We start from the raw sequence: 56,260 nt of genomic DNA, 5'->3' as shown, positions 1-56,260 counted from the left end.
CACCGCTTGCGGAGCGCGTCCAGGAACTCCGGGCGCCAGGAAGGTTGCGCGGGGTCGGTGGGTGTCGGGCCGGACAGGTAGAGGGCGCCGGACCACTCCTGGGGCGGTTCCTGGTCGACATGAACGACCGTGATGTCATGGGGCATTGCGGGCTCCGGGGTGTGTAGGCGGGGGAGAGGGGGGCGGGCCGGTACGTGGCTTCCGGGGGCCGCGCCTGCGTCCGGTTATGGCTGTTCGGCGAGGAACCGGAGTACGGCGTTGTTGAACTCCTGTGGCCGTTCCAGGTGTCCGCAGTGACCGCAGGCGGCCAGCTCGGTGTGGCGCGCCGACGGGACCGCCTCGGCGACCTCCCGGCCCAGGCCCGCGGGGGCCAGCACGTCGTGCTCGAAGCTGATCACCAGCAAGGGGGGTGCGGAGTGGCTGCGTAGGCCGCCAGCCGGTCGGTGAGCGGTTCCTGCGCGGCGTGGGGCATGCCGTCGCCCGCCATGGCCGACAGTTCGAACAGATCCAGCCACCGGGAGAGGGCGGCGTCGTCCTCCAACGTGCGCGGGGAGAGGTTCTGGGTGAGGCGCAAGAACACCTCGTACGCGGGCGGGAGCCGCAGCCCGCTGTCCAGGGCGGCGCGTTCGGCCGCCGCCATCGCGGTGCTCAGGGGGTCGGGCCGGCCCCGGGTCGCCGCGACCACGGCCCGTACGGCCAGGGCGGGGTCTGTGAGCAGCAGTTCCTGTACCGCCTGGGCGCCCAGCGAGACGCCGGCCAGCCGGCACGGGCCCAGCCCCAGGGCGTTGATCAGGTCCCGGGTGTCGGCGGCGACGTCCGCAGGCCGTACGGGCGAGGCCGGGGCGGCAGTGGCGGCCCGGTGGTCGAACGTGACGACCTGATATCCGGCGGCCGTGAAGGCAGGCACCTGGTGGAGGTGCCAGGTCCTCCCCGGGGAGCCGCTCCCGGCGACCAGGACCAAGGGCTCGCCCTCTCCGCGTATCTCGTAGGTGAGGGTGCGGTCGCCCAGGTCGAGTGCGGGCATGGATACCTCCGTGTGTCGGTGCGCGGGGGCGGGCTTACGGGGTCATGTGCGGTGGATCCGCGCCATCGCCGTCTCCACGAAGTGCGGCCGCCCGGTGTCGAGGCCGCGCAGTGCCACGTGCACCCAGAGGAAGGAAGCCCGCGCCCGGACGTGGCCGGTCAGGCCGGGCCGGACCGGGCCGCCCGCCCGGTGGTACGCCTCCACGAGCCGGTCGAGTACGGGCGGGCCGCCCGCGTAGTACATGTCGACGAAGTCCGCCGCCGGGTCGCCGACCGCTGCCTTGGCCCAGTCCGGCAGGCCGGTCAGGCGGGGCCCGGTTTCCGGGGCGTCCCCGACCAGGGTGTGTCCCGGGTGTACGCCGCCGTGGATCAGGGCGAGTTCGCCGGGCCAGAGGTGTTCGTCGTCCAGCCAGCTGTGCCAATGGCGGGTGATGGCCGCGGGCAGCCGCAGTTCGTCCTCGGCGCGGGAGAGCTTGGCCGCGACGGCACCGCGGATGCCGTCGGGGGTGGCGGGCGGCAGGCCGTGCAGGGCCTCCCGTGGAGTGCTGTGTACGGCCGCGAGGGCCCGGCCGAGCTGTGTCAGATAGCCGCCCTCGCCGGGGGCCGTGGGGTCGACGGACCACTCGTAAACGAGCGTCCGCGGGTCCTCGCTGCCCGCCGGCGCTCCGGGCAGCCGCGGGTAGGCGACGAGGTCGGGTGTGTGGACCCGCCAGTCCGGTACTGCGACGCCGACCCGGTCCCGCGTCAGGGTCAGAACGACCGCCTCCACAGCGAGCTGCCGCACAACGTCGGGGCGCCGGGGCCGGCGGATGATTTACGGCGTGCCTTCGGTGTCCTGGACGTGCAGGACGTGGAAGTCCCAGCCGGATTCGTCGCTCCGCGCGGTCCGCGGCAGCCGCACGCCCAGCGCGGCCGAGGCCCGTGCGAGGAGGTCGGCGGTTTCGTCCGCGATCGATGGCCCGGCCGCGTTCAAGGGGGTGGTCACGGGGAGGGGAATCCTTTCTGCAGCCGGGGCGCCGGGGATGGCGGGTGACTCGTACGGCCTCAACGCGCCGCGTTCCACGACGACCACAGTTCGGCGTAGGCGCCCTGTGCCGCGAGGAGATCACGGTGGTCGCCGAGTTCGACGATGCGGCCGCCGTCCATCACGGCGATCCGGTCGGCGTCCTGGACGGAATCGAGCCGGTGCACGATGGAGATCACGGAGCGGCCCGCGAGGAGCGCGGCCATCGACTGCTCCACGTGCCGGTGGGCCGAGGTGTCCATGAGCGCGGTGGCCTCGTCCAGGACCAGGGTGTGCGGATCGGCGAGGACCAGCCGGGCGAGGGCGAGCTGCTGGGCGGCCGCCGCGGGGACGTCGGTCTCGTCGGGGCCGATACGGGTGTCGAGCCCGTCGGGCAGCTCCCGCACCCAGGTGTCCAGGGCGACGGCGGCCAGCGCCGCCCACAGTTCGGCGTCCGCCCACTCGCTCCGGTCGTCCTCGGGCGCGCTCTCGGGAAGCGGCTTCGTGAGGAGCGGTCTCTTGTCCGGCGGGTCCTCGGGGAGCGGCTTCTCCGGTAGGGCGAGGTTGTCCCGTACGGTGCCACTGAAGACATGGTGCTCCTGGGTCACCAGGGCCACCTCGCGGCGCAGCGTCCCGATGGACAGGTCGGGGGTCGGCACCCCGCCGATCTCCACGGTGCCCGCGGTGGGGTGGTGCACTCCGGCGAGCTTGCCCAGCGTGGACTTGCCCGCGCCGGAGGTGCCCACCACCGCGATCCGTTCCCCGGGCGTGATGTCCAGGTCGATGCCGTGCAGGATCTCCCGCTGCCGGTCGTAACCGAAGTGCACTCCGCGCAGCGTGATCCGGCGCCCGCGCGGTACGGCACCGGTGCCGGTGCGTTCCGCGGGCAGCCGGTCGACGCCCAGGATGCGCTTGAGCGCGGCGTTGCCGATCTGCAGTTCGTCCGTCCAGGTCAGAAGTTCGTTCAGGGGCCCGGCCAGGCCCTGGACGTAGAGCATCACGGCGGTCAGCCCGGCCAGTCCGACCGCGCCGCGGTGATAGGCGTATCCGCCGATCAGCAGCGTGACCGCCATCGGGATCATGGTGGCCAGGTCCAGGCTCGGGTACCAGATCGTCTGCAGCCAGGTGGTGTGCTGCCGGTCGCGCACCACCCGGCTCACCGCCTTGCTGTGGTGCTCCAGGCGCCGGCCGGCGAGCCCGAACGCCTCGACGGACGAGGCGCCCACCACGGTCTCGTGGGTGCTGGCGAGCACCTCGGCCTCGTCGGCGAGGTACTTCTCGTACGCACGGTCGGCCCGCGGCCGGTACCACCACGTGGACAGCACCGCGAATGGCACCCCGGCCAGCAGGCCGAGCGTGAGCAGCGGCGAGGTGAGCAGCATCGCGACCACGCTGAGGACCAGCGCGACGGCTGCCATCACCATCCGCGGAATCGCCAGCCGGATGCCTTCGTTGAGCCGGTCCACGTCCGAGGTGGACCGGCTCAGCAGATCGCCGGTGCCGACGTTCTCCACCGTGTCCAGGGGCAGCCCGACCACACGCCGGACGAAGTTCTCCCGGGTCCGGGCGAGCACCTTCTCGCCGAGCAGGGTCGTATGGACCATCGCGAAGCGGGACAGCAGCGCCTGTACGGTGAGCGCCGCCACGAAGAGCAGCGCGAGGACGTCGACGCGGACGGCCGTGGTGCCTTGCTGGACGGACTCCACCAGATGGCCGAGGAGCCGTGGGGTGACCAGGCTCGCGGTCAGGGAGAGGCCGAAGAGTGTGAGCATCAGGGTGATGCGGCCCCGGTTCGCGCGGGCGAAGTTCCGGAACCACTGTGCCACGTCCTGCTGTTGGGCCAGTGGCAGGCGGGCTGTCGGGGCGTGGTCGTCCTGTGGCGAGGTGGCTGGGGCCGGTGCGGGGGCGGGGGAGGTGGTCCGGGTGGTCATGAGGCCGTGTGCTCCGCTGTCCGTTCGTGGGGCGCTGCCGCCTGCTGGGGAGTTGGTGGCTGTGGCTGTTCCTGTGGGTGCGGAGCCCGTGTGCCGGTGCCGTCGTCCCCGTCCGGAGCGGGCCGGTGCACGGTGTCGGCCGCGTTCATCCACAGCGGGCTCTTGGTGAAGACGACGGTGGTCCGCCCTGCCCGGTGGCGCGCCACCCGCCGTACGATCTGCGCCTCGGTGGAGGCGTCCACGGCCGAGGTGGGCTCGTCGAGCACCATGAGGTCGGGGTCGGCCACCAGGGCCCGGGCGAGCAGCAGGCGTTGACGCTGGCCGCCGGACAGGGAGCGGCCGCCTTCCGAGAGTGGGGTGTCAAGGCCGTGCGGCAGCGCGTCGAGGACGTCGCCGGCGGCCGCGGCGTACAGGGCGTCGCGCAGCACTTCGTCCGAGTGATCGCCCCCGCAGGAGAGTTCGGAGCGCAGGGTGCCGCTGAAGATGGTGTCGGTGTGTCCGCACAGCAGGACGCGCCGCCGCAGTTCGGCGAGGTCCGCCCGGTCGACGGGGACGTCCGCCACCCGGGCCCTGCTGTCCGGTACGGGCGGGCCGTAGCGGGTGAGGCGGGCGGCGGTGCTCGTCGCGTACTCGCCGGTGGCGGCGATCACCGTCAGCTGCCCGGCGGCCGCGCACATCCCGGTGGCCTCGTCCGTGAGGGCGAGGGGGCCGGGCGGCAGCGGCAGCGGGGCGTCGGGCTGCGCGGGCTGCGGGCTCAGCCGCAGGAACCGGCAGACCCGCCCGGCCGCCACATGGGCCAGGCTGATCGACTCCACGGCCTCCGTCGCGGTGCTCACGGGCACGGCGAGGAAGGAGGACGCCCCGTAGAACGCGACGAGTTCACCGGGCGTGATCACGCCGGAGATGGCGAGCCGCGCACCGAGCCAGGCGACCAGGACGGTGACCAGCCCCGGCAGGAACACCCCGGCCGCGCTGAGCCACGCCTCCATCCGCCCCGCGGCCTCCCCGGCACGGCGTACGTCCTGGCTGGTCCGGGTGAACCGGGCCGTGAACCTCCGCTCGCCGCCGATGCCCCGCAGGATGCGCAGGCCCGCGACGATGTCCCCGGCCTGCGCGGTGGCGGTGCCCAGCTGGTCGCGCTGCTCCTCGTTGCGGCGCTGCAGCGGCCGCAGCAGGGGGCCGATGCCCAGCAGCGCGGCCGGGACGCTGACCAGGACCACCACGCCGAGCAGGGGGGAGGTGAACGTCAGGGTGAGGGCGATCAGGACGAAGGAGAAGACCGCGCCGGACGACCTGCCGATGACTTCGAAGGCGTGGCCGATGCTCTGGGCGTCACCGGCGGCGATGGTCACCACATCACCGGTACGGGTCTGGTACCGCAGGGAGGCGCCGAGCCGGGTCACGTGCCGGGTCAGCACCCGGTGGGTGAGGGACACGGCGTGCGTCTCACCGCCCACCGCGGCCTGGATCAGCCCGGCTCCCGCGGCGACCTGTACGCCGGACAGGGCCAGGATCACCGCGCTCCAGCCGAGGAGGGCCGTGGTCGACGACGCGCGGATGCCGTCGTCGATGGCCCGCCCGACGACGAGCGGCAGTAACGCGAGCGGGAGCATCCACAGCGCGCCGAGCACCGCGCCGAGGATCATGGGCCACGGGCGGACCCGGACCAGCCACCACAGGTAGCGCCAGGCGCTCCGGCAGTCGGGTTCGGGTACGGCCGCCGGCGCTGCGGCGGGCGTGAACATACCGACGGGCAAGGGGCCTCTCCAGGGATGTCCGGACGGGGGAGGGCGGGGTGCGAGGGGCGGACGGGCGCGTCAGCGCAGATGGCGGTCGCGGGTGGCGTTCCGGTCGACCTTAGCGGTGTGGGTGTGCTCGAACCCGGACACCGGGATGACCCGGCTCGGGATCAGATGGCCGGGCGCCACCTCGGCGCGTTCCGCGCGCAGCCGGCTCAGGACGCGGTCCGCGGAGCCCTCGACGTCCTCAACGGCGGCCTGGCCGGCTCCACCGTCCTGACCCTCCGCGGCCACGCGCTGCCCTCAGCGGTACGTCGCCGCGCGCGCCGTCGCTGCCTTGATAGCCGCAGGCCGAGGAGGCCGCCCGGCGTTACGCACCGAAGTCACCTTCCCGAGTGCACGGACCCCTGACGGCGGGCCCAACCACCCCGCAGAGACGGCACAACTGCTGCAAGCTGTCTGGCTGCCAAAGGGCGCACGACGCATTCCAGAGCGGAAGGGGAGGGACGGTTGCTGCCCGGCGGATGTATCTTCTGCGCGATCGCGCGAGGTCAGGCGGAAGCAAGCATCGTCTTCGAGGACGAGTGGGTCATCGCGTTCATGGACATCCAGCCCGTGACCCCGGGGCACCTGCTCGTCATTCCGAAGTCCCATGCGGAGGGCCTGCAGGACCTCCGGGAAGCCACCGGCATACGGGTCTGGTCGGCAGCGCACCGGCTCGGACGCGCGCTACGGCTCTCGGGCCTGCGCTGCGAAGGAGTCAACCTCTTCCTGGCCGATGGCGAGGCGGCCTCCCAGGAGGTCTTCCACGTCCATCTGCATGTCTTCCCCCGCTTCGAGGGAGACCCGTTCCGCATCGAGGTGGACGGGCGGGTGCACGAACGTCACCTGCTCGACGAGACGGCGACGGCGGTCCGCGCAGGCATCGCGGCCCTCGGCGCGCGGGACACGAAGTCGTCCACCGAGCCACGCTGACCTGTACCCGCTGTCCGCTGGGGCGGCAACGCGTCCGGTTGCAGCAGTTGCCGGATGCCGCGTACGGCTGCGCGGCCGGCGCGGTTGGCGCCGATGGTGCTGGCGGACGGGCCGTAGCCGACGAGGTGGATGCGGGGATCGCGTACGGTACGCGTGCCGTCCAGGCGAATGCCGCCGCCCGGTTCGCGCAGGCGGAGCGGGGCCAAGTGGTCCAGGGCGGGGCGGAAGCCGGTGGCGTAGAGGATGGTGTCGGCGTCGATGCTGGTCACGCCGTCATCGCGGACGCCCGCCGGCCAGTGGGCGCCGGTCTCGGTGAGCCGGTCGAACAGCGGCAGCCGCTCCAGCACCCCGCGTTCGCGCGCCTGCCGCATCGCCTGTGTCATCGGCAGGCCCGTAACGGACACCACGCTCTGCGGTGGCAGCCCCTCCCGGACCCGTTCCTCGACGCGCGCGACGGCCGCCCGGCCCTGCTGCTCGTCGAACGGGCCCTCGCGGAAGAGCGGCGGCCGGCGGGTCACCCAGGCGGTACCCGCGGCGACCTCGGCGATCTCCAGCAGCTGCTGTACGGCCGAGGTGCCGCCGCCGACGACGATCACGCGCTGTCCCGCGAATTCCTGCGGCCCCCGGTACGCGGAGCTGTGCAGCTGCCGGCCGCGGAAGACGTCCTGGCCGGGGAAGCGCGGCCAGAAGGGCCGGTCCCAGGTGCCGGTCGCGTTGATCAGGGCCCGGGTGGCGTACGTACCTTCCGACGTCTCCACCAGGAGCCGCCCGCCGGTGCCTCCCGTACCTTCCGCACCTCCCATAGCTCCCATACCTTCCGTGCCATCCCGCACCACCCGGACGTCCACCGGACGGTGCACCCGCAGCCCGAAGGTGTGCTCGTACGCGTCGAAGTACGCGCCGATCACCTCGGAGGACGGGCGGTCCGGATCGGCGCCGGTCAGCTCCATGCCGGGCAGCGCGTGCATGCCGTGGACCTTCCCGTACGTCAGGGTGGGCCAGCGGAACTGCCATGCGCCGCCCGGCCGCGGCGCGTGGTCCAGTACGACGAAGTCCCGGTCGGGTACGTACCCCACCCGCCGCAGATGGAAGGCGGCGGCCAGGCCCGCCTGCCCGGCACCGGCCACCACGACCTCGATCTCCCGCACCCCGGTGTAGTTCATGTTTCTACCAACCAGGGCGAGGGTCGAAATCTTCCGAGCCACGGGCCGTCCCCTCTCGGCCCCTCAGCGGCCCCCTGCCACCAGCAGCGGCGCCCCGCCCGGTGCCGAAGCCGGATGCCCGCCCGGTGCCGAGGCCGGATGCCCGCCGGCCGCCGGTACGCCGGTCAGGGCATCGGGCCCGGCCGGCAGCAGGCCGCGTGCGGCCAGCTCAGGGCGTACGCCCTCGCCGAACCAGTAGGCCTCCTCCAGGTGCGGGTAGCCGGACAGCACGAAGTGCTCGATGCCGAGGGAGTGGTATTCCTCGATCCGGTCGGCCACCTCCGCATGGCTGCCGACCAGCGCCGTTCCCGCCCCGCCGCGTACGAGGCCGACACCCGCCCACAGATTCGGGGCGATCTCCAGCTTGTCCCGGGAGCCGCCGTGCAGGGCCAGCATCCGCTGCTGACCGACCGACTCGCTCTTGCCCAGCGCCTGCTGCGCGGCGGCCACGGTGTCCGGGTCCAGATCGCCCAGCAGCCGGTCCGCCGTGGCCCACGCGTCCTTCGCCGAGTCGCGCGAGATGGTGTGCAGCCGGATGCCGAAACGGACCGTACGGCCCTCCCGCGCGGCGAGGCCCGCGATCCAGTCGATCTTCTGTCTGACCTGCTCGGGCGGCTCGCCCCAGGTGAGGTACACATCGACGTTGCGGGCGGCGACCGGCCCGGCGGCCGCCGACGAACCACCGAAGAAGATCTCCGGGAGCGGGTCCGGCGGCAGCGCGGTCAAGCCGCCCTCCACCTGGTAGTGCTCCCCGTGGAAGTCGAACGGAACGCCGCCCCACACACCCCGTACCACCTGCAGAAACTCGTCCGTACGGGCATAGCGCCGGTCGTGGTCCAGCGCGTCACCGAACCGCCGCTGCTCGGTGGAGTCCCCACCGGTCACCACGTTCAGCAGCAGCCGGCCCCCGGAGATCCGCTGGTACGTGGCGGCCATCTGCGCCGCCAGCACCGGCGAGATCACCCCCGGCCGGAAGGCCACCAGGAACTTCAGCCGGGCGGTGACCTGGGTGAGCGCCGCCGTCGTCAGCCAGGCGTCCTCGCACCACGTCCCCGTCGGCGTGAGGACCGCCTCGAAGCCCAGCTGCTCGGCGGCCTTCGCGATCTGCGCCAGGTACTCGATGTCGGGTGCCCGTACGCCGCTGACCGGGGTGATGCGGTCGCGCCGGACGCCGCCGTCGGTGTACGCATGCCGGTCGACGAGGGTGCGCCCGTCGCCACCGGTCGGCAGGAACCAATGAAGATGCACGGTCACGGTGTTCAGCCGGCCTTTCCTTGAGAGCCATCGGTGCCGCCGGAGCCATGGGTGCCGTCAAAACCGTGGGTGTCGTCAGAGTCATGGATGCCGCCGTAGCCACGCGGCGCCGTGCTCGACGGCGGCAGGCCGCCGTTGAAACGGGTGTCGACGAAGGACGAGAAGTCGAAGCGGCCGGGGATCAGCTTCAGCGCGGCGAAGGTGTCGGCGATCTGCTGCTCGGAGGCGACGGCCGGCCGGTCCAGGGCCACCGTCACCGCCGTACCGCGCGTCCGCTTGACCGCCGCCAGTGCCACGTCCCGGGGCAGCCCGGTCTCCTCGGCCCAGACCTTCGCCCAGGCGTCCGGATGCCGGTGGACCCAGTCCTGCGCTCGCCGCAGCCGGTCCACGTAGTCCTTGAGCGCCGCCGACTTCTTGCCGTCCTCCAGGGCGGCGGGCGCGGCGACCTGGAAACTGAGGCCGTTGACGACGCCCTCGCCGGTGGTCAGGACCCGGGCGTCGGTCTGGTCGAGGGCCTGCGAGGTGTACGGATCCCACACCGCCCAGGCGTCGACCCTGCCGCGGCTGAACGCGGCCAGCGCGTCGGCGGGCTGGAGGAGGTTCAGCGTCACGTCCTTCGGCGACAGGCCGGCCTTCTTCAGGGAGGCCACGAGCTGGTAGTGCGCGGAACTGCCCTGCGCCACCGCGATCGACTTCCCCTTCAGCTCGGCGGGCCGCGTGACCGGCGAGTCCTTCTTCACCAGGACCGTCTCGCCCGCGGACGAGCCGTGCGTCGCCGCGATCACCTTGAACTTGGAGTTCGCGGCGGCGGCGAAGACAGGCGGTGTGTTGCCGACCCCGCCGATGTCCACGGCCCCGGCGTTGACCGCCTCCAGCAGCGGTGGTCCCGAGGTGAAGGTCGACCACTGAATCCGGTACGGGAGGTTCTTCAACTCCCCGGCCGCCCGCAGAACCGCCTCCGAACCACCCTTCTGATCACCGACGTTGAGCGTCACCGACCCCTTACCGTCGGTCCCGCCACGCTTCCCGCCCCCGCTCCCCGAACCATCGGCGCGGGACGCCCCACCGCACGCGGCGAGCGACAGCAGGAGGGGGGCCAGAAGAAGGGCGAGCAGCGGGGCGGCCGACGAGCGGCGGCGCGAAGCGGACGGATGCGGCTGCTTACGCGTTCCCATGCGCCCCCCACCCCGCTGCCTTCTCCTTCTCCTCCGCCTTCACTTCTTCGAACGTCGACGTCGGGGAAGCTCCCAGGCGGTCCAGCAACCGGGCGCGCAGCGCGGCGAACCGTGAATCGGCGACCTCACGCGGACGCGGCAGGCCCACCTCACTCTCGTACGCGATCACGCCACCCTCCATCACCAGCACGCGATCGGCGAGCAGCAGCGCTTCCTCCACGTCATGGGTGACGAGCAGCACCGCACAACCACGTTCCTGCCACAGCTCGGCCACCAGCTTCTGCGCCGTGATACGCGTCAGCGCGTCCAGCGCGCCGAACGGCTCGTCCAGCAGCAGCAGGTCGGGCTCGCGGACCAGCGCGCGGGCCAGGGACGCCCGCTGCGCCTCGCCGCCGGACAACGTCTTGGGCCAGGCGTCCGTACGATGCCCCAGCCCCACCTCAGCCAGAGCCCGCTCCGCGACGTCGCGTTCAGGGGTGCCCGGCAGCCCGAGCAGGACATTGCGCCACACCCGCTTCCACGGCATCAGCCGAGGCGCCTGGAAGGCGACGGCCTTGCGCCGCGGCACCAGCACCTGCCCCTCGATCTCCCGGTCCAGCCCGGCGAGCACCCGCAACAGCGTCGACTTGCCGCATCCACTCCGCCCGAGCAACGCCACGAACTCACCCGGCGCCACATCCAGCCGCAGCCCATCGATGACGGCCCGGCCCCCGAAGGCACGCCCGAGCCCCCGCACCCGCACGGCAGCACCCTCCAAGGCGCACGAGCCCCCTACCCCTATTCCCGCCCCTACCCCTACTTCTGCCCCTGCCCCTACTGTCCGGTGAACGTCGGTCGCCATTGCAGCAGCAGCCTTTCCAGAGTGCGGACGATGAAGTCGGCGAGCAGCCCGAGGGCCGCGTACACCACCAGGCAGACGACGATCACGTCGGTACGGAAGAACTCGCGGGCCTGGTTCATCAGGAACCCGAGCCCGTCATCGGCATTGACCTGCTCACCGAAAACGAGCGCGAGCCAGGCCGTGGCCAGCGAATACCGCAGCCCGGTCATGGCCCCCGGCAGCGCACCCGGCAACACGACATGCCGGATCAGTCCCCAGCGACCGAGCCCCAGCGAGGTACCGGCCTCCACCAACTGCGCGTCCACGCCCCTGATCCCGGCGTACACATTCAGATACAGGTGGAACGCCACACCGAGCGAAATCAGTGCGATCTTCGGTGCCTCGCCGATGCCCAGCCAGATGATGAACAGCGGGACCACACCCACCCACGGCACAGACCGCAGCATCTGCACGACGGGATCCACCAGATCCTCACCCAGCCGCGAGAGCCCGGACGTCAGCGCCAACACCACCCCGGCGACCGCACCCACCACCAACCCGACGGCGACCCGTTGCAGCGACACGAACATCGCCGAGGGCAGCGTCCCATCGCTCACCAGCGTCTCCGCCGTACGGGCGATGGTCCCCGGCGAGGCGAGGATGTCACTCTCCAGTACCCCACTCGCACTCAGCACCTGCCACAGCACGAGCAGCAGCACCGGTACCACGGCCCGGCGCAGCCACCGCGGCATGCTCCGGCGCCGGGCCGACACGGGTACGACGGGGACCAGGTCCGGCCCGGTACGAGACGGTGCGGCCGTATCCCGCCCGGCTTCCGACGGCGGTACGCCGGACTGCACAGGGCCGGCCACCACCTGCTCAACACTCATGAACGCTCCAAAGTCAGAAATTCAGTCAGGAGACGGCGCGCGCCCCCTGACACCCAGCGATGGGCGGGGAAACGTGCTGGGAACAGGTCGGGACCACGCTTGGCCCAACCCAGGACAGGGCACGCCGGCCCCAGCACGAAAGAAACAAAAGAAGACGACGTCGAACTCGACACGACGTCAGCGACGCGAAACGCTCAGCCGGACAGTGGTCCCGGCCGCACCGGCAACCTCAACAACCGCCGCGACACGCGGAGGACGCCACCCGCAGCAGGTCGATGTGACCGCGCGTGGTGAGCCGGGCTGACGTAGACATGTCGCTGAACGTAGCGGCGCGCCTGGAGAAGGGGCAAACACCGTCTCGCCTGCTGGACCATTGTTGCGCGGGCGTTGCGCGTACAGCGGACACGAATCTGCGCGGATCGGGACACCATCCGTACGAAAATGGACCCATGAGTACCGCATTCACGACCCGGACCCTGGACCTGACCACCGGCACCAAGGAAACCGTCGCCGACATCACCGATGACTGCGCCGCCTTCCTCCGCGACGTCGCCGACGGCGGCTCCGGCCTCCTCAACGTCTTCGTCCCGCACGCCACGTCGTGCGACTTGCAACTGTCACGTTCCCCAGTAGACGCACCCAGCGGCCCCTAGAACGGTGTGGGCCCTGGGCGGAGGGCCTACAGAGTGAGCATTGCAACGATTGAGCGACTGGCGACCGCGCCGGAAAACCCGGGAACGTCCCAGGTTCCGGGCATCGATCTGACCCAGTTCATTGATGATGTGGCGGGGTGCCGGCCGGAGGACCTGGCGGACATCTATGTCCGACGGTCCAAGCCGAAAGAGGACCTGGCCACCCTTACGAAACACGCATGGGACATGGTGGAGGCTGCCCACCGGGAGGACCGCAAGGTCCGCGCCGTGTGGTGGGAGCAGCGGAGCGCGTCCAAAGCGTATGTCCGGCGAAATGAGCTGGAGGCGGCCATGCGGGCCGTGCTCGAAGGCCATTCGAAGACGCTGTATGTCCGAAAGCTGGACCGATTCGACCGGCGCGGTATGGGGACTGTGGGGTCCATGCTGGACGAACTGGATAAGCGGAGGGCTAGGCTCCGCGTCGTCAAGGAGGGCCTGGACTCCAGCGTCCCGGGGCAACGAATCATCTTCGCTGTGCTGGCGGAGAGGGCCCGGGAAGAGGCCCAAGACATTGCATGGCGGACCCAGGAGGGCAAGGACGCGCACAAGGCTTTGGGGGAGTGGCAAGGAGGCATTGCCCCGTACGGCCTGGAGCGGGACCCCGACCACAAGGGCCGCGTCCGGCACAGGTGCGACGAATACCTGATTGCGCGAGAGAAGATCGCGGTTCCGCTGCTGAATGGCCAGTCCGCACGGAAGGTGGCGCACCGACTGAATGCGGAGGGCATTCGGACTCGCAACGGCAAGATGTGGTCCGCCACGACGGTGGCCAAACTGGCCCATTCGCCGTTGTGGGCCGGGTTGCTTCCGGACCGCGAGCGCATCATGGACGAGCATGGGAACCCCACCGGTCGGTGGAAGCACCATGGGCGCGCATATGTGGATGACAAGGGCCGAACGGTAAGTGTCGGTCCGGGCGTCATCACCAAGGGCGAACGGATCATCATCGAGGCCAAGTTGGCGTCTCGTACAAGGCCCGAAGGGCGTGGAAAGCGACCGCCGGAGTACGTTTTGACAGAAACTCTCCGGTGTGGTCGGTGTGATGGTCCGATGGAGGGCGGTGGCATGTTGGGCCGTGGCGGTCGGTACCACTGCCGAATGTGGTCCCGTCAGGGCAAGGCGGCATGTCTGGGTGTCATCACGCTGCGGAAGCGTGTGGACGAAGCAGTGATCGCCATGTGGTGGTCCCACGTCTCCGCCTTGGAGCCGGGAGACGCGGCCCTGGACGCCATTGCGCGCCGATGGGTGTCCATCAAGGACCCGGAGAAGGACGCCCGTCGCAAGGAGATCGTGGCGGAGCTGGACGCGGTGAAGGCCCGAATGTCCAAGCTGGACCACGACCACTATGTTCGAGGAAAGCTGCCGGAGGAGCGATACGCCAACCTGCGTGAACAACAGGAGAAGATTCAAGCCGCGTTGGAGGCGGAGCGGGAGGAGCTGTCGAAGGGTTCGGACCTTACAGCCCTTCTGGCTGAACCGGAGACTCTTCAGGAGATTTGGCAGGCTTCGCCACTGGATGAGCGACGCGAGTTGATCCGGTGCGCACTTCCCCGAGTCACGATTGCGCCCGCCAAGAGGCAGGGGGACCGGACGCCCATCCTGAAAAGGTTGACCCCGTTCTGGGTGGACGATCCCAGTGCGACCACGGACGAGATTGCCACGGTCCAGGTAGTCCGCAGTGAGATCATGGCGGAGGGGCTGGATACCGCTGCGTAGATGAGTGGCGTACGCCACACCCTGAGAGGGTCGGACTCGCGAAGATCCGACCCTCTCTTGCGTTGCGTGACGGCCGGCAAGGCGGAGTGTGACGGTAGGGGGTCAGAAATCCGCCCTTCATACCTTCTTTCTCATGTAGGGGTTAGAGGAAGTAGGACCGGAGGTCACTTTTTGTGCCCTCGCCCGTGGAGTGGCCCGGCCGACGGCGAACGAGGGTGTCACGGCCCCCAGTTAATGCATATACAGGCAGGTTCCGCGCTGCGGACTCCAGCGTCTGACGTGGAGGCGAGAGTGCCCCGCCTGTTCAGCTCCTCCCGCGCGCCCCGCTCTCTCCTCCGGGATGCCGCGCGGGGGTTGAGCGTGACCCCGTAGCTCAATGGACAGAGCGCCCGACTGTCGATCGGGTGGTTGCCAGTTCGATTCCGGCCGGGGTCGCTTACACAGGACCACCTAGCGGTGGTCCGCCCACCAGGCGGCCAGGGTGCCCAGTGCGCCTAGGCCAGCGCCTATTGCCCCGGCGATGAAACGAGCCGGTACCTTCCCGGCGGTGAGGCGGACGTTGCCCATGCGAAGCTCAAACCAAGGACGCGTGGGTGGAGTTGACTGATTCAAGGCATGACCCTTCTGCGCGTACCCATAGCTGGGCTGCGTGTGTGGGGTGAGTCTTCCGTGGGTGCAGTGGAGTTGGCAAACCTGCTGGTAGGCGAGCCTGGACACCCGACCTTCCAAGTCTTGGACTCTCGACCTTCCAAGTTTTGGATTCCGGACTGGCCAAGCCTGGATGCTCACCTGCACATCGGGACATGGAGTTCACATCCTTCAGGTGCGCGTCGCAACACCAGGTCGCGGTCACCTCTTAAGAGGTGGCGGCGCTTGTCGCCCGGCCGCCCGCCCGGCCGGGGCACCCCCGAAAGTTAGGCGGTGCTCTTGTCCTTGGGTGCGGTCGCACCTGCCGGCCGGTGGGCCACCGCCAAACGTTAGGCGGTGGGGTGGTGGTGGCTTGGTCGTCACTACCTCACATGAGGCAGTGAGTCTCGTGACTCAGTGCCTCACGTGAGTCGGTGCCTCACGTGAGTCGGTGCCGCCCTTGTGGGTTGCCGGGTCCCCTCCGTGTACACGGGGGTGAACCCGGCCTCTCGGCCCGACACTGCGCCAGCGTGCCGTCATCCCCGCGTAGGCGGGGGCGTGGCCCCTCTAGTGTTCCTCGACGGGGGTACAGCCAGAGGGATAGCCGGAAAGTGCGTCACCTGCGTCACCGTACGCGGGGCGAGCCCGGCATTTAAACACCACTGTTAAGTCAAAGGCAAGCAAGCCCTGTGAGGGTGTTTGTGCAGCTCACAGGTTAATTGGTTAGTTATTTAGAGGCGGACGGAACATGTTCCGTCGGGTGGCTCGTGGGGGACTGTGGCCTGGCAAGGCAGTGATCGGCGTTCGCGCCTTCCGGCTGACTGGCCGGTCCGTCGCCTGTCCGTGTTGAAGCGTGATGGCTTCCAGTGCCGTGGTGTCCTGCGGGACGCGGGTACGCGGTGCACGGCACCGGCCACGGAGGTGGACCACATCGTCCCGGGTGACGACCACGACGTGGCGAACCTTCAGGCTCTGTGCTGGTGGCATCACGCGCGGAAGTCCAGTGCGGAGGGCGCTGCGGCACGTCGGCGGCGCCCGTCCCGGCGGAGGCCGGAGCGTCGGCATCCGGGTGACCTGGGCTGAGTGCTCAGCCGTCTTCGTCTCGCTCTGCATCCAGCGTGAGAACTACGCGGAGGCCGCGGCGCCCGGCATGTCCGTTTCGCCCTGGGGGGTGACCCCCTTCGGCCGGGCCGGAAGACCGAAGCGTGATAGCGGCTCTGTTTCTGTACGGGTTCCAAGGTCCGCCAGGGGGAGCGCTGATCACGGCCGGTAGCGGCCTGACCAGCCTGAATGCTCGTCTGGCGGCTCGTTCTGTAGTCGCCCTGGGAGGGGTTCAAGTGGCAGACATCCAGATCCGCGTCCAGTGCGCGACGGCGCCGGGTTCAGATGCGTATGACCTGCGGCTGGTGACCAGCGCGGCGTACGCCGACGCGGAGGCCGCCATGGTTCGCGCGCTGAAGGATGTGGTGGAGCTGGACCCGGACCGGCGGGTGGTGTCGGCCCGGAAGCAGGCCATCACGTTCGAGGAGATCACGGGGGTGTGACGCGTCGGCGGCCCCCTCCAGACACCCGGAGGGGGAAGCGATGCCCGGCCCCGTGCCCAAACGGTCGGACCAGCGCCGCAGGCGCAATGAGCCGGACGGCCCGGCCCTGGTGAAGGCGGAGGCCGGTAAGGCCCCGGCCATCCCCCGGGCCTCCGGTGACTGGCACCCCATCGCGAAGCGGTGGTTTCAGAGCCTGAAGGACTCCGGCCAGGCCCAGTTCTACGAGCAGTCGGATTGGCTCACGGCTGTGTACGTGGCGGAGGCCATGAGCCGCAACCTGGGCCAGGGCAAGTTCAGTGCCCAGCTCTTCCAGGCGGTCATGTCCGCGATGACAGACCTCCTGACCACGGAGGGCGCCCGACGGCGGGCCCGTGTGGAGCTGGAGCGGGAGGACGCCGGGGAGGACCCGGCGGAGGCGGCCCGCGTGACGCTCATGGAGACCTACCGGCGGGCGGCCGGAGGCAAGTAGGCGGAGTGGCATCACTCCCCGGAAGTTGAGGGGAGGTGATGCCTTGCCAGCCCAAACGCTAGAACCGGTCCGTACGTGGCCGGATACCGTGCCGGACCCGACACGGACCCTGGGGTGGGACGTGCTCCTGTGGACCTCCCGCTACCTCCTTCAGCCGGACGGCCCCGACGCGGGCCAGCCCTGGCGGTACACGCCGGAACAGGTCCGCATCGTCCTCCGCTGGTTCGAGATCAACGACCGCGGGGAGTTCGTCCGGCGCCAGGGCACCGTCCGGCGCTTGAAGGGCTGGGGGAAGGACCCGTTCCTGGCGTCGCTGTGCGCCGTCGAATTCGCCGGTCCGTGCCGCTTCGGCGGTTGGCGCGAGGACGGAACCCCGATCGCGGTTCCCCACCCGGCCCCGTGGGTTCAGGTGTGTGCGGTCAGCAAGGACCAGACCCGCAACACCATGCGTCTGTTCCCGGGGATGTTCTCCCCGGAGGCCATCGCGGCGTACGGCATCGACCTGGGCAAGGAAATCATCTACTCCGCCGGAGGCGGGGTGATTGAGGCCGTCACCAGCTCACCGCGTGCGCTGGAGGGCGGCCGATTACTGATCCACTTTTGTGGTGATGAACGAGACCCATCACTGGATCTCGTCCAACGGCGGCCACGAGATGGCGATGACCATCGCGGGCAACGTCGGCAAGAGCCGGGGCGGCGGCGCCCGGACCATGGAGATCACCAACGCCCCTTTGCCGGGCGAGGACTCCGTGGCGGAACAGACCTGGCACGCCTGGTCGAAGTTCGCGGAGGGCAAGAGCCGGGATTCCGGCCTGTATTACGACTCCGTGGAGGCCCCGCCGGTGGACCTGGCGGACCCGGACCAGCTAAGGGCCGGCATCCTCGCGGCCCGGGGTGACGCGGACTGGCTGGATGTGGAGTGGATCGTCTCCACGATCTACTCCGGCCATATGCCGCGCTCGCGGTCGCAGCGCATGTTCCTCAATCAGTTGGTGACGGCTGAGGATCAGCTCATTGCCCCGGAGGACTGGGACGCGTGCGCGGTGGATGACCACCTGGAGGACGGCGACGCCGTGACCCTGGGGTTCGACGGCGGGCGGACCGATGACGCTACGGCCCTGGTGGCTGTTCGCGTGCGGGACCGCCTGGTGGTGCCCCTGGGCGTGTGGGAGAAGCCCGACGGCCCGGCCGGTGACGGTTGGCAGGTGGACCGCCAGGCCGTGGACGGTGCGGTCCGCAACGCTCTGGAGCGCTACGACGTGCAGGCGTTCCACGCGGACGTGGCGCTGTGGGAGTCCTATGTGGATGCCTGGAGCGAGGACTACCGGGACCGCCTGGTCATCAAGGCATCTGCGCATTCGGCCGTGGGCCGGGACATGCGCGGCGGCCTCCAGGAACTGACCCTGGCCAACGAACGGTTGGTGGCCGCCATCGAGGACGGACAGCTCCGGCACCCGGGGTCTGGAGAAACGTTTCCTCTGGGGCGGACGCTGCGCCGTCACGTGCTGAACGCCCGCCGCCGGATCAACCGGTACGGCCTGAGTTTCGGCAAGTCCAGCCGCGAGTCCGCGCACAAGATCGACGCGTACGCGGCCACGCTGCTGGCCGACCTCGCGCGCCACCGGCTCATCGAATCCGGCAAGACCCGGCCCGCCGAACGGTCCGGGGCCGTGTACTTCTTCTAGGCCCCGAAGGGGAGCGCTTGACCATCACGACTGTCTCCCCGACGGCACGCGCGGAGTTGGGGTTTGCCCGGCTCCGCGCGGACCGGGACCGGCTGGACCGCATCGACCGCTACATGCGCGGCGACCATGACGGCCCGTACATCCCCCGCAGCGCCACCGAGGAATACAAGCTGCTGGCCAAGCGTGCCGTGTCCAACTGGCTTCCGCTGCTGGTCAAAACACCGTCCCAGGCCATGGCCGTGGACGGGTACCGGCGGAGTGCCGGCCGCGATGGCGAGGCGCCGGAGGAGACCCCGGCGGAGTGGCGGGCCTGGCAGGACCAGCGCATGGACGCCCGCCAGACTCCCGTCCACCGGGCCGCGTTGGCCTACGGTCAGGCGTTCGTGACGGTCCTGCCGGATGCTGCGGACCCGGCCCGGCCGGTGATCCGGGGCGTGTCCCCGCGTCTGCTGTACGCCTCGTACGAGGACCCGGCGGCCGACGCGCTTCCGCTGTGGGCCCTCCAGGTGGAGACCGTCCCCGACCGGGACGGCGTGGAGGCGCGGGCGTGGCTGTATGACGCCACGTACGTTCATGACCTGATCGTGGGCGGCAAGGGCGGGCCCCAGCTCCTGGCGTCGCGGCCGCACGGCTTCACCGTGTGCCCCGTGGTCCGGTTCGCGCCGGACATCGACCTGGAGGGCCGGGTCACGGGCGTGGTGGAGCCGATGATCCCGATCCAGGATCGGGTCAACCAGACGGTGTTCGACCTGTTGATCTCGCAGACGTTCGGGTCGTTCAAGGTCCGGACGATCTCCGGCCTGGCGCCGGAGTTCCGGCGTGACCCGGAGAGCGGGGAAATCCTCTACGACGCCAACGGGCGGCCCCAGGTCATCCCCATTCAGGCGGACGCCTCCCGCTTCCTGGTCGCGCCCGACGCGGACACCAAGTTCTCCCAGCTAGACGAAACTCCGTTGTCGGGGTTTTTGGACGCCATCGAGCTGGCGACCAAGCACCTGGCCGCCCTGTCCCAGACCCCGCCGCATTACCTCCTCGGCTCCATGGTCAACCTGAGCGCGGAGGCCCTGGCGGCAGCGGAATCGGCCCTGTCGCGAGCGGTGGACGAGTACAAGCACGCCATGGGGGAGTCCTGGGAACTGGTCCTGTCGCTGTGCGCCACGGTCGTGGGCGGGGAGCCGGATCCCCGGGCCGAAGTCCTCTGGAAGGACGCCGAATCGCGCTCCCTGGCCCAGACGGTGGACGCCCTGGGCAAGGCCGTGCAGATGCTGGACGTTCCGGCCCGCGCGATGTGGTCGCGCATCCCCGGCGTCACGGCCCGGGACGTGGAGGAATGGGCGCAGATCCAGGAAGCGGACGACCCCGGCCTACGGATGGCCGACCGGATGGCGTCCGCCGTGGTGGCCGCTCCGGCGCTCACGGAGCGCATGGCCGGCGGTGACGGTGAGTAGAGCCACCGCGGATCTCCTGGAAGAGCACTGGCAGGCACAGGAGCGGATCGGCGCGGCCGTCTGTGCCCAGTGCCTGGCCCACTGGTCGCGCGTGAACCCTCACTCCCTGGAGGAGTCCGGGGCCGCGTGGCTGGCGTGGGTGCTGGCGGTCATCCGGGGCGAGCGGCGCCGGTCGCGGGAGCAGGCGGCGGCCTTCTACCGGCTGTACCGGGCCCTGGAGACCGGGCACACCTTCCCGCCCCTGTCCGGGGAGGCGGTGGGCGAGGCGACGACCCTGGGGGAGTTGCGGGAGGACTGGGCGGCCCGGACCGGGGCCGTGCGCACCCCGGAGCCGGACGACGGCCAGGCCATCGTCCTGGAGGGGTTCGACTGGCCGGAGGAGCCCGCAGAGCGCCACGACCGCGCGGCGGTGGCCTCCCTGGTCTCCCAGGGCCCGGCACGCGTCCGTGAAGCCGCCCAGCGGGCCCAGGAGGCCCCCGTGGAGGCACGCGGGCGGCTGGATGACGCCGGGTTCCTCCAGGAGCTGGAGGAGTCCACGCAGACGGCCGGGCGTACGGCGGCCATGGCGGCCGACCGGGAGGCCCTGCGGGCCGGGCGGGACCTGATCGACCGGGCATCGAACGAGGACCGGCGGGTGGTCGGCTGGGCCCGCGTGACCGACGGCAACCCGTGCGCGTTCTGCGCCATGCTGGCGAGCCGGGGCGCGATCTACACGAGCCGGGCCACGGCGGCCGGTGGCGGGCGGCGCAAGCCTGCCGGGTCGCCGGACGGGCGGCGCCGGGCGAACCGGCGGCCCCCGGTGGCCCTGGAAGACCTCACCCGCTACCACAACGGGTGTCACTGCCAGACGGTCCCGGTCTACTCCAGGAACGACTTCATGACCGACGACGCCAAGCGGTACGACCGCGAATGGCAGGAGGTCACGCGCGGCATGGCCGGTGCGGAGGCCCGGAGGGCCTGGCGTCGGCACATCGAATCATCACGTTGACGGAAGGCCCCCACATGGCAGACACCCCCACCCCCGACGCGACCGACGCCACCCCGGAGGCGCAGACGGAACATGTTCCGTCCGATGACCCGGAGAGCCAGGAGCAGGCGCCGGAGCCGGAGGACGGCGAGGACGGCCAGGAGCTGGACGCCGACGCCCTCCGTGCGGAGCTGAAGACGGTACGGGCCGAAGCGGCCCGCTACCGCACCAAGGCCCGGGAGACGGCGGAGGCCCTGAAGGCGGCCAAGACGCCGGAGGAGTTCCAGGCGGTGGCCGACCGGGCGGCGGAGCTGGAAACAGACCTGCACCGCGAACGCCTGGCCCGCCGCTACCACCTGCCGGACGCGCTGGCCGTACGGATCTGCGGTGAGGACGAGGACGCCCGCGAGGCGGACGCCAAGGCGCTGGCGGAAATCCTCCACGCCCAGGGCGGCGGCATGGGCCGGGGCGGCCTGGACCCGTCGGCCAAGGCGGAGGCCAGCGACCCGGCGGAGCTGGCGGCCGGCATCCCCCGCGCGCGCCGGTAGAGCAGCACAAGTAGCACCAAAACCAAGGGCTTTCCTGACCAAGGGCCTTTGGTGAAGCGGTGTGCGCTGGCCCGGGGCCCCGGCCCTGAGCGGAGCACATGGCGAACAGCTTTCTGAAGGCGGAGAAGATCGCGGCTACGGCCCTCGGTCTTCTGGAGCGGGAGATGGTTCTCTCCCGCCTGGTGTGGACGAGTGGCGGTTTCGACTTCACCGGCGCCAAGAACGACACCGTGACCATTCGTATCCCGGCGACCACCACGGCCCGCGAGTACGAGTGGCGCAACGACCGCAGTTCGGACATTGTCCTGGACGAACTGGCGGAGGACTCGATCACGGTCCAGCTCAACAAGGACATTTACAGCGCGGTCGGCGTCACGGACGAGGAACTGACGCTGGACATCAAGGACTTCGGCTCGCAGATCCTCCAGCCGCAGGTCAACGCGGTCGCCAAGGCCGTGGACACGGGCGTGGCGAACATGATCGAGGGCGCCAACTACGCCAACACCGTGGCGGTGGACGAGGCGGACCCGTGGCTGGCCATCGTGGACGCCCGCGCCGCGCTGAACAAGGCCAACGTTCCCCAGGAGGGGCGGACCCTCCTGGTCGGCGCGGACGTGGAAACCGCCCTGCTGAAGTCCGGCCGGATCAACGATCACTCGAAGTCCGGTTCGGACACCGCGCTCCGCTCGGCGACCATCGGCCGTCTGGCCGGGTTCGACCTGGTGGTGTCCAACGCCATCAACCCGCGCGCCGCGTACGGCTTCATCCCCAGCGCGTTCGTGCTGGCGACCCGGGCCCCGGCCATCCCGGCCGGTGTCACCTCCGGCTCCTCGCAGTCGTACAACGGGCTGGCCATGCGCTGGATTCGCGACTACGACGCGAACAAGCTGCGGGACCGTTCGATCCTGAACGTCTACGCCGGTTACAACGTCATGACTGACAAGGTGGGCAGCGCCAAGAAGCTGGTCCGCGCGGTCAAGCTGGACATGGCTACGGCCCCGTCGAAGCCCTCCACGGGCGCGTAAGGCGGGCCGTATGACGACGCCCCTGGCAGACATAGCGGCGCTGGAAAGGCGCCTGGGCCGGGAGCTGGTCGGCCAGGAGCGCACGCAGGCGGAGGCCGCGTTGGCGGATGCCTCCGCCATCGTGCGCGCCTACGGGGACGCCTGGCCCGATCCGGCCAGGGCCCCGGAGGTCGCGGTGGCCGTCACCCTGGCGGCTGCTGAGCGGCGCGTCCGCAACCCGGAGGGGTACCGGTCGGAGCTTCAAGGCGGCTACCAGTACCAGCTTCCCGCGTCACTGCCCGTGGGCGCCGGCCTGACCGACAGTGAGGCCCGGATGGTCCGCGCAGCCGTCGGCGCCTGCGGCATCTTCGCCGTGCCCATGGAGTCCCTGGGGGGTTCGCTGTGAGCCTGCTGGACTCCGGCCCGGACACGGTGACCGTGTACCCCACGGTGGTCGTGGACGACGGGTACGGCGGCACCAAGCCCGGCCCCGGCGCCCCGGTGACCCTCCGGGCCCGCGTCCTGCCCTCCACCACGGACGATAGCGGCGAGCCCGGCTATCTGACCGGCACCGAGTACCGGGTGTACGCCCGGTCCCTCCCGGCCGGGCCCTGGTCCCGCGTCGAGTGGGCCGGGGCCACCTGGGCCGTGGTCGGCGAGCCCCAGCACTTCGGCGGGGGCCGCCGCCTGGCCCACCACGTAGCCACGATCCGAAAGCGGGGGTGATCCCATGGCGACGGTCAAACCCAACCTGGACAGCATCGTGGCCCACCTGCCCGGCGTGCGCGACGCCGTGGCGGACGAGCTGGAGCACCGCGCGGACCGGGTGCGGGCGGTCGTCGAGGCGCACCGGCGCACCGGGGCCCTGGCCGACCACACCAAGGTCTGCACCAACCGCACGGACTCCACTGTGACGCTGGAGGACCCGGCGGTATTCGCCATCAACTACGGCCACTGGGCCCGCGACGGCCTGACGTGGGTGTCCGGCATCCACGCCATTGAGGCGGGCCTGTGAGGCCGGTTCTCCCCGACGTCGACGCCCTGGTGACCGACGCGCTCCGCGCCGGTCTGAGCGGCGCCATGGTCCGTGTGCTGTGGCCCGACGACTGGGCCGACCGGCTCCCGCTGGTGGTGGCCCGCCGGGTGCCCGGCGGCTCCTCCAACCCGCTCGGTATCGACGTGGCCCTGGTCGATGTGCAGTGCGCGGCCACCGACCGGCGCGACGCCTCCAGCCTGGCCCGCGTCGCGCGGGTGGTCCTGGCGGAGGCGTGCCGCAACCAATTCCGCGGGCCCGACGGCTACCTGTCCCGGTTCGAGGACGTGAGCGGCCCGGCGGAGATCCGCACGGGTTCCCCGGCGGCCGGGCCGGACCTGTTCCGGTTCCAGGCCACCTACCGGGTCACGGCCCGCCCCCTGCAACACAGAAAGACCCTGCATGGCGCTCATTGACGACGCCGCGATTGTCGCGGCGGGCGGATACATCTTCATCGCCGACCCGGACACGGACAAGCCCGTGGACCTCACCGACCCGACCAAGCCGGGCGGTGGCTGGGAGAACATCGGCCATACCAAGTTGGACGAACTCCCGGAGTTCGGCCGGGACGGTGATGACCCGGAGATCAAGGGCAGTTGGCAGAATGCCAAGCTGCGGGCGACCACGCCGGACGTGACGTACTCGATCACGTTCCAGTCCATCCAGGCCACGGCCCTGACCTACCAGCTCTACTTTGGTGCGGGCCCGGCGGCCGTCCAGGCGGACCACTCGTTCCGCATCCCGGCCACGCCGGTGCCGCAGACCAAGGCGCTCCTGGTGGTCCTGGTGGACGGAACCAACTACCTGCCGCTGTACCACCCGCGCGTGTCCCTCCTGGGCTCGGACGCGGTGGGCATGTCCAACGATGACTTCGTGGCCTTCCCGATCAAGGCCACCATCCTGGGCTCCGCCAAGCTGGGCAACTCCATCGGCGAATGGGCCCAGGTCGCGGCCCCGGTGGCCCCGCCCCAGACCAGCGGCGATTCTCACGCTGCGTAGAGCGCCGGCCAAGCGCTCCGTAACCACCCTTCCGCCCGGCCGGTCCCTCCGGGCGGAAGGGATTTCTTCCCAGGGACCGCACCACGCACGACTTTTGGGGACCACCCTTGGCACTTTCTTGCGCAGACATGATGGCGGAAGCGGCGGCGGAGTACGCGGGCCTGGAGCTGGAGACGCGGGCCGGTGAAACCGTCCAGCTCCGCAACATTCTCATGCTGCCGGACAAGGGCCTGAAGGCCGCCCGCGTCATCCTCGCGCGTCTCGGCGAGACCGGCACGGACGACCTGGAGGAGCTGGTCCCGCAGATCCGGGACCTTCTCCTCCTGGTGGCCGACGACCCCGCCGCGCTGAAGGCGGAGATGGAGGACTGGCCCCTGGGCATGTTCGTCCGGGCGGTCGGCGAGTGGCAGGAGGAGACCCAGGTGGGGGAAGCTCCGCGCTCGGAGAGCTGATAGACCAGGGCCACGGCGGGCCCCTGCGGGCGGACCTCCAGCGGTACTACGGCCTGGACCTGGCCGACGTGTGGAGGGGCGCCCTCGCACCCCGCCGGGCCTGGCAGCTCACCGAGCATCTGCCCCCGGACTCCGCCCTGGCCGCATCGCTGGCGGGCGGGCCCGAACACCGGGGCTGGACGGTGCAAACCCACCTGCTGGCCCAGCTCATCAACGCCGTACGGTTCGCCGACGCCAACAACGTCCGCGTCTCCGGCGGCAAGCTCAAGCGGGAACCCGTTCCCGTCAACGTTCCACAGGTCAAGGCGGATAGTCCCAAGCCACGCCTTGACCTGTCCTCGCACCCCTTGGCCAAGCCCATAGCACCACCAGGGGGTAGCACTTGGCCGGGCCCGGAGGCCGCGAGGCCGGGCGACTGTCGATCCGTGTCCTCCCCGACACGTCGAACTTCGCCACCTCTCTCCAGCGGTACCTAGACCGCATCGAGCGGCGCGCCCGCGTCCAGGTCCAGGCCGTCCCGGACCTTACCGGGTTCCGGGAGCGCCTGAACACCCAACTGGCCCGGGTACGGGCCCGCGTCAAGGTCCTGGTCGATCCGGACCTGTCGCAGTTCCGCGACCGGCTCCGCGGCCGTCTGGAGGGCGCGAACGCATCCCTTGGCGTCCGCCTGGAGGTCAGCGAGCGGGAGGTGGCCCGGCTCCGCCGGGAGCTGGCCCACCTCGAACCCCCGCTGACCATCCCGGCCCGCATCGATGCGGACCGCAACGCCCTCGCGGCGCTGAGCCGCAACGTCTCCTCGCTCGGCGGGGATTCGGGCGGCGCGGCGCGCGGCCTCCTGTCGCTGGTCGGCTCCGTAGGGAAGCTGGCCACGATGGCCTCCACCGTTCCGGCGGTGGCGGGCCTGGCCTCGTCGATTGCGGCCATGGCCCCGGCGGCCGGGGTCGCGGCCCCGGCCGTCCTGGCCCTGGCGTCGGCCGGGGCGGCCCTGAAGATCGGCATGTCCGGCGTCGCCGACGCACTCCACGGCGACGCGGACGCCATGGCGAAACTCGCGCCGTCGGCGCGGGATTTCGTCCGCCAGGCCAAGGCCCTGGGCCCGGCCTGGGACAAGGTGAAACAGTCCGTCCAGGGCGCCGTGTTCAAGGGCCTGGGCGACACGCTCACCCAGACCTCGCGCGCCGTCCTGCCCGTCCTGCGCACGGAGTTGACCGGCGCGGGCGCCGCCCTGAACGGGATGGCCAAGGATGCGGCCGGCACTGCCCGCGCCCTGGCCCAGGACGGCACCCTGGGCAAGGCCCTGGGCGGGGCGACCAAGGGCCTTCAGAACATGAAGGGCCTGCCCGGTACGGTCCTTCAGGGCCTTACCCAGCTCGGCGCGGCTGCCGCTCCGGTCTGGGAGCGGATGACGTCCTCCATGGGGGACGGCCTGGACCGTCTCCGGGGCCGGATGACCTCGGCGTTCGAGTCCGGGGGCATGACCCGCGCCATTGAGCGCGGGGTGGGCGTCGCCCGCACCTTCGGCGGCGTCCTGGCCAACGTCGGCAAGACCCTGGGCAACGTCCTGGGATCGGCGGCCGACGCCGGAGGCGGGGCCCTCCAGGTTCTTTCGGAGCTGGCCGCGACGGCCGCCCGGGTCACGGCGACGCCGGAGGCCCAGGCGACGTTCAAGGCCCTGTTCGAGACCGTTTCGGCGGTCGGCCGGGCCGTTTCGACCGTCCTGGGGGCTGCTCTCCAGGCGGCCATGCCGTTGCTCGCCTCACTGGCGACAACGTTGTCAGGGCCGGTCCAGAACGCGGCCCGGACCTTGGGCCCGGTTCTGGCCCAGCTCGCGACGACCTTGGGCACGGCCCTGGGCCCGGTCGTCCAGATCGTCGGTCAGGCCCTGGCGGCCTGTCTGCCGATCGTGACGCAGCTCGCGTCACAGCTCGTCGGAGCCCTCGGCCCCGTCCTGACGGTCGTCGGCGGCCTGGTCGCCCAGATCGCGTCTGCGCTGCTCACGGCCCTAAAGCCGGTCCTCGCGCAGCTCCCGGCGATCGTCGGGCCGATCCTGTCCGTTGTCGCCCAGCTTGCCCCGATTTTGGGGCAATTGGTCGGTCAACTGGTCAGTGCGCTGGCCCCTGCGCTGGCCACCATCGGCTCCGCGCTCGGTCAACTCCTGGCCGCTTGCGGGCCGTTGATCACGGCCCTGGGCTCGCTGCTGGCCGGTGCGTTCAAGGCGCTGATGCCGGTGATCACGGTGGTGATCGGCATCGTCGGCAAGATCGCGGGGGTGCTGGCGGAGCTGGCCGCGAAGTACATCACCGCCGTGGTCGTCCCCGCGATCAAGATGATCGTCGCGCTGTTCCGGGGCGACTTCTCCGGCGCGCTGAACGCGGCCAAGTCGCTGCTGTCCGGGCTGGCTTCGTTCTTCGGTGCCATCTTCTCCAAGATCGGTTCCGTCGTCTCGTCCGGCGTCTCCGCCGTGGTCGGGTTCTTCGGGAACATGGGCTCCCGGGCCTGGTCGGCGGTGAAGTCCATGGGCTCCAACGTCGTCTCGGCGGCGCGCTCCGGCCTGTCGTCCATGGTCCACAGCATCGGGTCCGGGATCTCCTCGGCCGTCTCGACCGTCCGGGAGCTGCCCGGCCGGGCCCGCGACGCCCTGGGCAATCTCGGCGGGACGCTGATCAACGCCGGAAAGTCCCTGATCAAGGGCTTCATTCACGGCATCACGTCCATGATCAGCTCCCTGAAGAACAAGCTGTCCAGCATCACCAACATGCTGCCGGACTGGAAGGGCCCGGCGGAGCTGGACGCCCGCATCCTGACCCCCAACGGCCGTCTGTTGCTGAAGGGCTTCATGCGCGGCATCGAGGACCAGGTGCCGCACCTGAAGCGCCAGTTGGGCGGCCTCACCGGCGACCTACCGGCCATGGTCGGCGGGCCGGTCCGGGTCCAGACGGAACATGTTCCGTCCACCAGCCGGAGCGGCACCGGGCCGACGGCTGCACTGACCATCGAGAACTTCCACGCCGGGAACCTGTCGCCTGCCCAGGTGGCCCGTGAGCTGGAGTGGCGCATGAAGGCAAGGGGGTAGCTTGGCCGCGCAACTGCGGTCCGGCGACGGGCTGATAACCCAGGACGGACAGATCCAGTACCGGGGTCTGCTCCTGGGCGAGGACACGCCGTACGTCGGCGAGAAACTGGCGGGCTGGGACGACCTCCCGGACGTGGACGTGGCCAACGTGGCCATGCCCGGCCAACACGGCGCGTGGCCCGGCCAGATGCTGGCCGGCACTCGGGTGCTCCAGTGGGATTTCTCCATCCTGCCGGACGACCCGGCCGACTTCCCGGCCGTCCTGGACCGGCTGAGGGCGGCCACCGCTCTGGGCCAGGAGGACCAGGAGCTGGTCGTCCAACTCGCCGGAACCCGGCGGGTGATGCGCGGACGTATCACCCGCCGCGCCCTCCCGGCGGACCGCCAGTACACCAAGGGGGAGCCGTCCGGCTCCCTGGTGTGGGAGTGCACCGACCCGCGCCGGTACTCCGTTGCGGAGGTCTCGGCGCTGGTGGGCCTGCCGCAGGAGGAACCCGGCCTGGACTGGGCCGGGGGGCTGGACTGGCCCCTGAGCTGGGGCACGGCCGGTTCCACCGGCACCGTGAACGTGACGAACGGCGGGGACGCGTTGACACACCCGGTCGTGGAGTTCCGGGGCCCGGTCGTGCGCCCGTCCGTGATCCAGGTGGAACGCGGCCTGGCCCTGGAGTACGACATCACGTTGGGGGAGCGCGACACGCTCACCGTGGACTGTGCGGCCGGGACGGTCATGCTCAACGGCTCCGCGTCCCGGCTCTACACGGCCACCCGCAACTCCGTACCGGAGCAGGCGTTCACGGTCGAACCCGGCTCCACCTCCATGACATTCCGCGCGGACATGACCGCGTACGACCCGCGTGCATCGGTGACCGTCCGGTGGCGCAACGCATTTTGGTAGCAGAGAGGTATGCCGGCTGTGACGGTTCGTAGTGGGTGGCTGGTCACCCGTGGGGCAAGCGGTAGCGGGGGCCAGACCCGGCAGGACACCCGCGTGGTGCCTATCGGTACCTTCACGCCCGCCGGGGAGCTGACGACCGTATCCGGTGTCCTGCCAAGCAAGCATCCGTTTAGCCTGCGCGTCGCCGGAGAGATGGAACTGACGGTGGGCGTCGGGCGCGCGGTGATCCAGGGCACGGAGGACCAGGGCGCCTATCCGGTGGCCGTCACGGCCCCGGAGCCCGTGACGTTCGCTCCCGGAGACGCCCAGTTCCCGCGCATTGACCTGGTGGTCCTGCGGGTCTATGACGACCCGCACGACTCCACCGGAGAAGTCAAAGCCGTGGTGGAGGTCATCCAGGGCGAGCCGTCGGCCAACCCCGCCGCCCCGCAGATGCCGGGCACCACCCTGCCTCTGTACGAGATCAAGGTTCCGGCCGGTGCGTCGTCGGGCACCGGTGGCATTCCCTGGGCTAAGAACGTGACCGACCGGCGGACGGTCACGGTCGCCGCAGGCGGTATCAGTATCGGCCCCACGCCCGCGGCCTACCCGGGCCAGTACCGCGAGTACGGCGGCATCCTGGAGCGCTCCAACGGTACCGACTGGGAGCCGGTGATCCGCCTCGGCTACGCCGGGCGCCTGGAGCTGGGGGACGCGGGCCTGTACCGCAGCGACACCAAAACCCTGGCGACGGACCAGCGGTTCGCGGCGCAGGTGGAGACGACCAACAGTTTCACCCCCTTGCCGGACTGGCGCGTCGAGTCGTTCGAGGCCAAGAAGACGTGCGGTGTGGTGCACATCGTTGCGGAGGTGGCGCGTACGGGGTCGAACATCACGGCCAACGCGTTCGGCAACATCGCGGACGAGCCCCTGTTCATCGTGCCGGAGGGATTCCGCCCCACCAAGAGCGTGGAGGCCATCGCCTGCGACGGCTACGCCGACGGCGGGGCCTACTTCAGCACCACCGGGCGCGTAGACCTGCGCTCCTGGTCCCCCAACGGCGTCATCTCAGGTCAGACCATGCGCATCACCCCCACCTACGTCCTCTAGGAGCTGAGTGTCCCAGTACCGCTACCTGTTCGCGGACCTGCGCACGGACCAGCTCCTGGACCAGCTCCCCGTCCAGGGCGCCAGCTTTGACGACTTCATAGGCAAGACCGGCGCCCTGTCCGGCACCATCCCTGTCGCGGACGCCGCGATGGCGGAGCGCATCAAGCGGGCCGTGATGCCCGGCCGTACGGCCCTGTGGGTCGAGCGGGGCCGGGACCTGTGGTGGGGCGGGATCGTGTGGACGATGACCCCGGGCGTGGACGACCGGGGCGCGGTGACCGTCGCCATCCAGGCGGCCACCTTTGACTCCTACTGGGACCACCGCATCCTCCGGGACACCCAAGAGGCCAAGCAGGCGGACCAGTTCGACATCGCGCGAGACCTGGCCACGTATGCCGGCCGTCAGGACGGCGGGGACATCGGTATCCGGATCGACTACACCAAGACCTCCGGTGTCCTGCGGGACCGCACGTATTCGCGGTACGACTCCATCCGCCTGCGGGAGGCCCTGGACCAGCTGGCGTCCGTGGAGAACGGGTTTGAGTGGCGCGTCCAGGTCTACCGCGACGCGGCTACCGGGGAGCGCGTCAAGCGTCTCCAGCTCGGTTACCCCGCCATCGAGGCCGGGGCCGCGCCGGTGATGCTGACCTACCCGGGCAACGTCCTGTCCTACTCCTGGCCCCAGGACGCCACCGGCATGGCCAACACGTGGCAGAGCCGGGGAGCGACCGACAACCAGAACCAGGCGGAGGACTCGCACCCGATCCTGTCCACGGAGTGGTCCTACCCGGACAAGCTGGCCCAGGGCTGGCCCCGCCTGGACGGCTCCAGCGACTACAACACCGTGGAGCGGCTGCCCACGCTCAACGAGCACGCCAAGGCGGACCTGGGCCTGGCCAAGGAGCCCGTGGTGATCCCGACCGTCAAGGCCCGGCTGGACGGGCAGGTGACGCCCGCGCTCCTCGGCTCCCCGGTCCGCCTGCGCATCCGGGACACCTGGTTCTCCAGCGGCCTGGACGCGGATTACCGCGTGGTCGGGCTGCACGTCACCCCCGCCCAACGCGGTCAGCAGGAAGCCGCGGAGCTGTATTTGGAGGCTGCCTGATGGCGACCATTCCCCAGGACATCAACGACCGACTCCGGCGTCTGGAACAGGAGTTGCGGGCCCTGACGACGGCCGCAAACCGGCGGCCGGCACTCAACCAGATCATGCACGGAGACGTGAAGATCGGAGAAGGCGGAAGCCTGTCCGTCCGCCAGCCCGGCGGCGCGGAAACCTTCCGTGTCGGCGAGGTGGGCCCCGTCGCGGGGGAACACGCCCTGGTGGTCCGGCGACGGGACGGCAAACTGGCCCTCTCGGTGTTCAGCGGCAGCACCGACGGCAACCGGCCCCAGGCCGTCCGGATCTATGACGCCCAGGAGAACGAGGTCTTCGCGGACGACGTGGAGGCCGGGGGCCTGGCCCGTCCGCACCTGCCCTTGGTCATGAGTCCGGCGCAGGCGGAGGACTGGCCGAACACCAACGCCACGGACTGGACGGACCTACAGGTGGGATGGCCCGAAGTCCAGCACCCGCGCATGTCGGTGTTCGCGCAAGCCTCCGGCAGCGGGGGCGGCGGAGACTTCCGCATCACCGTGGATGACGAAGTGGTGGCGGTCAGCTCCACCGGCACGCCTCTCCAGGCCACGTTCAAGGTCCCCAACTACGAGTTCGGGCGCTTCCCGGAGGTCAAGCTCCAGGCGCGCGCCAAGTCGTCGTCCGCCCGGGTGTGGGCGTGCGTACAGCGCCTGTACGGCGTCCAGTCCTGACCCCCAGTACATCCCCGTTACACGGCCCCGCCGGGCAGATTCGGCGGGGCCTTTGCACGACCACAGGAGACAGATTTGGCTTCGGCCGCAGACGTGATCCGCATAGCACGCGGAGAGATCGGCACCCACGAGGGCTACAGCGGGGGCCACTGGAACAACATCCAAAAGTACAGCCCGGCCGTCCCCGGACTGACCTGGAGCCAGGGCATGGCGTGGTGCGCCACGTTCGTCTCCTGGTGCGCGCAGCAGGCCGGGGCGTCCTCCCTGTTCCCGGTCACCGCAGCCGTGGCCGCCGCGCAGAACTGGTTCGCCTCCCGGGGCCGGTACTCGGCGTACCCCGCCATCGGCGCCCAGGTGATCTACGGGCGGTCGGCAAACTCGCACACCGGGATCGTGGTTGCCTACAACGGCGACACGATCACGTGCGTGGAGGGCAATACCAACACGAGCGGATCGGCGGAGGGCGACGGCGTTTACCTCAAGGTCCGCAACCGTCGGGACGCCTACGTTCACGGGTACGGCCTGCCGCAGTACCCGGAGGGCGTGACCACCGCGGACCCGGCCCTGAAGGGGCGGACTGGGTTCACGTACAAGGCGGCGGCCTCCGGCCCGTCGTCCAGTGGCTCCCACGCCGGGTCCGGCCGGGTCGCCCAGGTGACCGTCAAGGCGGGCCAGACCCTGGGCAAGATCGCGGCCTCCGCCGGGGTGTCCCTGGCGGCCCTCCTGGCGATCAACCCCCAGGTACACGACGCGAACGTGATCCACCCCGGCGACAAGATCAGCATCCCGGACCAGGGGAGCACGACCCCGGCGACGCCGGACCCCACGCCCGGCCACCCCGGCCCGTCGGCCGGAGGCTTCCCCGGACGTGGCTCCTTCGGGCCCGGCCAGTCCAACCAGTACGTGAACCAGCTCGGCCAGGCCCTGGTCCGGCACGGGTACGGCCGGTACTACGCGGTGGGCCCCGGCCCGACGTGGACGAACGCCGACCGGCGGGCCGTGGCGGCCTTCCAGCGGGCCCAGGGCTGGAGCGGGTCCGAAGCCGACGGCTACCCGGGCCCCGACACCTGGGCGCACCTGATGGCGGCGCCCACGCCCACCCCGTTCCCGGGCGCGGGCATGTTCGGCCCCGGCGAGTCCAACCGGTACGTGACCATCCTCGGCCAGGCCCTGGTCCGCCATGGCTTCGGCGGGGCGTACTCCATCGGCCCCGGCCCCCGGTGGACCGAATCGGACCGCCGAGCCACGCGGGCGTTCCAGCGCGCCCAGGGCTGGCGGGGCGCGGAGGCGGACGGCATCCCCGGCCCCGACACGTGGGCCCACCTGATGAGGTAGGCATGGACGACCGAAACGAGCTGGGCGGCGTCACCATCGGGGCCCGCGAAATCTATGACGAACTGGTGGCACTGCGCGGCGACGTGCGGAGCCTGTCCCAGACACACGCGGCCGTGGCCCAGACCCTGGACGACCACGAAACCCGCCTCCGGGGCCTGGAGCGCTGGCGCTACGCCCTGCCGGTGGCGGCCGTCACCTCCGCCGGAACCCTGATCGCGGCAGTGCTGAAGGCCACCGGCAAGGTCTAGTCACGGGCCCCAGTGGATCGCGGGACACCGACCTCCCGCGCTCCGCCGGGCCTCACCTAGCGTGCTGGCCGGCGGAGCGCTCCGTGACAAGGAGAGCCCCGTGTCCCACCCCCACATCGCGCTTATCGGCAAGGCCCGGTCCGGCAAGGACACCGTGGCCAGCATCCTGACCCGCCATGCCAGTTACACCCGCCTTGCGTTCGGCGACGAGGTGAAGCGGGCACTGGTCCGGCTGAACCCCCACGTCCCCCTCCGGTTCACCGGGGTTCCCGTGCGTCTGGCGGATCTCGTCCGGCGGGCGGGCTGGGAGACGGCCAAGGTCCAGTTCCCGGAGGTCCGGCGGCTCCTCCAGGAGTACGGCCAGACCGTCCGGGAACTGGACGCGGACCTGTGGCTCCGGCCGGTACAGGCCCAGGTCCGCCAGGGCACGCAGTGGAACATGCCGTGCGTCATCACGGACGTGCGCTACGCCAACGAGCTGGACGCCCTCCGGGAGGAGGGCGCCGTGGTCGTGCGGGTGAAGCGGCCGGGGGCGGGCCTGGCGGACGACGCGGGGGCCCACGAATCGGAAACGGAGCTGGACGGCGCGACGCCGGACCACGTGCTCCACAACGGCGGAACGCTGGCCCAGCTCCGGGCCAGCGTCCGTGATCTGTACACGAGCCTTGGAGGCTGAAACTTGTTCGACGTGATCCGCCAGGCGGTCCGGGACCACCCGGTCCGCGTACGGTCCGTCCTGGGCGCGCTCCTGGTCCTGGTCGGCCACTACATACCCGCCGTGGCGGACGTAGCGGTCAATGACCAGGCCGTGGACGCGATCACCTTCCTGGTGATCCTGTTCCTGGGAGAGGGCGCGTCCCGGAAGGTGGCGGCCAAGTACAACCCGGCCCCAGTGCCGGAGGCATCGGCGGGCGACGGCACCGGCCGGTAAGAGGGCAAGGGCCTGGACAGAACATGTTCTGTCCAGGCCCTTTTGCGTACCCGAAAGGGGAACCCGCGCGAGTTCATGTCTGTGTTAGCGTCGCCATTCCAAGCAACAGCGGGCCACGGAGATGAACATGGATACAGCCGCGCGCATCTGGGCGGCCATCGAAACCACCTGGGAAGTGCTCCAGGAGCGCCACCCGGACCTCCCGGACGTGCGCGTGGTCGTGGACGAGGGCGGGGCCCGCCACAACCTGGCCTGGCCCGATGCCCCCGGGGAGGACGCGCGGCCGGAGTTGCCCGTCCGCCACGAAACCCTCCGCGCCGGTCCCCGGGCCATCGTGGAACACCTCCTCCACGTGGCCACCCATGCACTGTGCAGGGTGCGAGGCGTGAGCGAGACCAGCAACCGGGGGATTCGGCACAACAAGCGGTTTAGGGAGATGGCCGCCGAGCTGGGTATGGCCTGGCCCCAGGGCGAGTCCCCGCACCCGACCAAGGGGTTTTCCCCGGTGCCGTTGACGGCGGAGGGGGAAGCGGCGTACGCGCCGGTGATCGCGGCCCTGGACGTCACCCTGGCCGGGGTGGCCCTGGAGGAGCCGGAGCGGACCGGCGGACGGTCGGGCGTGCGGCTCACCCTTCGGTGCGAATGCACCCCCGCACGCTCGTTTCAGATCGGGCCCACGGTCGCCGCAACCGGCCCGATCGTGTGCGGAGTGTGCGGCCAGGAGTTTACGGAGAAGTAAGGCCAGGGCGGGGCCACCGGCGATACGGTGGCCCCGCCCGTCGATTAGGGGAGAGAGATGGCCAAGACGCCCAAATACCTAGCGGTAGCTGAGCAGATCCGCGACGCGGTTCGACAGGGCACGCCGGGGGACACGATGCCCCGCGCATCGGACCTGGCCCAGACGTACGGGACGACCGCCCCGACCGTCACCAAGGCCCTGGAATACCTGGCCGGGGACGGGGTGCTGGTCCGCGACGGCGAGGCGTGGAAGGTGGCGGAGGGCCTGTTCTCCACCGACACGGACAGTGCGGCCGGCACTAACCCTGAGTCGCCGAAGACGGCGGACGGCGAGGCCGCCGGGAACGGCCAGGAGACGGCGGAGGAGCTGGCGGCCCGCATGGCCGCCAAGGCCCAGGAGAAGGGCGCGCAACCAGCGGTCCCGGACGCGCCGCGCGTCCTGGAGGGCCGCGTGGTCACGGAGCATGTGGACCCCGACGCCCAACGCGCCCTGAACCGCGAAGAGGTCGCCGCGGCCTTCCAGGAGGGCAAGGAACTGGGTCGCGCATGGCTGGAGGCGGAAGGCAACGCCACGGAGGCGAAGAAGGCCCTGGCCGCAAAGGTGATGGACCTCCGGGAGCTGTTCGAGCACAAGGGGAACCCCGACTGGAACGGTGACTCCCGCGAGTACCAAGCCGTGGTCACGCTGCTGTATCAGGACCTCAAGGTGGAACCGCCCCAGCGTCGCGCCGTCCTCCACCACCTGGAGAACTTGAAGCGCGAGCGCATCCCCGAAGCGCTGTGGGACAAGTTCGGCGTGTCTCCGCTCACCCGGGGCCAGCGCGCCCAACTGGAGAAGCGGGCGGGCAAGGCCAGTGATGAGGTGGGCGCCACGTCCAAGGCCCTGGCTGGGCAGGCGGCCAAGGGCAAGGCGACCGGCCATCAAATGGTGACGCTCGCCAAGCGCATTGACCACGGCCTGGCGGTGTTCACTACGACTTCGTTGCGAGTGATGACACCGAAGCAGCGCACGGCGTTCCACGACGACGTGAAGGCGGCCCGCGACCGGGCGGACGCGCTCCTCCGGGAGCTGGAGGGCCTGGACGAGTAACCGGCCACACCGCCAAGGGCCCGGCTCCACGGAGCGGGGCCCTTTCACGTTCCTGGGGGCGGAAAAACTGTCCCGGTTCCCTCCTTTCCTTACGAGCGGATCAGAGAAAGAAGGACGCCGGGGCAGTTTTCTTGCCCTCCGCTCCATCTGTCACGGCCCCCTGTGGATGCCTCCGTAAGCGACTGAGCGCGGCCCTTGCGGCCCGCGAGCGAGCGGAGAGACCCGTGGCAGTACTGAACACCATCAGCCGGTCCGGCAGCCGGTTCTACGTGGACCCGGAGACCGGCGCCAAGGCACCCGGCGTGACCAGCGTCCTGTCCATGCTCCCGAAGGGTTTCCTTCAGTTCTGGGCGGCCAAGGAGGTGGCCACGTCGGCCGTGGATAACCTCGGCGCGGTGGTGGGCCTGGCGCTGAATGACCGCGCGGGCGCCATCGACTATCTGAAGGGCGCACCCCGGAGGGTCACGAAGACGGCGGCCGACACCGGCAGCGCGGCCCATGACGTGTTCGAACGCCTGGCACGCGGCGAGGACGTGACTCGGGTCCACCCAGAACTCCGCGCGTACGCCGACCACTTCCGGGAGTTCCTGGACGCCGTGCAACCGGAGTTCCTGTTCCTGGAGGACGCCGTGTGGTCGGACCGGCATGTCTATGCAGGGTCGTTCGACGCCATCGCGCGTATCGGCGGGGAGACCGTCGTCCTGGACTGGAAGACGACCCGCTCCGGCGTGCATGAGGAGGTGGCGTTGCAGCTCGCCGCGTACGCGAACGCGGACCGCATCGTGAAGGCCGATACGGGGGAGTCCGTGGACATGCCGGCCATCGACGCGGCGGCCGTCCTCCACGTCCGCCCGGAGGGCTGGAAGCTGGTCCCCGTGCGGCACGCGCCGGAGCTGTTCCAGACCTTCCTTCACCTGCGGGCCGTCTTCGACTGGGAGCGGGAAGGCAAGCGCGGAGTGATCGGCCGTCCGGTCGCCTCCGGCGGGGAGGCGGAGACCGGCACGCAGCGGCGCTCGGCGTAGCGGCCGGGCCGGTGTCACGGCCCCCAGTGCATGGAATCAGCGAGAGGCCCGGCGGTCGTACGCCGGGCCTCTTTGCTGCCTCATTCCAAGCAATCTCCAAGGAGTGCCAGCAAGTGGCCCGCACCCTCCGTGTGTTCGACACCGACCCCAATGCGCGACCCAAGACGTTCGCCTCCGACTTCGTGGGCCGGTTCCGTGCGGGTCAGCAGCTCAATGGCCGCCCCCATGCTCTGAAGGCGTGGCGGATCACTACCGGTGACCCGGAGGTGGGTAAGGCCGTGGCCGCCCTGTACGGCGGCACCCCGCAGTCGTGGGAGACGACCAAGGAAGACAGCACGGAGGTTCTGACCGAAGCGGACACCGTCAAGGTGATCGTGGACGGCCCGGACGCCGTGACCTTCCGCATGGCCCTGTACGGCATGACCGGCAAGCCCATCCATGCGTGTGACGGCGTGGAGTTCACGGACTCGGAGGACCCGCGCCACGGCCAGCCGTGCGGCTGCCCCCAGACGCTCCAGGAGCGCAAGGCCGCCGCGAAGAACGGCCACGGCCCCAAGCCGGACCAGCGCCTGGAATTCCGGCTGGCCGATGACCCGGAGCTGGGAAAGTTCCGGCTCATGACCGGCTCCTGGGACTTCATGAAGTCCCTTGAGGGCATGTGGCGGGAGCTGGAGGCCGTCGGCGGTCCGGCCCTGTGCTCCCTGTCCCTGGAGCTGGTCGAGTTCACCACCAAGTCCGGCGTGGACGTGGCCTACCGAAAGCCGGTCCTCAAGGTCCACGGCCCAGCCCCGGCGGAGGCCGTCCCGGCCGTCCCGTCCCTGGCCAAGGCCGCGGACTCTGCCCCGTTCTGATCACGCACGGCTAGGCCGGCGGAAGCAATACGTAACTAGTGGGGCCAGGTTCACCACGGGCCTGGCCCCTTCCAAGAGGCGAACAACGTATGAAGGCGAACACCTTCGTGGCACTGGCTGCGGCAGACCCCTACAACCTGGAAGTGGCAGCGGGACTGTTTCAGGTGACGCTCAACATGAACCGAGACCGTAAGGCGCAATGGGGACTTGCGTGCATGGTCTATCGGAAGTTCGGAATAGTGCTTCGGCTTCCGGAGCCGGAGCTGGCGGCAGAGGAAGAGATCCGGGCGGCGGGCCACTTGTGCCACACGCTCCGGGGAACGGCACTGAAGTCCGCCCACTCCCACACCTACGCCCCCACTATGCGCCGGTACGGCCTGGAGCCGGAGCCGCTGGCGTACTTCGAATCAAGGCATGAGGAGAACTGAACCATGGCTAAGCGCGGCCATATCCACGACTTCACCGGCCAGGAAATCCGCGAGGGGGACACCCTGGTCTACGCGGCCCGCCGGGGCAACGGCGTACGCATGGTGGAGGCCACGGTCCTGCGGACCTACACCGAGCAGCACAAGGGCCGCATCTTCCCCATGCTGAAGGTCAAGCCCACCGGCAATGAGAGCGGGTGGGTCAAGCGGTCCACGTTCCGCGTGGAGACCGTGGCGGCCGAACACGTCGCGGTGACGATTCCGGCGGAGGCGGTGGCCGGTGTCTGACGTGCTCCTCCAGGTGCTGGCGGTCGTCGCCCTGGTCCTGGTCGTCCTCCAGCTCCTGGTCCTGGTCCACCTGGTCCGGCTCGTCCTCCGGAGGCGCCGGTGACCAACCGCGCCAAGGCCAAGGGAACGACGTGGGAGCGGGAGGTCCGGCACTACCTGAACACGGCTCTTGGCCAGTACGTGGACCACTGGAAGGACGCGGCCTATCCCTGGCGCGACCCGCACGACCCCGGCAACGTGACCCGCCCGGCCCAGACCGGCGTCCGTGACGTGGGGGACCTGCACGCCCGGCCGTTCGTCGTCGAGTGCAAGGCGGAGAAGTCCATCCGCCTGGCCGACTACGTACGCCAGGCCAACCGCGAGGCCGCGCACGCCGGATTCCCGTACGGCGTCGCCGTGGTGAAGGCGCCCCGGCGGTCCGTCGGCGACGGGTACGCGGTCATGAACCTGGAGACTTTCGCCCAGGTGCTGGCCACGCTCCGCGAGGCCGGCGGACGCACACAGTAAGCACTGACCTCCCCAGCGCGGGCGTGTCACGGACCCCAGTGAACGGGTCCGGACACGCCCGCTTTGCGTTGAGGAGAGACCTTGCCCACCCGCGACCTGACCCAGTTCCTAGCCCGCTTCCCCGAAGTAGTGGAGGAGCGCGGGGAGTACGGAGTCCCCTGCCCCGTCCACAATGATCAGCGACCGTCGCTGTTCTTCCGGCTGAAGGAGGACGGACGGCTCCTGGTGCGGTGCTGGGCCGGGTGCGAGCGGGACGCCATCCTGGCGGCCTTGGGGATGCGGGCGGCGGACCTGTTCGACTGGACGCCGGGCGAGGGCGCGCGGGTGTCGGCCAAGCCCACCCCCGGCGACCTCGACCCCGGGTGCCTGGCGGCCCTGGCCCAGTACGTGGACACCACGAACCTGGCCTTCCTCGACCCGGAGCACCCGCAGGCCCGGGACTACGTGCTCCGCCGGTTCGGCCTGGAGCCGGAGCGGGCCGTGGACCTCGGCCTGGGCCTGGACTACCCGGGCCTGGACGACCGGTTCCCCTACCGCTCCACGGCGTACGAGAAGTTCACCCGCCTCACCGTGCCGCTGAACGACTTCAGCGGCCGTCCCCGCGGCCTCCAGGGCCGGGACCTGACCGGGCAGTGTCCGGCCCGGTGGCTTTCCATCACCTCCCCGGAGGGCTCGGCCTGGGCCAAGTACGGCGTACTGCGGGCGGACTCCGGCTATGACACCGTTCTCGTCACGGAAGGCCCAGGGGACGGCCTGACAGGCGTAGCGGTTGGGTATGACGTGGTGTTCGTGCGGGGTGCGGGCCTGGCTCGCAACGCCGCGCTGATTGAGGAGCTGGCGCAGGCCCTGAAGGACCGGGATGTGGTCTTGGCCGGGGACCGCGACACCGCCGGAGCCGCCTTCACCGCCGCCCTGGCGGACGCCCTGGTCCGCGCCGGGGTCATGGTCCGTCGCCTGGAGATCCCGAACGCCGGGGACGACCTGACCGACTGGAGGCGACGCGACCCGGACGCCTTCCCCGGCCAGCTCCACGCGGCCGTCCGCCGGGCCCCGCTCCACGTCCTGGACCAGGAGCCGGAACCCATCGCGTCCGCCTCGACGGCGGAACCGTCCGCGCCCCTGCCGCTTACCGACCTGGGCAACGCCATGCGCCTGTACCGCCAGCTCGGCGGCCACGTGCGCATGGTGCCCGGCGTCGGGGTCTATAAGTGGCGCGGGACGCACTGGCAGCACGTACCGAAAGAAGCCCTGTACGCCGACGTGCGGGCCGTAATCCAGTCCCTGGAGGACGAGGACGGGCACGACCCGGAAAAGCGCTCCCGGTGGGCCCTGAAGTCCCAGGACTCCGGGCGGGTCAAAGGCATGGTGGAGATGCTGGCGAGCATCCCCGGCGTGTATGCCAGGGCGGACCAGTTCGACGCGGACCCTAACCTCCTGGCGTTCGCCAACGCCCTGGTGGACCTCCGCACCGGCCAGGCCCGGCCGCACGATCCGGAGGACATGAACACCTACGTTCTGGGCGTGGACTACCGGCCGGAGGCCCAAGCGCCGCGCTGGGAACGGTTCTTGGAGCAGTGTCACCCGCAGGCGCCGGACATGCCGGCCTTTCTGCAGAGCCTGACCGGGTACGGCATCACCGGGTACGGCGTCGAACGGATCTTCGTGATGCACGTGGGGCCGACGACCAACGGGAAGACCACGTTCACCTCCACCCTGGAGGAGGTGTTCCGGCAGGCCACGAAGCGGGCGGACGCGGCGCTGTTCCAAAAGCGGCGCGAGTCCGGCGGGCCCCGCGCGGACGTGGTGGCGCTGCGGGGCCGACGACTGGTGATCTCCTCCGAGTGGCCCGCCAACATGCCCTTGGACCAGGCCCTGATGAAGGCCGTCACGGGGGACCAGACGATCACCGCGCGCGGCGTGTACGCCCGCGAGGAGATCACGTTCCGGCCGGTGTGCCTGGTCCAGGTGGACACCAACTACGTGCCCGACGTGGACGCCACCGACGCCGCACTGTGGCAACGCGTGCGCGTCGTCCCATGGCTGGAGGACTTCCGGGGCCGCGAGGACAAGCACCTGGCCGCCGCGCTCCGCCAGGAGCGCGAGGGCATTGCCGCGTGGGCGGTGCGCGGCGCCATGAACTGGTACCGGGAGTACACGGCGGGCCGGGGCCTGGCCTTCCCGGAGGCCGTGGAGCGGCGGACCGCCCACTACCGCGACACCAGCCACCCCTTGTCCGGCTTCATCGGGGAGGAGTTCGTGGTCCAGGACGGCGCGCGCGTTCCCCGGACGGACACCTGGGACCGCTACCGGACATGGGTGGAGGAGTGCGGCATCCGCCACCCGATGACGCGCAACAAGTTCTACGACGCCATCCGGACCTTCCCGGGTGTGCGGGAGGCCAAGGTCCACGGCGTCCGGGTCCTGGCGAACCTGGCGGACTGCCGCGCGGTGTCACGACCCCCGGTGGATGCGGGTACCTCAGACATCTTCGGCCAGCCCAGGAACAGCGCGTAAGCGTGCCGCATACGAGGGCCGTCCCATCGGGGCGGCCCTCGTGCACGTTACGGAGCGTTGGGCCGGCGGCCGACGCACAGTGACGGAGCACCCCGCGTGAAGACCTACCGCCACCCCCTGGCCGGGGCCGCAACCACCATCCACGCTCTGGAGACAGACGAGGACGCCCACCAGGCCCGGCGGTGGCTGACCGACCACCAGCCCCGATCCCTCGCGGTGGATACCGAGACCACCGGCCTGGACACCTTCAGTCCCCGCCACCGTCTCCGCACCGTCCAGTACGGCACCGCGGATTGTGCGTTCGTCGTCCCCGTCGAGCGGGGCCCGGCCTTCCAGGAACTGGCACGGACCGTCGTCACCCGATGCCCGGAGCTGGTCATCCACAACGCGGCCTATGACCTCCTGGTCCTGGACCGCCACGGCATCGCGCCCCTGGAGACGGTCGCACCCCGCGTGCGGGACACCAAGATCCTGGCCCACCTGGCCGACTCCCGGCAGGACTACGAGGGCGGAGTGGGCATCTCCCTCAAGCCGTTGTCCGCCTGGTACGTGGACCCCTCCGCGCCCGACACGCAATCCGGCCTGACCCAGGTGTTCCGCTCGTACGGCCTGACCAAGGAAACCGGCTGGGCCGGGGTGCCGTACGAGGACGAGACGTACCAGCGGTACGCGGGCCTGGACGTGCTCCTGGCCGCACGCCTGCGGCCCCGCCTCGAACAGGAGCTGGTCCGCCACAGCATTCCGCGAGTGCTGGTGGAGTACGAACACCAGCTGGTGGCCATCTGCGCCGAGATAGAGCGGCGGGGGATGCTCTTGGACGTGCCGTACACGGAGGGCCTGGTGGGCCGACTCCGGGAGGCGGCGGAACTCCACGCGGCCAAGGCGGCCCGGTACGGCGTCGAGAACGTCAACTCGGACCGGCAGGTGGCCGCCGCGCTCCTGGGCATGGGGGAGCAGTGGGAGGAGCGCACCGACTCCGGCGCGCCGTCCGTCGCCAAAGAGGTTCTGTTGCCCTTGGCGGATCTGAACGACAAGTGGGAGCGGCTGAACGTCCGTACTCCCAACCCCTTGGCTACGGCCGTCCTCCACGCCAAGCGTGCGGGCCGGTGGCGTAAGTCATATGCCCTGGCCATGTTGGAAAAGCGCGACGCCGGAAACCGGGTGCACCCGAAGATCAATACGTTGGGTGCCAAGACCGGCCGTGCGTCGGTGTCGGACCCGCCGTTCCAGCAGCTCCCCTCCAAGGGCTGGGAAATCCGCCGCGCCGTGATAGCCGAACCGGGAAACGTGTATTTCAGCGTGGACCAAAGTTCCGTGGAGCTGGTGGTCCTGGCGGCCCTTTCCCAGGAACCGCAGATGTGCGAAGCCATCCGGGGCGGCCGGAACCTGCACGACTTCACCGCCAGCCTGATGTTTGGCCCCGACTTCTCAAAGTATCAACGCGGACTTGCCAAAGTTGCAGGATTGGGGACCTCGTATCAGGGCGGGGCCAAGACTCTGGCGAAACAGACCGGCCTTCCCGTGGGCGTGATGCGGGACACGCTTACGCGCTATGCCAAGGCGTATCCGGGCATCAAGAAATGGGCCCGCGGCCTCCAGCGCCACGCCCTGGCGAACGGGTGCGAGATCCGCACACCCAGCGGCCGGCGCCTGGTTCTCGACCGGGACAAGCTGTACAAGGGCGTGGCCTACATGTGCCAGTCCACCGCCCGGGACACCATGGGACAGGCCCTTATCGATCTCCACGACAAGGGACTTACCCAGTACCTGAATTTGTGGGTCCACGACGAGGTTCTAGGAACCGCGCCGCAGGCTCAGGCCGCCGACATCGCGCGGGAAGTCGCGGACGTGGTGCGCATGGATCTCTTCGGCGTTCCCATTGGCACGGACGCGGAGGTCTACGGGAAGACCTGGGCCGGAGGCTACGGCCTTCCTGAAGAGTGGGCCCCTGCCGCATAGCGAAAAGCCCTGGACGGTTGTGACACCGTCCAGGGCTTTCTTCGTGGCTCTAGTCCGAGGTGGGAACCAGGGTGATGAACCGCATGTGCGGCGCGCGCAGCGGCGCCATGGCCATGATGCGGACCGGGACCTCCGCGCCCTCGTGGTACGGCACGCGCAGACGGCGGACATCGCCGTCCGGGTGCTCAAGGGCCTCGTGGTCGGCCCACAGCCGCGCGGCCTCCTGGTTGCCTTCCAGGATGTCGTCCCGCAGGTTCAAAAGCCCTTGCTCGTCCGGGAACTTGGCGAGAGCAACCCGGATCTGAGCCAGGAACGGACGGGCCCAATCCTTGTCCCAGTTCACGAGCTGTTCGCGGGCCTCCGGGTACAGGAAGGCCCACCGCATGAGGTTTGGTTCTTGAGGAATCCAGGGGAACCATTCGATCTGCGGCTGGTTGTACGCGACGATGTTCCACGCAATGTCCGACAGATAGGCCGGGTTGGGGAGTTGGGCGTTCAGCATTTCGCGCATGGGCTTGTCCACGGCGGACATTGCTACCTCGGAAGGGACTGACAGGGGAACCGGCGGTTTCCCTATGGCGAGCAAAAAGAGGGTCAGGCGTTCCGACGGGTCGAGTCGGAAAGTCAGGGCCAGCCGATCAAGGAACGCCGGAGAGAAGTCGGCCCTATGGCCGTTCTCCAGCTTCCCGTACCACTCGCGGCTCACCCCGGTAAGTTTGGCAACTTCGAGCTGAGTGAGGCCGGGGCGGCGCCGGATTTGCGAGACGCCGTGGATGCGGCGGGGGTCTACGCGGTTGCGCCACGTGACGAGAAGTTCCGCCAGTTCCAGTTCCGGGGCCCGGGGCGTGTAGTGCGTGTGGGTACGTGATTCAGGCATGACCCGCAGAGCGTAACAGGTAGGTGCCCCGGGCATCTATTTGATCTTTGCGTCCCGCGTGTGGATGTCAAGGCAATTGACCCCCCATCAGTTGATCTCCGTTCGTTGAATGGGTGAACATTCTTCCCATAAGAGAACTGCCGGTTCCCATTAAGAGAACTGCCCGTTCTCACAAGAGAACTGCAACGTCTCACGTCGGTATGCAGAATGGTCCGTACGACGAAGCTCGGTATGAAATGGTCCGTACGACGAAGTGTGCGCCGGTAAGGAGAATGTGATCTTGTCTAGATCAATCATGATCGTTGGAGGGAGCCGGGGTATCGGTGCGGCCATCGCTGCCGCGTTCCTGGCCCAGGGGGACCAGGTGGCCGTCACGTCCCGCTCCGGCGTCGCGCCGGAGGGCGCGTTCGGCGTCGCGTGCGACGTGACCGACGTGGAGCAGGTGGACCAGGCGTTCAAGGCCGTGGAGGAGCACCAGGGCGCCCCGGAGGTGGTCGTGGCGAACGCCGGTATCACCCGGGACACCCTCCTCCTGCGCATGTCGGAAGACGACTTCACCAGCGTTCTGGACACCAACCTGGTGGGCGCCTACCGCGTGGCCAAGCGGGCGACCCGGGCCATGCTGCGGGCCCGCAAGGGACGCTTGATCTTCATCGGCTCCGCCGTCGGCCTGGCCGGAGAAGCGGGCCAGGCGAACTACGCGGCCAGCAAGGCCGGACTGGTCGGGTTCGCGCGTTCCCTCGCCCGGGAGCTGGGATCGCGCGGCATCACATCGAACGTGGTCGCCCCCGGCCTGACGGAGACCGACATGACGGCCGCGCTCACCGAGGAGCGCCGCGCGGAGATCGTCCGGCAAATCCCGTTGGCGCGTATCGCCCGACCTGCGGAAATTGCCTCGACAGTCCGTTTCCTGGCGAGTGAGGATGCTTCGTACATCACCGGGGCCGTGATCCCGGTGGACGGTGGCGTGGCCATGGGGCACTAGCCCTGTCGGTCACCCACCGATATGCCGGCCACCACGGCCCGTAACAGAACCGGCGCCCGGAGATTGCAGCCTCCGAGCGCCGGTCCAGGGGCTCCCTTGCAGGGGAGTCCGGTACAGCTTGCGAGCCGCCTCACGTCTTTGGCGAGAGGGGAGGCGGCTCGGTTCACTTCGGACAGGATTGTGGCACCGACCCCCACCCAGCACGAAATCGAACACCGCCCCATCCTCAGCGGGCGGTGCCTGGCCCGCATCCGGCGCAGCATGGCCGGAGTGCGCAGTGGCGCCCGGCCCCCGCGCGTGGCTGCCTGCCACCTGTGGCTCCTCCGCGACGCCGTGTGCGTCAACTTCCTGCGCCTGGCCCTGGTGGCCGCTCCGCCCCAGGGCGGCCGTCTGCGGTACCTGCCGCGCGCCACCCGTCGGCGCCTGTCCGTCCTCGTGACCCGCGTGCCGCGCGACCGCGCGTGCGCCCTCACCCGATTGGCCCGCCTGTCTGCGGCCGTCGGGTCCTCCGATCCGTCCCGCACCTGAGCCGGACGGACAACCCCCTCTTCCAGGTCCCCCGTACCGGCCGTCCGCGCCGCGACGGGGGATTTCTGTATCCGCTCGCTCTGAGCTGACCCCCCACTCCTGACCACGCGCCCCACGGCGGGCCGCGTGGCGATGCCCCCTGCCCGCGCACCCCCAGGGCACACCTCTGCCCACGTATTCGAACGCATGTGCGGCAGGTCAAGGCATCTCCCTGCTCATCGATCCGAACAGGTGTGCGAGCCCGCCTGTCATGGGCCCCAGTGCATGACCGCAAGCCGGTCCGCCGGGCCCCCTTGCAAGGAGCACCACCCGCATGTTTTCCCCTGCCTTGATCCGTTCCGCCCAGTCCGGCGACGCGGAGGCCAGCGCCCAGGTACTGGAGAACCTGGAGGGGATGATCTACCGGCTAGCGGAGACGCGCGTGACGCACTCTCCGGGCCTGGCGGCCGGGTACGGGGACGCACTGGACGACCTCCGCCAGGAGGGCCGGGTGGCCGCCCTGGAGGCCCTGGCGCGCTACAACCCCGACGGCGGGGCCAAGTTCTCCACCTACGCCCACACCCGCATCAAGGGCGCCATCCTCGACACCGCCAATACGCGGAGCGGGCCCACGGTTTCGGCCGACGCCATCGCGACGTTCAAGGGGTGCCTTGGCGTCGTGGGCGGGGACATGGAGGCCGCGGAGTTCCTGGCCACCGTCCTGCCCTCCAGCCATCACCGTCTGAGCGCCAAGACTGCCCACATGGCCCGCCTGGCCCTGGAAGGTGTGGAGTCGCTGGACGCGCCGCTCAAGTCGGCGGCGGGGGAGGCCGGGACGGCCGTGTTGGGGGACTCCCTGGCGGCCCCAGGGCAGGTGCCGGCCGATCTGGCGGACGCCTCCGACGCGGCCCGCCAGGACCGCGAACGCAAGCACGCGTTGGCGCACGCCCTCTTGGAGACCCTGCACGGCAACGCGGACCGCATCGTCCGCATGGTCTACGGGTTCGACCCGGAACCCCACCTGTTCGACGGGTACGACGCCAACGGCCTGCCGATACCCGATCACAAGGCCATAGCGGAGGCGCTAGACATCAACGTGGCCACGTCCCGCCAGACCCTCAAGCGCGCCCTGGACCGGCTCCGGAACACGGTTCAGACGCTGGCCCTGGAGGGCGCGGAGCTGGACATGGAGCTGGCCGCGTGAACCGACGCCCACGGCGTCCGTTCCCTGCCCGCCGGGCGTCCCGCCGACCACGGCCCGCGCCGTACGACCGCGCGGAAATCCTGGCCCGGTGGGCCGGGTGCGCCTACTGCGACGGCCCGGCGGAGGAGCTGGACCACGTGCTCCCGCTCGCACGCGGGGGCCTGGACGTGGCCGCCAACTTGGTGGCCGCGTGCCGTGACTGCAACGCCCGCAAGTACACCCACACCCTGGCCTGTTGGGCCACCACCGAAGGACACACCCCGTGCGTATGCGATTCATGACCCTGGAGGACGCCACGCTGGCCGGGGCCTCCATGACCGAACTCGGCAGGGACCTGGAGCTGGAGGCGGAACCGGACTCCCCGGACCCCTGGCGCCTGGACGACCCCGACGAATGATCGCGCTCCGTAGAAGGCCGGCGCGGCGGACAGTAACACTCCATGGAGGTACGGAAGATGACTGAAGAGTTCCAGTGCGACTACGACGGCGGGACGCTCGCCACGGTGCAGGCGGACCCGGACGGGTTCGTGGAGGTGGAGTTCCGGCGGGTGGACGCCGACCCTGCGGCGCCGGTGTACCTCTACCTGGCCCCGGAGTCCGCGCGCCGCTTCGCGCGCACGGTCACGCTTGCGTCCATCGCGGCGGAGGGGGAGCGGCCCCCGGACGTATCACCCGCCGCAACTCCGGAGCCTGCCGACTGGCCCCGGGTTGCCGAATCCGGCCGTGAGGAACTGTTCCTGAAGGCTCGCGCCCTGGCAGGCCCGGCCGCCAGCCTGGCCGACGTGCTCCGGGTCGCCGCCTACCTGGACGCCTGACGGACAGAACATGTTCCGTCTAGGGCCCCGCCCTGACTCCCGGTCAGGGCGGGGCCTTTGTGCGTTCACGTGCGGATGCAGCGTGGCAGCTGATTTTGCCCTAGCGGGTTCATGTTCATATAGTGGTGTCACTCCGAACGGGGGACCGCCCCGCCGGACGAACGAAGGAACCACCCATGGAAGCCCGCAAGCTGACCTGCACCGCCCACGGTGACACCTGCGACCAAAACCCCAAGAAGGCCCACATCTTCCGATGGGTCCGCGTCGCCTGACACCCGCCCACGCCGGGGCCCCTGTCACTGAAGCGGACAGGGCCCCCGGCCCCGGCAACACCCACCACGAATCAAGGAGCACCGCAATGCAGCACCCCGACGGCAAGGGCCAGACCTGGTTCCCCGGCAAGACCGCCACGGAGAAGGTCGTGACCTACCTGGTTACGTGGGACGGCGGGTATCCCCGCAACGTCTCCGCTCAGAAAGCCGCACAGATCATCCGAGCCAAGCGCATGCCCGGCGCCGAACTCCTCGCGGACATGGTGACCGTGGAGCGGAAGGTGGCCTACGTCGATCACCCCGCGTGCGAGGGGTGCGGCGCCCGCCCCCAAGTCCTGAGCATCGACTGTGACGGCCTCTACTACACCGGCATCTGTGAAGACCCGCAGTGCGGCGGGCCCGCCGGTACCCACCTGCCGAACTGACCACCTCCCTCTCCACCGGGTCCCTGTCACTGAAGCGGACAGGGGCCCGGCCTCCACTCAGGAGCACCCCATGGAACGCAACTTCACCGCAGAACTCCGCCAGGCCGAACGGGAGGGCGCGCGCATCGTGTGCAGCGTCGCCCCCTGCAACGGCCAGGACGTGGAGTACGCACCCCAGCATCGCGGCGACCGGCGCCCCTGGCGCATCGTCGGCGACCCTGACCACCCGTTCCGCTACTCCTCCCGCGAGTGCCACGCCGTCGGCCAGAGCGGCGGCCCCTGGGCCCTGGAACGTCTGCTGACGCTCTGACCAACACTGCGGATTCCTCCGGCATGAGTACGGCCCCCTTCATCACACGGTGAAGGGGGCCGTACTGCTACTCACTCAGCGCGAGGCCGGCGGGAGCGCTCCGTGATCAGGCGGAGAACTCGCCCGCCTTCACACTGGTGATGAACGTTGCGAACGTCGTAGCGGGGAAGGCCAGGACGGGGCCCTCCGGCGCCTTACTGTCGCGCACCGGGACGACGCCGGTAGTCGCGGCCGTGCGGGGGGACCACTCCAGGCAGTTCCCACCGTCCTGGTTGCTGTAGCTGGACTTGACCCAGGAGTGGTTCAGGAGTGGGGTCACAGTTCCTCCATTAGCTTTCGGATCATCTGAGCGGACGCCTCGCGCGATAGGGCGGAAGTCGCGAGGACATCGTATGACCGCGAAAGCTGGCGGATTTTCGCTGGTTCGTCGATGGTCGCGCCCGACTGGATGCCTTCCGTGTAGACCACGGTGGTGCCCTCCAGTGTGGTCAGGATCGACAACGGGCCGTCCATGAGCCCATGCGTACCAGCCGACAAGGGGAGCACCTGGAGCACCGTCGTTGGCCTGGCACAGTGCTGCAACAGCGCGGCCAACTGCCCCCGCATGACTTCATCGTCTCCCACCTTCCGACGGATGACCGACTCGCAGACCACCACGGAGAAATCCGGAGGAGAGATTCCGCTCAACACCTCCTGTCGTGCGAGTCGCTTACTCACCTTGGAGGACAGTTCCTGGTCGCTGGCGCGTGGGTCACCTTCGCGGAACAGCGACCATGCGTAGGGCGCCGTCTGGAGTAGCCCCGGCACCACAGTGGGGGACCACTCGGCTATCGCCACCGCACGCGGCTCCAGCTCGATCCGCGGCCGGTACTGCTTCGGGAAGCCCTGAGCCGTGATGTCCTCGTATAGCCGTTTGAACTTCCCGTCCGTCTCGAACACCTCATCCAGGCGTGCCGGTAGCTCTGGCGGGACGGCCCCCACGCAGTTCTCCACCCGAGAAATCGTGCTCTTGGACGTGCGTGCCTTCCGCGCCAACTCCGTCTGATTCAGCGGCCCGCCGGGGTACAGCTCCCGCGCACTCCGACACTCATTGGCGAACTCCTGGCGCGGGTCTCGCGCGCCCTCCGCGCCCCTTGGTGCAGTGCCTTCTTCGATCACGATTCCCCCTGACCACAAGGTCTGGTCAACTGGTCAGCGGCCCGATTGTCCCTGGTCAGCGGCGTGCGCATTTACCAGCTTGACCAACCCGCAGGTCGGGCGCCTAAAGACTCCTCAGACTAGCGAGTTCTGGCCCATCCTTGTGGCGAGCCAACCGCACAGCGTGAGCGCGCGGAAACGGTCCAGGTGCGCACCTAGGGGGGAACGCAGCTCAACCGTCCGGCAAAGATAGGGAGATGATCGCATGGGCGCCCGTGCCAGAAGGAACGGTCAAGGACAGAAGTTGACGCCCCAGGACAAGCGCGTTTGGTCCTGGGAGACTCGACACATCCACCCGGACCAGGAGGCATGGCACCGCCCGGCGGAGAACCGCCCCGCCCGGCCCGGGTACGGCCCGTACCGCACCCCGGACCGGGGACTCCTGGGGGAAGTGATCGCCGGACTGGCCCGGGTGTTCCGTGAGCACTCGTGACCTGGCCATGCCCAGATCGGGCCTGGAGCCCGTAGCCGTCCCAGGGTGCTCCGTGTGCGAGTCCGCGCACGCCGACCGGGAACCCGCCCGTCGAGAGGGCCGGATGCTCACCGTTCGGAGCTGCAACGGCGTCATAGCAGGCCACCCCCACAAGAGGGGTGCCCAACGATGACCACGCCGACCCGAACCCTGGGAACCACCATGCAATGCCCCCGCTGCCAGAAGCTGACCCGCGACCTCGACGCCGCCGTTGCATCAGGCGACCGATCCAAGGCCGCGGACTGCCGAGTCCTCATCGGCCGACACCCCGACCACGACCGCCCGGCTCCCGCGCCCAAGAAGGGCAAGGCCCCGCTGTGACCCCCGTACAGGGCGAGTTCGGCGTCACAGTCGGAGACGACGTTTTCCCCGTCCACAAGTCCCTCATGGTCGGAGACGACAAGTACCTCCCCCTCTGCGGTGTCGAGACGGATACCGACAAGACCACCGCCTGGCGACGTGCCGTGACCTGCGAAAAGTGCCTTCACTCCCCCGACCCGCACCCGGAAGACGACTATGCCTAAGCCGTGCCCGTGCCACGCGCCCAAGCGCGACCCCCGCTGCGCCATCGTGACCAAGGACCGTCGCGCAACCGAAGACCAGAAAGCCAAGCGAGCCGACCTGGTGGAACGGATGCGCGAACGCCTCACCGGCAAGCCCACCACCAGCTAGCCACAGACACCCGCCCCCTTGCCCCGGCCGCGCTGGGCCCCACCGCAGGCGGCGAACCCGGCAAGGGGGCGGGCCCGGACGCCTTCCGGCGGCCCGTGGGCAAAGGTGCCGGCCGTCGGGGCGCACTCACAGTTCCCGGTGAAGGGAAGAGCCATGACCGCCATTGCAGAAAGCCCCGTCACCAGCCCCAGGAAAGGGCTGGACATGTTGGAGCTGGAGATCACTGGAAAGTGCCAGCTCACCTGTACGCACTGCCTGAGCGAATCGAGCCCCACGGCGGACCACGGCGTGATGACGGCGGCCGACTGGCGCTCGGTCATCATCGACGCCGCCGCGCTTGGCATCCCCACAGTGCAGATCATCGGGGGCGAACCGACCGTTCACCCCCACTGGGAAGAGTTCGCCGAACTGGCCCTGTCCCTTGGGCGTGAAGTGGAGATCTACAGCAATCTCTACCGCGTGCGCGACCAGTGGTGGCCGCTCTTCGAGCGGAAGGGCGTGACGCTGGGGACGAGCTACTACAGCGACCGCGCCGACGAACACGACCGCATCACCGGCCGCTCCGGCAGCTACGACCTATTGACCGAACTAACTCATACGTTCTCGCAGGTCAGTTGGGGTTTCTGCTAGCTTCCCGGCATGCCCGGTGAACAGCGTCCCGGAAGGGACTTGAAGAGCTTTGTGCTGCCTGAGATGGGCGAGCTACTCGCGACTGGAGATCCATGGGAGCCCTACCAGCTGTTGGATCCGTCCGGTAGGCCGGTCGAGCCTGCTGCGGTGTACCTGAAGGACTTGCTGGCGAGGGACTGTTCACCGTTGACGCCGCGCTCGTACGGCATGGACCTACTGCGCTGGTGGCGCTACCTGTGGGTGCTCGGGATTGAGTGGGACCGTGCGACTCGTGAGGATGCCCGGGACTTCATGCTGTGGATGAAGCTGGCGGACAAACCGGTACGCGTCCATTGGCGCCATCGCGGCAAGGAGCCCGCCGAGGTACCCCGACCGGCCCGGACGGGCAAGCCGGCACCTGGAACACCGAATCCGGTGACCGGGAAGCCCAGTGTCGGCACGAAATACGCTCCCAACACAAGGGCCCACTGCGAGACGGTGCTGCGGTCGTTCTACGACTTCCACCTGGACCACAACACCGGATCGTTGCTGGTCAACCCCTTCCCTCTCGACCGCAGTCGGCGCTCTGCACGCGCTCACGCCCACCACAATCCTGAGCAGTCACACCAGAGGCAGCGCACCGGTCTCTACCGGCCCAAGATCCCCAAGCGGATCCCGCGACGCATCCCCGATGAGAAGCACACCGAGGTCTTTGCCAGCCTCCGCTCGCACCGCGACCGGGCCCTGCTGGCCTTCTGGGTCGCCACCGGCGCTCGCGCGGAGGAACTGCTCACCTCCAAGCAGAGCGGTGCAATCGTCGGCCAGCAGACCATCGGCGTGATCCGCAAGGGGACTCGTGACTACCAAGAGCTGCCGGCCACCCCCGACGCGTTCGTCTGGCTGCGGCTCTACCAGGAGGAGGCATGGAAGAAGGGCGTGCCCCGCGGCCGACAGCAGCCGCTGTGGTGGACGCTACGCCGCCCCTGGAGGCCGTTGGAGTACGACGCGGCCCGCATGATGTTCAACCGCGCTAACGAGATCCTGGGCGCCAACTGGACCCTTCACGACCTGCGGCACACGGCGACGTTCTTGATGCTCGACGACCCGAACATGCCGCCGGTCTACGTTCAGCACATCCTCGGCCACAAGAGCCTGTCGACGCTTGACATCTACAACCGCCCGACCAGGGACGACGTCATCATCGCCGGTCTTGCTCATCACGCCCGTCAGGAACAGCGGCGCAACCATCCACCCGAGCCGGTCGAGCCCGCCTACAACTCCAACTCCTTGTCTGTTCTGTTCGGCCGGGACATGCCGTGACCACTACTGCGACGCAGGCCGTTGCACACACCCACTTCGTTCCGCCGAGCACAGACCTGACGGGCGCTGAGGCGATCGCCTTGATCGGCCGGTTCCCTCCGAGGTCGCCCCTCATTACGTGGCCCGGGACGGATGCCTCACGCGAGGAAATTCTCCACCGGCTTGGGCGGCCCCCGCTGCGAGCTCCTACCGACCAGGCACAGCGTTCCCGGATGCATGGGGCGCGTCTGATGCTGAGTTGGTTGGAAACGTTTCCCGGCGCGACCTGGCAGCAACGCTGGCAGGCGAGTCCTTGCCCGTCCCAACAGGCTCTATCCGCAGGCTGGCAGGACGATTTCGCGGTATGGGCCAGATCAGCCGGACACCGACCCGGGCGAACGATATCCAGAACGGGTCTCCTTGCCTTGCTCTGCGCAGATGTGATCCGCCCAAACCCGGAGTTCATCAACGGAGTGTTGTCGAGGCATCTCCGGCCGGCAATCGAGGTTTCCCGCGATCCCGAGGGCTTCGCCCAGCTGCGGGCGTCGGTGCCAGCTGACATGGTGTCAAGTAAGAACGGATCGGCCGCTTTGAAGCTGATCGCTGAGATGATCGTCTCGCAAGGCGGCGGCGTCCGGGACATTACCGTCGGTGACCTGTTGTTGTGGCTCCAAACTTCCGACAGCAGAGAAACCAGACGGGTCCTAACAACCTACGTATGGCTCCGTGACTTGGGGAATTTCCCCGCGGACGCTCCCCCTACCCTGCGGCGCATCAAACATCGGAGTGGTCAGGTCCACCCGGCGCAACTCGTGGATCGCTATCAGCTGAAGTGCCAGTCAGTTCGTGATGCCATCGTGGCCTATCTGCTAGAGCGGTCTCCGGCCGTCGACTACGGCACGACAAAGGCACTGTCGACCACCCTGGCCCTACGCTTCTGGGCGGATCTAGAACGCCATCACCCAGGAATCGACTCTCTGCGGTTGTCGCCCGAAGTCGCTTCGGCTTGGAAGGCCCGCCTGGCTACCAAAGTCGTGAGAAAGCGACAAGCGGATGGCTCCGTGGTGGAAAAGATCGAGCCGCGAAAGAGCGCCGGGGCTGTCAAAATGCAGGTGCGGGCCTTCTACCTAGACGTGGCCCAGTGGGCACTTGATGAACCCGAGAAGTGGGCTGCCTGGGTCGCGCCTTCTCCGATCCGTGCGGATGAGGTTCCGGTCAAGAAGGTAGAACGCCAGCGGAAATCCCGCATGGACCAGCGCACCCGCGAACGGCTGCCAGCTGTGCCGATGCTCGTCAAGGTTGCCGAGCGCCGCCTCAAGGAGGCTGTGGCCCGCCTCGACGCGCTCAACGCTGCACCTCTCGGGACGATTTTCACGGTCTTGGGTGAAACGTTCACCGTCCCGCGCACAACCGTCCGCGTCAGCGGCCGTCCGACCCGGGCCTGGGACAGCCAGGGCACCGCGCGGGACTTTGGTGCGGAGGAACGGCTCGCGTTCTGGGCATGGGCGGGCATCGAGACATTGCGGCACACAGGCATCCGTATCGAAGAACTCCTAGAACTGGGGCATCACAGCATCATCAGCTACACCCTCCCCACCACGGGACAGGTCGTCCCGCTTTTGCAGATCGCGCCGTCGAAGACTGATCAGGAACGCCTCCTCCTGGTCACACCCGAGCTGGCCGACGTGCTGAGCACAGTCGTCTCCCGAGTCCGCGACGCAAACGGGAAGGTGCCTGTCATTCCGAGCTACGACTGGCACGAGCGAACCTGGAACTCGCCGATGCCCCTGCTGTTCCAGGAGCGCCAGGAAGGAGAACACCATCGGTTGTCGCCGCGCTTCTTCCGTGAAGCAATCCATCAGACGCTGGCAGCGACAGGGCTTCTCGATAGTCGCGGCAACCCGTTGACGTTCCAGCCCCATGACTTTCGCAGAATCTTTATCACGGACGCCATCCTCAACGGCCTGCCTCCGCACATCGCGCAGGTGATTGCTGGCCATGAACACATTGGGACCACGATGGGATACGCCGCGATCTACCCTGCGGACGCCATCGAGGCCCACCGGGCGTTCATCGCCCGTCGTCGGGCCCTGCGGCCGGCCGAGGAATACCGCACCGTCACACCGGAGGAATGGGACGAATTCCTCGGGCACTTCGAGCGACGCAAGTTGGCCTTGGGTGACTGCGGCCGCGCCTACGGCACCGATTGCGCTCATGAACACGCTTGTGTCCGCTGTCCTGTTCTGATCGTTCACGCGACAGAACGGCCGCGGCTGGTCGAGATTCGCGACAATCTGCAAGCCCGGATCCAGGAAGCCGAACGCGAAGGCTGGCTCGGCGAGATCGAGGGACTGCAGAGCAGTCTCACGCATGCCGAGGAGAAACTCGCCCAACTCGATGCGCAGATCGCTCGGAAGCAGGAGGCCGTCAACCTCGGAATCCCTACCTTCCGTGAAATCGTCGCCCGCACCACTGCCGTCGCGGCACCGCAGGATCCCTCATAAGACCGGTGCTGAGGGCAAGGCCGCGAGGTCTGGCTAAGCAGGCATACTAGAGATCTTTAATGGTGGGGGTTCTCCGTCCGGGTGACGGCTGGTGGCGCACTCGGTATGCCGGAGGGATGAGGTATCCCGATGGTGGCGGG

Annotated in this window: 63 protein-coding genes, 1 tRNA gene and 1 pseudogene (1 of these 65 cut by a window edge); 49 read left to right on the top strand and 16 right to left on the bottom strand. The window is 69.6% G+C overall.

The features are described 5' to 3' along the window. The 8 genes from ACZ53K_RS29455 to ACZ53K_RS29420 all read right to left on the bottom strand — a co-directional run. On the bottom strand, positions 1-146 hold the 5' end (the start) of the coding sequence (locus ACZ53K_RS29455) for a hypothetical protein (protein WP_468842277.1). 178 nt of this gene lie to the left of the window's left edge; the window shows 146 of its 324 coding nt (coding positions 1-146); its start codon is at positions 144-146; its stop codon lies off the left edge, out of view. Between the two features lie 78 nt (positions 147-224). Next, positions 225-404, bottom strand: a complete 180-nt coding sequence (locus tag ACZ53K_RS29450) for an alpha/beta fold hydrolase (RefSeq protein WP_468842274.1) — start codon at positions 402-404, stop codon at positions 225-227. Then, complete coding sequence (locus tag ACZ53K_RS29445) at positions 395-1,024, bottom strand: alpha/beta fold hydrolase (protein ID WP_468842271.1); 630 nt, start codon at positions 1,022-1,024, stop codon at positions 395-397. Before ACZ53K_RS29445 ends, ACZ53K_RS29450 begins: the two co-directional genes overlap by 10 nt. Positions 1,025-1,066: 42 nt before the next feature. After that, positions 1,067-1,834: a phosphotransferase gene (locus ACZ53K_RS29440; RefSeq protein WP_468842464.1), complete on the bottom strand. Its 768-nt coding sequence runs from the start codon at positions 1,832-1,834 to the stop codon at positions 1,067-1,069. 3 nt (positions 1,835-1,837) lie between these two features. Continuing rightward, positions 1,838-2,008 carry a hypothetical protein gene (locus tag ACZ53K_RS29435; RefSeq protein ID WP_468842268.1) on the bottom strand — a complete coding sequence of 57 codons (171 nt, stop codon included), beginning with the start codon at positions 2,006-2,008 and terminating at the stop codon, positions 1,838-1,840. 59 nt (positions 2,009-2,067) lie between these two features. Next, positions 2,068-3,957, bottom strand: coding sequence for an ABC transporter ATP-binding protein (locus ACZ53K_RS29430; RefSeq protein ID WP_468842266.1), 1,890 nt, complete (start codon positions 3,955-3,957; stop codon positions 2,068-2,070). Further along, a complete protein-coding gene (locus tag ACZ53K_RS29425) occupies positions 3,954-5,714 on the bottom strand; it encodes an ABC transporter transmembrane domain-containing protein (protein ID WP_468842263.1) in 1,761 nt (586 codons plus the stop codon). Before ACZ53K_RS29425 ends, ACZ53K_RS29430 begins: the two co-directional genes overlap by 4 nt. Before the next feature lie 60 nt (positions 5,715-5,774). Then, positions 5,775-5,990, bottom strand: a complete 216-nt coding sequence (locus ACZ53K_RS29420) for a hypothetical protein (RefSeq protein WP_468842261.1) — start codon at positions 5,988-5,990, stop codon at positions 5,775-5,777. Positions 5,991-6,206: 216 nt separating this feature from the next. On the opposite strand from ACZ53K_RS29420, the gene ACZ53K_RS29415 reads away from it, so the two are divergent. Further along, a complete protein-coding gene (locus ACZ53K_RS29415; RefSeq protein WP_468842259.1) occupies positions 6,207-6,671 on the top strand; it encodes an HIT family protein in 465 nt (154 codons plus the stop codon). On the opposite strand, the gene ACZ53K_RS29410 is transcribed toward ACZ53K_RS29415, so the two are convergent. From ACZ53K_RS29410 to ACZ53K_RS29390, 5 genes are all read right to left on the bottom strand, one after another. Then, a complete protein-coding gene (locus tag ACZ53K_RS29410) occupies positions 6,581-7,834 on the bottom strand; it encodes an NAD(P)-binding domain-containing protein (RefSeq protein WP_468842256.1) in 1,254 nt (417 codons plus the stop codon). The two genes, ACZ53K_RS29415 and ACZ53K_RS29410, sit on opposite strands and share 91 nt — an antisense overlap. 63 nt (positions 7,835-7,897) lie before the next feature. Next, positions 7,898-9,127 (bottom strand): LLM class flavin-dependent oxidoreductase, encoded by a 1,230-nt coding sequence (locus ACZ53K_RS29405; RefSeq protein WP_468842253.1) that lies wholly within the window; start codon positions 9,125-9,127, stop codon positions 7,898-7,900. 5 nt (positions 9,128-9,132) lie between these two features. Continuing rightward, positions 9,133-10,302, bottom strand: coding sequence for an ABC transporter substrate-binding protein (locus ACZ53K_RS29400; RefSeq protein WP_468842251.1), 1,170 nt, complete (start codon positions 10,300-10,302; stop codon positions 9,133-9,135). Next, positions 10,289-11,143 (bottom strand): ABC transporter ATP-binding protein, encoded by an 855-nt coding sequence (locus ACZ53K_RS29395; RefSeq protein WP_468842249.1) that lies wholly within the window; start codon positions 11,141-11,143, stop codon positions 10,289-10,291. The genes ACZ53K_RS29400 and ACZ53K_RS29395 overlap by 14 nt, the downstream gene beginning before the upstream one ends. Beyond that, positions 11,116-11,850 (bottom strand): ABC transporter permease, encoded by a 735-nt coding sequence (locus tag ACZ53K_RS29390; RefSeq protein WP_468842461.1) that lies wholly within the window; start codon positions 11,848-11,850, stop codon positions 11,116-11,118. The genes ACZ53K_RS29395 and ACZ53K_RS29390 overlap by 28 nt, the downstream gene beginning before the upstream one ends. A 611-nt stretch (positions 11,851-12,461) precedes the next feature. Here ACZ53K_RS29390 and ACZ53K_RS29385 point away from each other — a divergent pair. The 34 genes and pseudogenes from ACZ53K_RS29385 to ACZ53K_RS29220 form a co-directional block, all read left to right on the top strand. Next, positions 12,462-12,614: pseudogene (locus ACZ53K_RS29385) on the top strand (YjbQ family protein); the annotation flags it as partial. An 84-nt stretch (positions 12,615-12,698) separates the two neighbouring features. Beyond that, positions 12,699-14,420 carry a recombinase family protein gene (locus ACZ53K_RS29380; RefSeq protein ID WP_468842246.1) on the top strand — a complete coding sequence of 574 codons (1,722 nt, stop codon included), beginning with the start codon at positions 12,699-12,701 and terminating at the stop codon, positions 14,418-14,420. 362 nt (positions 14,421-14,782) lie between these two features. After that, positions 14,783-14,855 (top strand) — tRNA-Asp (locus ACZ53K_RS29375). Positions 14,856-16,384: 1,529 nt separating this feature from the next. After that, a complete protein-coding gene (locus ACZ53K_RS29370; RefSeq protein WP_468842243.1) occupies positions 16,385-16,591 on the top strand; it encodes a hypothetical protein in 207 nt (68 codons plus the stop codon). A gap of 40 nt (positions 16,592-16,631) precedes the next feature. Next, positions 16,632-17,060 carry a phage terminase small subunit gene (locus ACZ53K_RS29365; RefSeq protein ID WP_468842241.1) on the top strand — a complete coding sequence of 143 codons (429 nt, stop codon included), beginning with the start codon at positions 16,632-16,634 and terminating at the stop codon, positions 17,058-17,060. Between the two features lie 608 nt (positions 17,061-17,668). Continuing rightward, on the top strand, positions 17,669-18,745 hold the full coding sequence (locus ACZ53K_RS29360; RefSeq protein ID WP_468842239.1) for a terminase: 1,077 nt from the start codon (positions 17,669-17,671) through the stop codon (positions 18,743-18,745). Between the two features lie 17 nt (positions 18,746-18,762). Then, positions 18,763-20,193, top strand: a complete 1,431-nt coding sequence (locus ACZ53K_RS29355) for a phage portal protein (RefSeq protein ID WP_468842237.1) — start codon at positions 18,763-18,765, stop codon at positions 20,191-20,193. Then, complete coding sequence (locus ACZ53K_RS29350; RefSeq protein ID WP_468842235.1) at positions 20,180-21,181, top strand: VG15 protein; 1,002 nt, start codon at positions 20,180-20,182, stop codon at positions 21,179-21,181. Before ACZ53K_RS29355 ends, ACZ53K_RS29350 begins: the two co-directional genes overlap by 14 nt. Before the next feature lie 14 nt (positions 21,182-21,195). Continuing rightward, a complete protein-coding gene (locus ACZ53K_RS29345; protein WP_468842233.1) occupies positions 21,196-21,708 on the top strand; it encodes a hypothetical protein in 513 nt (170 codons plus the stop codon). A gap of 98 nt (positions 21,709-21,806) precedes the next feature. Continuing rightward, positions 21,807-22,733, top strand: a complete 927-nt coding sequence (locus tag ACZ53K_RS29340) for a phage major capsid protein (protein ID WP_468842231.1) — start codon at positions 21,807-21,809, stop codon at positions 22,731-22,733. A gap of 10 nt (positions 22,734-22,743) precedes the next feature. Continuing rightward, complete coding sequence (locus ACZ53K_RS29335; RefSeq protein WP_468842229.1) at positions 22,744-23,118, top strand: hypothetical protein; 375 nt, start codon at positions 22,744-22,746, stop codon at positions 23,116-23,118. Beyond that, positions 23,115-23,438: a hypothetical protein gene (locus tag ACZ53K_RS29330; RefSeq protein ID WP_468842227.1), complete on the top strand. Its 324-nt coding sequence runs from the start codon at positions 23,115-23,117 to the stop codon at positions 23,436-23,438. Before ACZ53K_RS29335 ends, ACZ53K_RS29330 begins: the two co-directional genes overlap by 4 nt. Positions 23,439-23,442: 4 nt before the next feature. After that, positions 23,443-23,727, top strand: coding sequence for a DUF5403 family protein (locus ACZ53K_RS29325; RefSeq protein ID WP_468842224.1), 285 nt, complete (start codon positions 23,443-23,445; stop codon positions 23,725-23,727). Continuing rightward, a complete protein-coding gene (locus ACZ53K_RS29320) occupies positions 23,724-24,161 on the top strand; it encodes a phage tail termination protein (RefSeq protein ID WP_468842222.1) in 438 nt (145 codons plus the stop codon). Before ACZ53K_RS29325 ends, ACZ53K_RS29320 begins: the two co-directional genes overlap by 4 nt. Further along, positions 24,148-24,744, top strand: coding sequence for a phage tail tube protein (locus ACZ53K_RS29315; protein WP_361635624.1), 597 nt, complete (start codon positions 24,148-24,150; stop codon positions 24,742-24,744). Before ACZ53K_RS29320 ends, ACZ53K_RS29315 begins: the two co-directional genes overlap by 14 nt. Positions 24,745-24,872: 128 nt before the next feature. After that, the gene (locus ACZ53K_RS29310) at positions 24,873-25,196 is read left to right on the top strand and encodes a phage tail assembly protein (protein ID WP_468842219.1); all 324 of its coding nucleotides are present in this window, start codon (positions 24,873-24,875) and stop codon (positions 25,194-25,196) included. 382 nt (positions 25,197-25,578) lie between these two features. Further along, positions 25,579-28,269, top strand: a complete 2,691-nt coding sequence (locus ACZ53K_RS29305; RefSeq protein WP_468842217.1) for a phage tail protein — start codon at positions 25,579-25,581, stop codon at positions 28,267-28,269. 1 nt (position 28,270) lies between these two features. Beyond that, positions 28,271-29,167: a phage distal tail protein gene (locus ACZ53K_RS29300; RefSeq protein ID WP_468842214.1), complete on the top strand. Its 897-nt coding sequence runs from the start codon at positions 28,271-28,273 to the stop codon at positions 29,165-29,167. A 96-nt stretch (positions 29,168-29,263) separates the two neighbouring features. Next, positions 29,264-30,256, top strand: coding sequence for a hypothetical protein (locus ACZ53K_RS29295; protein WP_468842211.1), 993 nt, complete (start codon positions 29,264-29,266; stop codon positions 30,254-30,256). A 7-nt stretch (positions 30,257-30,263) separates the two neighbouring features. Next, positions 30,264-31,361, top strand: a complete 1,098-nt coding sequence (locus tag ACZ53K_RS29290) for a hypothetical protein (RefSeq protein WP_468842208.1) — start codon at positions 30,264-30,266, stop codon at positions 31,359-31,361. After that, complete coding sequence (locus tag ACZ53K_RS29285; RefSeq protein ID WP_468842206.1) at positions 31,361-32,065, top strand: hypothetical protein; 705 nt, start codon at positions 31,361-31,363, stop codon at positions 32,063-32,065. Before ACZ53K_RS29290 ends, ACZ53K_RS29285 begins: the two co-directional genes overlap by 1 nt. 75 nt (positions 32,066-32,140) lie before the next feature. Beyond that, positions 32,141-33,400, top strand: a complete 1,260-nt coding sequence (locus ACZ53K_RS29280) for a peptidoglycan-binding protein (protein WP_468842204.1) — start codon at positions 32,141-32,143, stop codon at positions 33,398-33,400. Between the two features lie 2 nt (positions 33,401-33,402). Beyond that, the gene (locus tag ACZ53K_RS29275; protein ID WP_468842202.1) at positions 33,403-33,648 is read left to right on the top strand and encodes a hypothetical protein; all 246 of its coding nucleotides are present in this window, start codon (positions 33,403-33,405) and stop codon (positions 33,646-33,648) included. A gap of 100 nt (positions 33,649-33,748) precedes the next feature. Beyond that, entirely contained in the window at positions 33,749-34,324 is a 576-nt protein-coding gene (locus tag ACZ53K_RS29270; protein ID WP_468842200.1) for a deoxynucleotide monophosphate kinase family protein, read from the top strand. Positions 34,325-34,327: 3 nt separating this feature from the next. Beyond that, entirely contained in the window at positions 34,328-34,579 is a 252-nt protein-coding gene (locus tag ACZ53K_RS29265) for a hypothetical protein (protein ID WP_468842198.1), read from the top strand. A 127-nt stretch (positions 34,580-34,706) separates the two neighbouring features. Next, a complete protein-coding gene (locus ACZ53K_RS29260) occupies positions 34,707-35,318 on the top strand; it encodes a hypothetical protein (RefSeq protein ID WP_468842195.1) in 612 nt (203 codons plus the stop codon). A 57-nt stretch (positions 35,319-35,375) separates the two neighbouring features. Next, the gene (locus tag ACZ53K_RS29255; protein WP_468842193.1) at positions 35,376-36,407 is read left to right on the top strand and encodes a GntR family transcriptional regulator; all 1,032 of its coding nucleotides are present in this window, start codon (positions 35,376-35,378) and stop codon (positions 36,405-36,407) included. A gap of 224 nt (positions 36,408-36,631) precedes the next feature. Continuing rightward, a complete protein-coding gene (locus ACZ53K_RS29250; protein ID WP_468842190.1) occupies positions 36,632-37,429 on the top strand; it encodes a hypothetical protein in 798 nt (265 codons plus the stop codon). Positions 37,430-37,542: 113 nt separating this feature from the next. Then, on the top strand, positions 37,543-38,280 hold the full coding sequence (locus tag ACZ53K_RS29245; protein WP_468842187.1) for a recombination directionality factor: 738 nt from the start codon (positions 37,543-37,545) through the stop codon (positions 38,278-38,280). A gap of 89 nt (positions 38,281-38,369) precedes the next feature. Continuing rightward, positions 38,370-38,708: a hypothetical protein gene (locus ACZ53K_RS29240; protein WP_468842185.1), complete on the top strand. Its 339-nt coding sequence runs from the start codon at positions 38,370-38,372 to the stop codon at positions 38,706-38,708. 3 nt (positions 38,709-38,711) lie between these two features. Continuing rightward, a complete protein-coding gene (locus ACZ53K_RS29235; RefSeq protein ID WP_468842183.1) occupies positions 38,712-38,993 on the top strand; it encodes a hypothetical protein in 282 nt (93 codons plus the stop codon). Positions 38,994-39,092: 99 nt separating this feature from the next. Continuing rightward, positions 39,093-39,500: a hypothetical protein gene (locus ACZ53K_RS29230; protein WP_468842180.1), complete on the top strand. Its 408-nt coding sequence runs from the start codon at positions 39,093-39,095 to the stop codon at positions 39,498-39,500. An 81-nt stretch (positions 39,501-39,581) separates the two neighbouring features. Continuing rightward, complete coding sequence (locus ACZ53K_RS29225; RefSeq protein WP_468842178.1) at positions 39,582-42,014, top strand: DNA primase family protein; 2,433 nt, start codon at positions 39,582-39,584, stop codon at positions 42,012-42,014. A gap of 96 nt (positions 42,015-42,110) precedes the next feature. Then, positions 42,111-43,973: a DNA polymerase gene (locus ACZ53K_RS29220; RefSeq protein WP_468842175.1), complete on the top strand. Its 1,863-nt coding sequence runs from the start codon at positions 42,111-42,113 to the stop codon at positions 43,971-43,973. 49 nt (positions 43,974-44,022) lie between these two features. Here ACZ53K_RS29220 and ACZ53K_RS29215 read toward each other — a convergent pair whose 3' ends face one another. After that, positions 44,023-44,850, bottom strand: coding sequence for a helix-turn-helix domain-containing protein (locus ACZ53K_RS29215; protein WP_468842172.1), 828 nt, complete (start codon positions 44,848-44,850; stop codon positions 44,023-44,025). Between the two features lie 280 nt (positions 44,851-45,130). On the opposite strand from ACZ53K_RS29215, the gene fabG reads away from it, so the two are divergent. The 8 genes from fabG (at position 45,131) to ACZ53K_RS29175 (ending at position 49,367) form a co-directional block, all read left to right on the top strand. After that, positions 45,131-45,835 (top strand): 3-oxoacyl-ACP reductase FabG, encoded by a 705-nt coding sequence (gene fabG, locus ACZ53K_RS29210; RefSeq protein WP_468842170.1) that lies wholly within the window; start codon positions 45,131-45,133, stop codon positions 45,833-45,835. A 180-nt stretch (positions 45,836-46,015) separates the two neighbouring features. Further along, on the top strand, positions 46,016-46,363 hold the full coding sequence (locus tag ACZ53K_RS29205; RefSeq protein ID WP_468842168.1) for a hypothetical protein: 348 nt from the start codon (positions 46,016-46,018) through the stop codon (positions 46,361-46,363). 313 nt (positions 46,364-46,676) lie between these two features. Further along, a complete protein-coding gene (locus ACZ53K_RS29200; protein WP_468842166.1) occupies positions 46,677-47,546 on the top strand; it encodes a sigma-70 family RNA polymerase sigma factor in 870 nt (289 codons plus the stop codon). Beyond that, entirely contained in the window at positions 47,543-47,827 is a 285-nt protein-coding gene (locus ACZ53K_RS29195; protein ID WP_361635694.1) for an HNH endonuclease, read from the top strand. The genes ACZ53K_RS29200 and ACZ53K_RS29195 overlap by 4 nt, the downstream gene beginning before the upstream one ends. Beyond that, positions 47,815-47,943 (top strand): hypothetical protein, encoded by a 129-nt coding sequence (locus tag ACZ53K_RS29190; protein ID WP_468842163.1) that lies wholly within the window; start codon positions 47,815-47,817, stop codon positions 47,941-47,943. The genes ACZ53K_RS29195 and ACZ53K_RS29190 overlap by 13 nt, the downstream gene beginning before the upstream one ends. 57 nt (positions 47,944-48,000) lie before the next feature. Continuing rightward, entirely contained in the window at positions 48,001-48,360 is a 360-nt protein-coding gene (locus ACZ53K_RS29185) for a hypothetical protein (RefSeq protein WP_468842160.1), read from the top strand. Positions 48,361-48,718: 358 nt separating this feature from the next. Then, entirely contained in the window at positions 48,719-49,057 is a 339-nt protein-coding gene (locus tag ACZ53K_RS29180) for a hypothetical protein (RefSeq protein ID WP_468842158.1), read from the top strand. Between the two features lie 70 nt (positions 49,058-49,127). Beyond that, positions 49,128-49,367, top strand: a complete 240-nt coding sequence (locus ACZ53K_RS29175; protein WP_468842156.1) for a hypothetical protein — start codon at positions 49,128-49,130, stop codon at positions 49,365-49,367. Between the two features lie 106 nt (positions 49,368-49,473). On the opposite strand, the gene ACZ53K_RS29170 is transcribed toward ACZ53K_RS29175, so the two are convergent. Beyond that, entirely contained in the window at positions 49,474-49,686 is a 213-nt protein-coding gene (locus ACZ53K_RS29170; RefSeq protein WP_361635706.1) for a DUF397 domain-containing protein, read from the bottom strand. Beyond that, positions 49,683-50,360: a DUF5753 domain-containing protein gene (locus ACZ53K_RS29165; protein ID WP_361635709.1), complete on the bottom strand. Its 678-nt coding sequence runs from the start codon at positions 50,358-50,360 to the stop codon at positions 49,683-49,685. Before ACZ53K_RS29165 ends, ACZ53K_RS29170 begins: the two co-directional genes overlap by 4 nt. A 448-nt stretch (positions 50,361-50,808) precedes the next feature. On the opposite strand from ACZ53K_RS29165, the gene ACZ53K_RS29160 reads away from it, so the two are divergent. From ACZ53K_RS29160 to ACZ53K_RS29135, 6 genes are all read left to right on the top strand, one after another. After that, positions 50,809-50,997 carry a hypothetical protein gene (locus tag ACZ53K_RS29160; protein ID WP_468842152.1) on the top strand — a complete coding sequence of 63 codons (189 nt, stop codon included), beginning with the start codon at positions 50,809-50,811 and terminating at the stop codon, positions 50,995-50,997. Positions 50,998-51,198: 201 nt separating this feature from the next. After that, positions 51,199-51,357: a hypothetical protein gene (locus ACZ53K_RS29155; RefSeq protein ID WP_468842150.1), complete on the top strand. Its 159-nt coding sequence runs from the start codon at positions 51,199-51,201 to the stop codon at positions 51,355-51,357. Positions 51,358-51,552: 195 nt separating this feature from the next. Next, entirely contained in the window at positions 51,553-51,708 is a 156-nt protein-coding gene (locus ACZ53K_RS29150) for a hypothetical protein (RefSeq protein WP_468842148.1), read from the top strand. Between the two features lie 153 nt (positions 51,709-51,861). Then, positions 51,862-52,338, top strand: coding sequence for a radical SAM protein (locus ACZ53K_RS29145; protein ID WP_468842145.1), 477 nt, complete (start codon positions 51,862-51,864; stop codon positions 52,336-52,338). 147 nt (positions 52,339-52,485) lie between these two features. Continuing rightward, positions 52,486-53,637: a tyrosine-type recombinase/integrase gene (locus ACZ53K_RS29140; RefSeq protein WP_468842143.1), complete on the top strand. Its 1,152-nt coding sequence runs from the start codon at positions 52,486-52,488 to the stop codon at positions 53,635-53,637. A gap of 569 nt (positions 53,638-54,206) precedes the next feature. Next, positions 54,207-56,120, top strand: a complete 1,914-nt coding sequence (locus ACZ53K_RS29135) for a tyrosine-type recombinase/integrase (RefSeq protein ID WP_468842140.1) — start codon at positions 54,207-54,209, stop codon at positions 56,118-56,120. The last annotated feature ends 140 nt before the right edge of the window (positions 56,121-56,260 follow it).

This window comes from Streptomyces sp. NPDC033221 (assembly GCF_055577005.1).
The sequence above is the reverse complement of the archived record's forward strand: the minus strand, read 5'-3'. Positions and strand labels throughout refer to the sequence as shown.

What these genes read in the sequence shown, in the direction of transcription:
- ACZ53K_RS29360 (WP_468842239.1), top strand. Translation starts at nt 17,669, where the DNA reads ATGAACGAGACCCATCACTGGATCTCGTCCAACGGCGGCCACGAGATG.
- ACZ53K_RS29410 (WP_468842256.1), bottom strand. Translation starts at nt 7,834, where the DNA reads ATGAACTACACCGGGGTGCGGGAGATCGAGGTCGTGGTGGCCGGTGCC.
- ACZ53K_RS29310 (WP_468842219.1), top strand. Translation starts at nt 24,873, where the DNA reads ATGATGGCGGAAGCGGCGGCGGAGTACGCGGGCCTGGAGCTGGAGACG.
- ACZ53K_RS29340 (WP_468842231.1), top strand. Translation starts at nt 21,807, where the DNA reads ATGGCGAACAGCTTTCTGAAGGCGGAGAAGATCGCGGCTACGGCCCTC.
- ACZ53K_RS29215 (WP_468842172.1), bottom strand. Translation starts at nt 44,850, where the DNA reads ATGCCTGAATCACGTACCCACACGCACTACACGCCCCGGGCCCCGGAA.
- ACZ53K_RS29365 (WP_468842241.1), top strand. Translation starts at nt 16,632, where the DNA reads ATGCCCGGCCCCGTGCCCAAACGGTCGGACCAGCGCCGCAGGCGCAAT.
- ACZ53K_RS29145 (WP_468842145.1), top strand. Translation starts at nt 51,862, where the DNA reads ATGACCGCCATTGCAGAAAGCCCCGTCACCAGCCCCAGGAAAGGGCTG.
- ACZ53K_RS29185 (WP_468842160.1), top strand. Translation starts at nt 48,001, where the DNA reads ATGACTGAAGAGTTCCAGTGCGACTACGACGGCGGGACGCTCGCCACG.
- ACZ53K_RS29345 (WP_468842233.1), top strand. Translation starts at nt 21,196, where the DNA reads ATGGCAGACACCCCCACCCCCGACGCGACCGACGCCACCCCGGAGGCG.
- ACZ53K_RS29335 (WP_468842229.1), top strand. Translation starts at nt 22,744, where the DNA reads ATGACGACGCCCCTGGCAGACATAGCGGCGCTGGAAAGGCGCCTGGGC.
- ACZ53K_RS29260 (WP_468842195.1), top strand. Translation starts at nt 34,707, where the DNA reads ATGGATACAGCCGCGCGCATCTGGGCGGCCATCGAAACCACCTGGGAA.
- ACZ53K_RS29240 (WP_468842185.1), top strand. Translation starts at nt 38,370, where the DNA reads ATGAAGGCGAACACCTTCGTGGCACTGGCTGCGGCAGACCCCTACAAC.
- ACZ53K_RS29180 (WP_468842158.1), top strand. Translation starts at nt 48,719, where the DNA reads ATGCAGCACCCCGACGGCAAGGGCCAGACCTGGTTCCCCGGCAAGACC.
- ACZ53K_RS29285 (WP_468842206.1), top strand. Translation starts at nt 31,361, where the DNA reads ATGGCGACCATTCCCCAGGACATCAACGACCGACTCCGGCGTCTGGAA.
- ACZ53K_RS29400 (WP_468842251.1), bottom strand. Translation starts at nt 10,302, where the DNA reads ATGGGAACGCGTAAGCAGCCGCATCCGTCCGCTTCGCGCCGCCGCTCG.
- ACZ53K_RS29275 (WP_468842202.1), top strand. Translation starts at nt 33,403, where the DNA reads ATGGACGACCGAAACGAGCTGGGCGGCGTCACCATCGGGGCCCGCGAA.
- ACZ53K_RS29155 (WP_468842150.1), top strand. Translation starts at nt 51,199, where the DNA reads ATGCAATGCCCCCGCTGCCAGAAGCTGACCCGCGACCTCGACGCCGCC.
- ACZ53K_RS29150 (WP_468842148.1), top strand. Translation starts at nt 51,553, where the DNA reads ATGCCTAAGCCGTGCCCGTGCCACGCGCCCAAGCGCGACCCCCGCTGC.
- ACZ53K_RS29255 (WP_468842193.1), top strand. Translation starts at nt 35,376, where the DNA reads ATGGCCAAGACGCCCAAATACCTAGCGGTAGCTGAGCAGATCCGCGAC.
- ACZ53K_RS29175 (WP_468842156.1), top strand. Translation starts at nt 49,128, where the DNA reads ATGGAACGCAACTTCACCGCAGAACTCCGCCAGGCCGAACGGGAGGGC.
- ACZ53K_RS29315 (WP_361635624.1), top strand. Translation starts at nt 24,148, where the DNA reads ATGGCGCTCATTGACGACGCCGCGATTGTCGCGGCGGGCGGATACATC.
- ACZ53K_RS29200 (WP_468842166.1), top strand. Translation starts at nt 46,677, where the DNA reads ATGTTTTCCCCTGCCTTGATCCGTTCCGCCCAGTCCGGCGACGCGGAG.
- ACZ53K_RS29445 (WP_468842271.1), bottom strand. Translation starts at nt 1,024, where the DNA reads ATGCCCGCACTCGACCTGGGCGACCGCACCCTCACCTACGAGATACGC.
- ACZ53K_RS29430 (WP_468842266.1), bottom strand. Translation starts at nt 3,957, where the DNA reads ATGACCACCCGGACCACCTCCCCCGCCCCCGCACCGGCCCCAGCCACC.
- ACZ53K_RS29325 (WP_468842224.1), top strand. Translation starts at nt 23,443, where the DNA reads ATGGCGACGGTCAAACCCAACCTGGACAGCATCGTGGCCCACCTGCCC.
- ACZ53K_RS29235 (WP_468842183.1), top strand. Translation starts at nt 38,712, where the DNA reads ATGGCTAAGCGCGGCCATATCCACGACTTCACCGGCCAGGAAATCCGC.
- ACZ53K_RS29190 (WP_468842163.1), top strand. Translation starts at nt 47,815, where the DNA reads ATGCGATTCATGACCCTGGAGGACGCCACGCTGGCCGGGGCCTCCATG.
- ACZ53K_RS29395 (WP_468842249.1), bottom strand. Translation starts at nt 11,143, where the DNA reads ATGGCGACCGACGTTCACCGGACAGTAGGGGCAGGGGCAGAAGTAGGG.